Source organism: Paenibacillus roseus (assembly GCF_016424485.1).
Classification (GTDB): domain Bacteria; phylum Bacillota; class Bacilli; order Paenibacillales; family Paenibacillaceae; genus Paenibacillus_D; species Paenibacillus_D roseus.
On sequence record NZ_JAELUP010000020.1, the window covers coordinates 1 to 57,671 of the forward strand.

Below are 57,671 nucleotides of genomic sequence, written 5' to 3' on the forward strand. Positions count from 1 at the left end.
CATAAATTACCTTGTTTGTATACTTACTAATTATTATGCTAATATATAGATTGGAATTATTTTCTTGTCGAATTATGATGAATTAATTCTATTTAAATTTTGGGAGGATGCAGCATTGAAAAAGCTTTTTGCAGTTTTAATAGTTCTATCAGTACTTTTGTTAGATATCAATACTTTATTTGCTATTAAAGGTAATTATTACAATGGAAGCGCCGAAAATGAATTTGAAGAAGTTAGCCTACCGACTATTCAAGATACGCCGCCAAAACTAAAAAAAGATGTGGTTACAGACCTTTTATCCCAGATCAGTATTTCAAACAGTATGCAAAGTAATAAGCCTCAAGGTAAGTTTATTATTCGATTTAAGCAAGAATTTAATGTTGACGAGTTTCTACCTTTATATGAAGGTGGAGATTTAATTGAGGGGTCTAGTGAAGACAGTGATTTTAAGGCTCTAGATGAAGAAACAGCCTTTAATCTGGCCGATAGAGATTCATTATACACTGAAAAAGAATTAAATGCCGTTAGCCTCGAATATGATATGGATTTCAAGCAATCCTACTATCATGTCCAAAAACTTAGTCTGCTTAATGGGATTTCTATATCGTTAAATGTTGATGAAGTTAATCATCTCCTCCGTAACCCTACGGTGGAATCAATAGAAGAAGATAAACCTATAGAAATTGCTAAGACTTCTCTGACTGACGTTTCCTCTCAAGAGTTAAAAGAAAGCTCTCAAACCATCCCCTGGGGAATACATTCCACTGGATCATATCTGGTTCATTCATTGGAGCAGGCTGCCGGAAATGCAGTTAAAGTGGCTGTGTTTGATACGGGTATTGCAAGCCATCCAGATTTGCATATAGCAGGTGGGGTATCTTTTGTAAGCTCCGAAGCCGATTATGAAGATCAAAATGGACATGGAACCCATATTGCGGGGACAATCGCTGCACTTGATAATGCAATAGGTGTCGTCGGAGTGGCACCTCAGTCGAACTTATACTCAGTTCAAGTGATCGATGCGGCAGGGGACGGCTATACGAGCTCTGTTCTTCAAGGTATTGACTGGGCGATTGAGAACAACATTGACATTATTAATATGAGTTTTATTGCTTCACAATATAGCGATGCCCTACATACGGCTATTCAACAAGCTCAAGCGGCTGGCATCCTTATAATTGCCGCTGCTGGTAATGTCGGTGCAGGAGAGAACACCGTACAGTACCCGGCCAAATATCCGGATGTTGTTGCAGTAGGGGCGTTGGATTCTTCACATCATCGATTGGATTTTTCAAGTACTGGACAAGAGTTAGACCTTATGGCTCCTGGGTTTGGCATTATTAGTACCTCGCTGAATGGAGAGTACGGTGTGTCGGCAGGAACCTCAACTGCTGCTGCTCATGTTACAGGAGCAGCAGCTTTGCTCCGGGCAAAGTATCCTTTATGGACGAACAATGAAATTGTACAGAAGTTAAAAGATACGGCAACCCCGCTTGGTGACGCTCACGAATATGGAGCTGGTTTAATAAATGTAGCAAAAGCAATGGACCTCATCCCAGGCCCAATTGCACCGCTTTCAGATGAGAACTTATCAGGTTTAAGTCCTATATGGCCTCCGACTAACGCGGACATTACACTTGCTTCTTATGACAAAGTAAACAACGGGGCAACCATCACTTCGGGATCATCGGTCACGGTGTCTTTGAAATTGGAAGGTGATCAGAATGGCCAGAACCCGCATAGTCAAATTATTGTAGAAGTATATCCTGCTGCTAATCCGAGCAATATTATCGCAACAAAGACGATTTCTAATCCGAAATTACATGTAGCTATACCCTATACATGGCAAACATCTTCAAACACTCCAACGGGGACATACCATATTAAGTATCGTTATCCCTCCTTGGGAACTGGAAACTTTGATGACATCTTCGTCATTTATGTATCGCAGCCAGGTTCTGGTCCAGATACATATGAGCCGAACGACACCTTCTTGACGGCTTACAGTGTCAATCCTGGCAATAGCTATATTTCTTACATTTCTTCAGCTAGTGATATTGACTACTATAAGTTTTCGGCAAATGCAACAGGAGAGGTAACTGTTAACTTAACTATACCGTCGACTGTTGACTATGATCTGTATCTTTACAATGCTTCTGGCGCACAGATTGCACAGTCCGAGTCTGGTACAGGAATAGCAGAACGAATAACAGTTCAAGTGCTCAAGGACAATATGTATTACATTAAAGTCATTGGTCATAGTGGACAGTATAGTACGTTGCCCTACACATTAACGATTAGTAATATCCAAGTTCCACTGTTTCCTGCCCCGACAGGGTTGGAGGTCGTTTCTTACGCAACTAGTATCAAATTGTCTTGGGATCCATCTCCAGGGGCTACTTCCTATCGATTGCAAATCAATGGGGCTGTGGTTGCTACTTCAACCAATACGTCATATACATTTACTGGCCTGAGTCCGCTTTCTAATTATAAATTGGGTGTGGCTGCAGTTTATGCTGGAGGAACAAGTAGTTATTCTGAAATCCAAACATCAACAACGATCCCAGAGTTGATCGTGTACCAGCCGGAAGACATGGACTTGGTAGCGGGCCTAAACCAGTTGTATACATTCAAGCCTGCAACTACCGGGATCTATCGTATCTACACAGGCAGACACGGAGGCACGGGAGCTGTTGTCGATACCGAGCTTTTTATATACTCGAACCTTCAATTGACCAAATTGGTTGATTACAATGATGACACCATTGACAGCGTGTTCTCTCAGGTGGAAGTTAGTCTGATCGGTGGGCAGACATACTATGTGAAAGTAGCCGGTTATGGCTCCGCTCGGCTTCGTGCTCGTATTACTGCGGAAGTTGTAAGCTCTTCGATTCCATATATCCAGTTGGATCGTGCAGTGAATATCAACCAGTTGGCCAATAATAGCAGTGTTTATGTTTTCGTCCCCCCAGCGAATGGTCAGTATCGAATTGCTACGAGTCCTTATAATGGGAATCTGAACTTAAAACCAAATGATACCGAATTGTTTGTCTACCCTAATGCTGATATGGAGACGACAATTACCAACGGATACAATGATGATAAAAAGGATTCCGTTTATTCTGAAGTTGTCGTTAACCTAAGTGTGGGAATACCTTATTATGTTCGGGTGAAAACCTCTGACGGAAGCAAAATCTATGCACGACTTCTTGTCTCTTCTGCGGGTCCAACCGGGTTTACAGCTTTGCAGAGTGGGGTTTCAGTGGATTTATTGAAACCAAGGGGTGAAGAAGCTTATTATCAGTTTACTCCTTCGGCTTCCGGCAAGTATCGTTTCTTTACAAGCAATTATCAAAGGACTCTTCAATTAAACGATACAGAAATTGAGCTGTATTCCGATATTGGACTGCGGAACTTGATCGATTTCAATGACGATGTTAAAGGGTACAAACCATATGGGGAGTTGTTCTCCAAACTTGAAGTCAATCTCAATGCTGGGACAACTTATTACTTAGTTATTCGTGGTTCTATTTCGTCTGACTTGAAGGCACGATTCACCGTTGAAGATATGCGTCAATCTGATATCGCTACTGCGAGAAGCATCGAATTGAATCAACTCATCGACACAGACCTTAGCGGAAGTCCCACAAAAATTACATCTTTATACGACGTTGATTATTATCGCATTCAGCTCAATCAACCGAGACAGGTCAGCCTTTATTTGTCAGAGGGTGAAGGGGCAATTGAGGATGCATCTGGTAATATTCGTGGCTATTTTAGCATGCAAGGGGATATGTCTTTTGATTTGCAAGCCGGAGTGTATTATCTGAGAGTTCAGAAATATGCATTGCTTGATAATACTCGTGCTCCTGCCTGGAGCTTCCAAAGCTTTAACTATGAACTGTCTGCTGATTTAAATGAAATTGAATATGTGCCGGGAAGCTATGATGAGGAAAATTCATTCTTCAGAAGCTTAGCTGCTGGGCTACCTCAAGCTTTTGATGCAACGCCAATGACAGGTGGAAACGCTCGAATCACCTATAACAACAAGAAAAGCCATTCCAAACTGCAAGTAGAAGTGTTTACGTCAAGTGGCATATCGATTTACAAACAGGTTATATCAGGCAACTATACAGCAGGCCGAGGCACACAGATTAATTGGTACGGATCTGTCGACCCTTCTGTAATTAACAAACAGTTGTTTGCTCAATATGCCTATTTTCCCGTCTTTAATGATGTTAAATATTGGGCCAAAAGCGGATCATATGATATCGTGGTGTCTCGTTTAGATGGTACCAAGAAAAAGGATAGTCAATCGACACGTGTAAAAGTGTTTAATGATCCGTTAAACGTTCTTAATATTGTTCCGTTACCACCATCAGTAAACGATAAGGGAAAAGAGATTAAAGAAAATGATATTTATTCGTGTGAGAAATGCATTAACTATTTTGAGCGTTATATTTATTCTCCATCGAACAGTGCACCTCCATTAACTGCATACACAGCCTGGTTCCAAAGCATGTATGGTTATACGAAATTGGCTAAGTTCTGGAAAGGTGCAGAGCGGCTAGTATTATGTAACGAATCGGGGGTATTGGCTAACTTCCAATGCACGTTGGATACGATCGGGATGATTCCTATCCTCGGTGAATCAGCGGATGCGGTAAATGGTGTCATTTATTTGATTAATGGGGAGTACGCGAATGCTTTGCTTTCTGTCGGTGCAATAATCCCTATTGCTGGGAATGGATTTACTGGGGCAAAGAAATTTACTAAGATTTATAAGTTTAATCCATGCGGTTGTTTACCGGCAGGAACAATTATCAAGACGAAGAATGGCGACAAGCCGATAGAGGAAATAAAAGTTGGAGATCTGGTACTAGCAAAGGATACAGATACAGGTATACAGTCTTACAAGCCTGTTGAAGAGTTGTTCAATAATGAAACTGATGAAGTATATACAATAAATGTATCTAATACTTCAATTCAAACTACCTCTAACCATCCGTTTTGGGTAAAAGGAAAAGGATGGGTTCCTGCTGATGAACTGATTCAAGGAGATGAGTTGGAAACAGAGGATGGTACGCTTCATAGAATTAATTCCATCTCTTTACAATACGAACCAACAAATGTTTATAATTTTACTGTTAGGGAGTTTCACTCGTACTACATTTCAAATCTCGGAATTCTGACGCATAATCTGACAGATGCTTGTCAAATCAGTAAATATTCTAATCTTTCTACTACTAGACAAACCGATATAAAGAGTTCCAGGAAGTCTGTTATACTGGAGGCTGAAATAAAGAAAGCTACTAAAATGGATAAACCTAGTGGGTGGCAGGCACATCATATTGCTCCTGCTTCCGATGGTAGATTTAAATCTGCGAGAGATATTCAAAAAATATTGGATGACCTGAAGATCGATATAAATTCATCTTCAAACGGTGTATATCTTCCGACAGATAAAGGTAAATCTATGACTGTTATTGACGGGCAAACTGTAGCAACGCATAATGGAGGACATGCGGAGAGCTATTATCAATTTGTTTTAGATCGAATTGAACCTGTAAAGAACAATAAAGACCTTGTTGTTAAAGAACTTAACTATGTCCGTAAGGAACTATTAGAGGGCAGACTTAAAATTGGGAATTTATCAAATTGAAGAGGGGTTAAAGAGTTGAAAATTTATGAACTTAAAAGCCACCCGAAATCTATGAACATTACGTCAGACGAAAAAGAAGATCAAGATCATCCGATTTCATCAGATTTTAATGGTGAATCTAAACGAAGTTTCTGGTCGCCAATAAAAGTAGAGACTATATATAAAAAATCTTATAATGATTTTCCTAATTATCGCATTGGAAAGCCAGTAGTGTCTGCTTCTGTCAAGAAAATTATTGAACCCTATATTAAGGATGAAGTAGAATTCCTACCGCTGCTGCATGACCATCTTGAATTGTATATGGTGAATGTGACAAAGGTGTTGGATTGTGTCGATTGGAAACGATCGGATATTAGAACCTATGACGATGGTGAATTTGCTGGATTTAACAAACTCGTATTTGATTTTTCCAAGATTCCTGAGGGTACTTATATGTTTAAGTTTAGGGAACGTACGACAACACGAGTTTATATTACGCAGGCTCTTAAAGAACTTATCGAACGTAACAAGTTCAAAGGATTGGATTTCTCGGTTGTTCATGATTCGGAATATACGGAAGAAAAGGAGCAAGAAAAGCAACGAAGTTTTGAAGCTGCGTTGTCGGCGATTGAGAACAGCAAAGGGATCGAGTATACCTATGACGATGCAAGAGATAAGGTAGAGTCCGGGAAAGCATTTGTCAGTGGGAAATGGAAAATGCAGCTAGACGATAAAGGGCGATTCTGGATTGGCGAACTGATGCTGGACTTGACCTATCAATGGCTAATGCCAGTCTATATCCCGCCGATCCTACTCGGGCAACTTTGGCATGAAGCGGAAAAGTCCAAAGTTTAAGCCAGACAATTCAACGAATTTCGTACTGTGATCTAATCATTATTTGGGGGAAAAATGATGAAGAAAAGGTGTTTACCTATTTTATTATGCGCTGTGTTAGTTTATTCCTTATTTGTATCTATAATTGGGAATTCTAATGTTGTTGCAGAAGGGACTCCTCCTGTTACATCGCATGTTTTGAACGGTAGACAAGCGCCTAACGGGATATATTACGGGCCAGTAGAGGTCCAATTATCGGCTTATGGCAGTAGTTCAGGGGTGTTAAGGACGCAATATAGCTTAGATGCTGGAGCTACCTGGACCGTATATAGCCAACCGGTGATGTTTTCCGAAAAAAAGCTTTATCAGTTCCTATACCGATCAATTGATAACAATAATAATATTGAATCGCCTAAATTGGTTGAGTTTACAATCAAGCAAGATATATTCAAACCGGAAACCACTGTTAGGATTATAGGTGCTGAGGGACAAAACTCTTATTATACTGGCCCTGTCTCGGTTGTCCTTGAAGCCGAAGATCTACATTCCGGAGTTGACTATTCTGAATACAGTCTTGATGGGGCACAAACATGGGTTCGTTACACTAAACCATTCCAATTGATGGATGAAAAAAACTGGATTATACATTATCGATCGAAGGATTTAGGAGGGAATCAGGAAAAAACAAAAAAGGCCAAGATTAATATAGATATTACACCGCCTACGGCTCCGGACATTCTATCTAGTCCTACGGAGTGGAGCAACTCTCAATTCATCGTATCCTTGATTGACGGGGTAGATAAAGAGAGTGGGACAATGAAATCACAATATAGAATAGGCTCTACAGGAGCGTGGCTGGATTACTCCGACCCGTTCTCTGTTGGAGGTAATGGGTGGGTTCAGGTATACGCGAGGACAAATGATTACGCAGGCAAAACGAGTGAAGTGAGCGAGAGAACCCTGAAGTTCGATAAGATTGCTCCAACTGCTCCCTCCATTGGGCTAAGCACGGAAAGTTGGACGAATGAGGATGTATACGTGAGCTTAATAGCAGGGACAGATGAGGATAGCAAAGTAAGAGTTGTTGAATATAAAACTGGAACAGACATTGAATGGCTTGAATACGTGGATTCATTTATGATTAGGAATGAAGGAATAACTCCTATTTATGCCCGTACAGCGGACTGGGCAGGCAATACTGGTCCTAACGCAGAAAGCGTGGCTAAAATTGACTTTACACCACCAGGAGCGCCCTTGTTTAGTCCGGAAAGTGAAAATTGGACAAATAAGGATGTCCACCTACAGATCATTCATGGCCCAGATGCATTAAGTGGTGCGGATTACAGCCAATATACACTGGACGATTCTGAGGAATGGACATCCTATGAGATTCCATTACTTTTTACTGACGAGGGGGTAACGGTGGTTCATGCGTTTACGTATGATAAAGCCGGAAATACAAGCGAAATAAGATCTCATAAAGTTCGAATTGATAAAACGCCACCAACAGTGCCAATTTTGAAGGCTACTGTTACAGATTGGACAAATCAAAATGTTCAAGTAACTCTTGATAGTGGAACTGATGCGTTAAGTGGGGTCGCACGTAACGAATATAAGATTGGAGTTAACGGTACTTGGGTGGAATACTCAGCTCCTTTTACAATGAGCAGTGAAGGGGACTTCCGTATTTTTGCGCGTACAGTCGATGCAGCTGAAAATATGAGTGAAGTCACAGAAATCGTAGTAAGGATCGATAAAACCCCTCCTAGTATTCCGACAAATTTATTCAAAGTCAGCCAACTTGGCGGTACAGTATTATTACGCTGGACTTCAAGCACGGATAATCTTTCTGGGGTAGCTTTGTACGAGATTTATAACGGTAGTAATTTGATGGCGACCTCCGTTGAAAATAAAATTCAACTCACAAATTTACAAACGAACTTAAAATATTCGATTACGGTTAAAGCTGTGGATCGGGCAGGCAATCGCTCGGCTTCCAGCAATCCTATAGTGTTCAATACGAATGAACCAATGATTACCGGAGGCCGTGACCATAATTTTGCCTGGAACCAACAAGGTGTTGTGCGCGGCTGGGGAAATAACAACCGGGGACAGTTAGGTGACGGAACGATAAGTATGCGCTATACGCCTGTACAAATTTCCGCACTGCAAGGTTTTACGATGATCAAGACGGGCGTTCGTGATAATATTGGCTTACGTCCAGATGGAACCGTGTGGATATGGGGAGAAAATGGTGCTGGACAAATTATAGCGCCAACCCAAATTAATGGATTGGATAACGTAGTTTCAATCTCAATGGGTATCCAACATTATATGGCACTTAAAGATGATGGAACTGTATGGGCATGGGGAATTAACAATGCAGGAATGCTTGGTGACGGGACAACAACATCCCGTTCTACACCGGTTAAGGTCGTTGGACTAAACTCTATAGTGGCTATCGCTAATGGTTATTATCACAGCATGGCTCTACGTGAAGATGGAACTGTATGGGTATGGGGAAGTAATTCACGGGGGCAGTTAGGAATTAATGCTGCCTGGAATCAAGATCAGCTTGTACCAGTGCAAATTTCAAATTTAAGTAATGTAGCGGAGATTTCTACATCATATATGCATAGTGCTGTTCTTAAAAGAGATGGAACAGTATGGACTTGGGGGTTCAACGATAACGGGCAACTCGGAAATGGAGTGGATTTCGAAGATAGCTTTGTTCCGGTACAAGTTCAAAATTTGACAGGTGTTATAAAAATCTCGTCATCTTATGCACATAACCTTGCTCTGACTGACGATGGGAAAGTTTGGGCGTGGGGAGATAATTATTACGGACAGTTAGGTGATGGTACGAAAAACAAAAGGAAAGTGCCTGTTCAAGTAGCTCATATGGAAGGGATATCTGAAATATTTGCCGGAGAGTACTATAGTATGGCTGTAAAAAGAAACGGTTCTGTCTGGGCGTGGGGAATTAATAGCTACGGGCAACTGGGCGATGGCACTACTGTGAATAAGATTACACGTAATTTGGTTAACGGCATCCCTTATCCAACGGATAATATAGCCCCAAGCGCTCCAGGTTCGCTAATAGTGGCGGGGAAAACTTCAAATACAGTAGTTTTATCATGGAATGAGGCTACGGATAATCACGCTGTAAAGGAATATTTAATTTACCAAGGTTCCACACTGAGTGGAACTGTCGGGGTGGACGGGAATACAATTGACATGGCTACAACGTATACGCCTACTAGCCTGACACCAGGTTCTACTTATACATTCTCCGTTAAAGCAAGAGACTATGCAGGTAATTTATCTGCAAGTAGCAATACAGTTAGTGCGACGACGGAAATATCTTTCCCGCTGGCTTTATCAGCTGCTTCAAACCATACTCTTGTACTGAAAAGCGACGGATCCATTTGGGGATGGGGATCAAATAGCAATGGCCAACTGGGAAATCTTGCTGGAAATAGTTCAACTATTCCAAAGCAAACTGTGAACCTGACTTCGGTGATTTCCATCTCAGCTGGAGACACTCATAACTTAGCTTTAATGAGCGATGGAACAGTATGGTCATGGGGGGGGAATTCTTCAGGGCAGTTAGGTAATACGACTGCTTCAATGCGATTTGATCCTCAAAAAATAGAAGGTCTTAATTCAATCATAGCAGTTTCGGCGGGACATACCCATTCGCTTGCTCTAAAAAGTGATGGAACAGTATGGTCATGGGGAAGCAATGCTTTTGGAGAATTGGGCCAAGGTACAACGGGAAACCCAAGCTACACACCAAAACAGATCCTTTCACTCAGTGGTGTTAAGTCCATTAGTGCGGGCTTCTTCTTTAACTTGGTTACGAAAACGGATGGGACGATTTGGGCCTGGGGATCAAACTCAAAGGGCCAGCTTGGCAATGGCACAACGACGAATGCGAGCATACCTTTTCAGCTAACAAATTTATCAAATGTAATTGACATATCTGCAGGCGGTTATCACTCATTAGCTTTGCAGCAGGGTGGTACAGTATGGGCTTGGGGTTACAATAATTCGGGTCAACTGGGGGATGGTACAAAGACTGATAAGAAAACCCCTGTATTGGTCAACTCATTAAGTGGCATCAAGCAAGTGTCGGCTGGGCTATATTTTAGCATGGCTATGTCGGACAATACGGTATACACTTGGGGCGATAATAGCGTCGGGCAGCTTGGAAATGGAAGTGTGGCTAATTCCTTCAGCACGCCCGTTGCTGTATCCTCGCTAAACAATATCAAGACGATTGATGCAGGTTACCAAACAGGAGCTGCTTTAGCAAATAACACGGTTATGTCATGGGGGGGGAACGGTTCAGGGCAGTTGGGGAATGGAACCAAGAATAATTCCAGAGTACCTGTTGCAGCTACTGATCTAGTACCCACAGCTTCTGCATCTGCATCGAGTAAGTCACTGGCTGAGAAGGGCAAAGAAAACAACACTTGGGATGAAGAGATTTATTTAAATTTTAATAACATAGATATTATTACCTATGATAGTATTGCTCCGTTGGTGCCCCAAAATGTGGTAGCCATAAAAAATGGTAATCTTGTCACACTTCGGTGGTCTCCTTCTAAGGACAATGTAGCGGTCAAGGAGTATTGGGTATATATTGATAATGACAAGGTATTGCAGACGAAAGCATATGATTCTGTTGCCATCACTGTGCCTGCTGATCGCTTAGTTTCAATTACAGTTAAAGCAGTAGATGCTGCAGGCAATGTATCAAATGGGAGTGTTCCTATCAGTCCGTAATTGGGTGTATATAATGAAAACATCGCAAGTTCCAGAAGAAAGTCTTACCCTGGAGCTTGCGATATTTGTTTTAGGGTTGTTTGAAGGCTCTTTCGATCGTTGTTGTACCCTTTAAAAAAGGCGACCGCTGCCCAACTCCCAAATCTCAAACTAAAATATTTTCACACGCTGTTCTACCCGACTCTCGTTCCCCGTTCTGATTATCACGAGGAAACTTTGAACGGATGCCTTCTCCTAATATATTTTTCGCATGGAAAATTTTTAATAATCAAGTATAATAATCATATATTTACTTTCACATTGCCTCTAACACTCTTTCTGCAAAATCGTTGTACCAGTGCACAGGCGCAGATAAACTATATTGATAAGGAGGCTGGACTGGGGATGGATCGCATAACAGAGCTATCCGGGAAAATAGAGGAATTGGTAGAGTCGTATTTTCATGAACCTGAACTGCGCAGGCTGGCAAAGGAATTCATTGCATATAAAGCAACAGAATCAGGGGTGTTTGGCAAGCTTGCTTCCCTGCATTGTGAAATGTTCGGCGGGTCGGCAAGACAGGCTGAATACGCCGCAGCAGCAGCGGAAACTATGATTCTGGCGCTTGATATCTATGATGATCTCCAGGATCTCGATAATGATGCAGTCCCTTGGTCACAGGTTCCAGCAGCACTATCTCTGAATGTGGCTATTGCGCTCCAAGCGTTGTCTATTGAAGCTGTGTGCCGCGGAGCAGAGGGCGACGATGGACGGGCTATGCTGGCAATGAGGCTGCTCAATCATGGAATTTTGAAGGCGGTTAATGGTCAGCATACCGATCTGCGCAATGAATGGGCGACCGAAGAAGAGTGCTTGCAGATGATTGCAGATAAATCCGGCGCGCTTGTAGCGGCTGTATGTCTTGCGGGCACAGCACTAGCAACAGGGAAGTATAATGAGAGTGTTGCCGCTTATGGACAGGCGCTAGGGGTAGCTGCGCAACTCCGCAATGACATTGCGGGGGTTGAGAGATGGGACAAGCGGAATGACCTGCTTTATCGCAAGCGGACCTTGCCTCTATTCTATGTATTGGAGGAGCCGGGAGAGAAGGCTGATATGCTGCGAGCTTATTATGACGGGGCATTGAGCCGGGATGATGTTCTGCTGCATAAGCAGGAGCTGATGGAATTTGTACAGGAATGTGGTTGTATCGAATATGCGCAGGTACATGCCAGAATCAAGGAATATGAGATTGAAAAGGTGTTGGCCCAGATGGAACTGGAAGAGCACTGGAAGGAGCAAATCCGGCAGTATATGTAACGCCGCGGCGCGCAAAAACCGCACTTCAATCACGCAACAAACGCGCAACGATAACTGCGTGATTCCACAACATCATATTCGATGCAAGGAGCAAAAGCCCATGTTATAGTAAAAGTGTAAAGAAAATTACGAGAGGCGGTAGTTAAAATGATTAAAAAAATGGTAGCTCAATTGAAACAAAGTCCGGAGCTTTTGAACCTGGTTCTGCAAAATCGCGTATCCCTGGTTGGTATAAGTGCTGTTGAGCAGCGCGCCCTCGTTGACGTACTGAAATCCGAAACGCTCTCTGAGAAAAAAGTCAGCAATAATTACTGGTTGTCTTACTGATAGCAATTGAAAGGATGAAAGGCATTTGAAGTCTGCATCAAAAAGAACATGGGTACTTTTAACAGCGGCGCTGCTGTTTGCCTTCTACTTTATATGGGTCCATTTCAATGTCCCATATATTGCGATTAGTACTACATATAGCGGAGATCAATTCGTGGTTAGTAATATTGAGCAGGAGGCCTGGTCAGCCAAAAGCGGAATTCGTGTTGGCGATGTGATCAAGGAGCTGAATGGAGGCCCTCCTGCTGATAACAACTGGCTAGTATGGTCCGGCAATATTCAAACGGCACAAAACATTGTAGTTGAACGTGATAGTAAGCTGCTATTTTTTGACTTCAGCGATTTGTCCAAGCAGCCGCTATCGTTTAACTTGACGATTGTGCCGATTATGCTGTTTACACTCTTCTATTTGTTCTCTACTTTTATTGCTTATAAGAAGCCCGACGATAAGCCGGCGATCTACCTTATTTTGTTTTTTATGGCAGTAGCCCTAGGTTTTTTGGCTGCCGGCACAGGAGTGCGCGGCGATATCTTTTCTTATTTATTTATGAAAATTTGTATTTTGGGAGTTCCGGTTATTTTTCTGCAATTTCTTGTAGAGTATTTCCGTACCCGTAATATTCAGGTTCTGCCCTTTAAGACAGGGTATCTGCTTTACATACTCATTGCTACATGGCTTGTATTTGAATGGATAAGCCGCAGTGAGGCCTCAATCGGGTTTTTGATCGGCAGCAATTTTGGTGTCGTCATTTTGTTTTCTATTGAAATGCTCTGCGTCTGGTTCGTGCTGGTCAGAATGTTTATCAAGTACCGGCATACCCCGCACGGCTCGCTGCTGAAATATATGATCTTTGGAAATGTGGGGGCATTCGCTCCGTTTATTCTTCTATATATTATTCCGTTGGCATTGTTAGGAAAACAACTGGTAGAGGCAGGTGTAGCGGCCTCGTTTTTTCTCGTTTTACCGTTAATTTATATGTATCTAGTAGCATCAAGACAACTGCTGGATATTGAGTTCATTATTGGCCGTTTGCGCTATTATTGTCTCATTGCAATTATTCCGACCCTGTTATTAGTCCCGCTTGTCGGCACGCTGATGCAGCGGGAGCCGTTCCACTCGATACAGTGGCTGCAATCCTTCCTGGTTGTGTACATTGGCGTCATTCTGTTTCTCTATCTGAAGGAGCTATTGGATCAGAAGGTTCGCAACCGGCTCATTAAAGGAGCGCATCGCTACGAGCAAAGCCTTGAAGGCTTTTCCGCTAAGGTGGCCAATGTAATGAAGGTTCATGAACTGGAGCAAAACCTTGCTGAGGAAGCACTGGCCGTTCTGCCGATCAGTTCTGTCAGTTTTTTGGAGCGGGATACCAAGTCCAATATCATTACGTTGAAAAAAAGCTATGGGCCCATCTCGCTTCAGACTATTATGCCGCAAATTAGATATGGAACCAAACACTTAAATGTAGGCGAGTATTTGAGGACAGTGGGGGGCTGCTGCTATGTTGTCGGTAAAAGCCACTCTATGCAGCATCTGATGTGGATTAGCGACAAGGATAACCGTATGGATTTCAATCATGATGAACGAATATGGCTCCGCACGCTGATTACTTATGTCGGTTTCGTCTACGATAACCTGCAGTTGATTGAAGGTCTGGTACAGGATCTGGACACCAGGGGAAATGAAAAAGCACCGCCATGGGTGCTCCGTCTGCTCTTCCGGTTATCCGAGCAAGAGCGCCGCAAGCTGGCCAGTGATTTGCATGACTCAGCCTTGCAGGATCAACTGCTATGGTACCGTAGGCTGGAATCGCTAACGAACGACAATCAAGAGCTGTCTGAAGGGACGAAAGCGGAACTGATGGATATACAGGAAGGCCTGCTTGATGTGATCCATCAAATTCGCGAGACATGCAACGAACTGCGTCCGCCATTTTTGAAGGAGATGGGTGTGATCGGAGCTGTCGGTGATTTATGCGCCCGCGCTCAGCTTCATGCGAATTATACGATTAATTTTGTGCACAGTGAATTTCAGAATATGCTTGATGACGAGTATGTTCTTACGATATACAGGATTACACAGGAACTGCTCCGCAACAGCATGAAGCATTCCAAGGCAACTAAAGTAGATGTAGAGCTGTTCCATGACGGTGAGCAAATCCGCTACCGCTACGGGGATAACGGGATAGGGATGGAGCAGGAAAGACTCCAATCCTCTTTTCAGCATATGGGGTTGTCCGGTATTCGCGAACGGGTATGGGGGCTGGAAGGGGATGTTGAATTTCAAACGGCTTTGGGAGAAGGACTGGAGGTTTCTATATGGCTTCCTTTGTCGCAGCATGGTACAGTTGTTAATCAGGCCATCTAACAGCCGGGCGGATAAAGCCTCATTGTCAGGCATATAAAGGGGGGGGCAATATGATTCGTGTACTGCTGGTAGACGACCATCCTTCTGTCGGAGAAGGAACGAAGCATATGATTGAGCATGACTCGGATATGAAGGTCACGATTGTATTCTCAGGGGCGGAAGCGCTCCAGTTAATCGAACGGGAAGAGTTCGATGTTATGTTATTCGATCTCAATATGCCGGTCATTAGCGGGTTGGAGCTGACTCGTCGTGTGACGGGAGCACACCCGGATACGGTTGTTCTCATTTATACGGGGTATGATATTGCAGCGCATTTCAATATGCTCATTGAAGCCGGAGCTTCCGGATTTATCAGTAAAGCATCGTCGAGAGAGCAACTGATTACGACAATTCGTTGCTCCTTGCGGGGAGAGGCGGTCATTCCGGTGTCGCTGTTAAGGCAACTGCGCCGTAGTGAAGTGCGGTTCCAGCAGTCAGACGGTCAGGTGATTGAGGAAGTCTCCATCAATGAGAAGGAGCAGCAAATATTGCGGGAGGTCGCTAAAGGCAGCAGCAACAGAGAAATTGCAACCAAGCTGTATATGAGCCAGCGTACCGTGGAGTATAATCTGACACGCATATTTGAAAAGCTGAAGGTTCGTTCGCGCTCGGAGGCAATTAGTGAGTCGAACCGACTCGGCCTAATTAATGATCATGAAATCGTATAGGTAGCCCAGTCCGTATGTCGTGATTTGTACAGATTTGCAGCAATACCCGAACCCATTCCTGAGGGAGGCGTTCGGGTATTTTTAATTTGGGCAAGTCTCCCGCAAGCATAGGTCTGGATAGAAAACTATAGGAATCTGATGCAAGTCCGAGGGTATTAAAGCAGGGGAGTCTATATGCCGTCCAAGCCGCAAGGGTATTGCGCCCTCCATATTGCGGTTTACGAATGGAGTATTGCGCTGTTCTCCAGGGAGGATTTCGGTGAAAATCTTTCTAGACTGTTCTATGATTTAAATAAAGGATTGGACATTTGCTTAAAAGCTTGAAATACCAAAGATCTCAGAGTAAAGGAGCGGTCGCCAAAAACTTTTTTCTGTTCAGGTGATAGCGGTTGTTGTGGTTGCGTATATCAAAAGGTAGGGCAGTTGTTCCGCCAATATAAAGCTTTTAAGTTTTTATTTGAAAACTGGTGAATCTGTCGTAGCCGGACAGGGGCGTAAAAGTTAAGCGAGAAAAGGAGAGAGCGTATGTGGCAATCCATTAGAGTTTACTATTACAGCGATAACAAGGAAGAACTGCTCAAGCATGCTTTTGGACCTGTCATGAAGGAACTGCGGGAGCAATTCGGCATTGAGCGGCAGTATATACGCCGTCATTGGAAGTTGGGACCGCATATTGCGCTAATTGTGGACCCAGAGAGTTGCGGAGAGCTGCGATATTATGAGGAAGTGCTTCCATATATCAAAAAACGTTTGATGGAATATTTGCAGCAATCTCCATCAAGGACGGTGCTGAATTCGGAATCCTACATAGCGTTAAGCAGAAGGCTTGGAGGATGGGAATTTGAGCCGGGACCTTATGAGCCGCTGCAGGCTGATAATACCATTGTAGCGGGTCCTGCGGATCATCTCAGCGAGGATTTGGGTAGTCCAGGATTGCAGGATATGCTGCGCGGCTTTTATTCGGCCACGGCTCCGTTGTTGCTGGAGACGCTGGAGAGGACCGAAAAAAGCGAGGAAGAACGCTATGGTCTGATTGTACAACTGATGGCGATTATAGGAAGCTTGTACCCGGAAGATGGACTTCTGCGCGGACATTTGTCTTTCCGTTCGCAATTGGAGGGGTATATCAATCAGTTCCCTGAACCGGATGCGGTTCGAAGACATATGGCGAACTGGACAGATCAGATTGGCAGACAAATTCGCTATCAGGTAGAGGCCATTACCGATTGTGTGGAGGGCGGAATCTACGCAGGGGCTGATCCGCTGCTGCGCCAATGGTCGCTGGCAGCTAAAGCGCTTTATGACCAAGCCCATAAAGAGGCGCTCGAAGGAAAGCTGGTTGTGCCAAAGGAGCAATTTAAGTCCCTTGAAGACCACTATGAAGATGAAATGCGTGTCCGTTGGGGGAAACAGGCTGAGCAGCTCTTCGATTCACCGGCCTACGCCGCGTACCGTATTCCGGTTAATGCTTTCTATTATTTAATGCCGCTAATGGGCATCACGCCGCATATGAAGCATATTTTGTGCGAGCTCATCTCTTCGGCAGTCGAGCGGCTTTACGGAACGACCTGGCAGGAACTGACCGGCAGATATACAGGTTTAAGGCATAGACGGCTAGAACTGGCCCTGGAAGCGAAGGCTGAACCCTATGCAAATTAGCCAGTTCCCTAACGGTAAACACATTTGTGATTGTTGACAATACCAAAGTCGATGAACAGTTGAAGTTGGCATCATGGAAGGTACCGCAATAGTATGCGGACAACTGCAATGATTCTGCGGTGTTATGCAGGTCGAATTTCGGTGTTGCGAGCTTGCTTTTCAGCTAAGATTAGACTAAAGCATAATCCAGTCTCGTGGCCCTGAACGCTGAAAAATAAAATGGATGCTTGGATGGTAAGCAATCGGAAGAGGAGGCATCAATTTATGAAAAATGAACAAGTGATTGAGGTGAATGACGTAACCAAATCTTACGGTAAAGTACAGGCTGTACAAGGAATCTCTCTGTCAGTGGAGAAAGGGGAGGTATATGGTGTAATCGGCCCGAAAGGGGCAGGGAAATCAACATTGCTGGAAATGCTGATGGGTGTTCGAAAAGCCGACAGCGGGAGCATCAGCGTTCTCGGTCTGGATGTTGATCAGGAAGAAGAGACATTGAAGCATAAAATCGGCATTCAATTGCAGGCCACTTCGCTATTTGACCGGGTCAAAGTGAAGGAAGCGCTTAAGCAGTTCCATTCCTACTATAATAAGACGCGTAGTCTGGATGAAATTATCGGGCTGTGCTCGCTGCAGCCTTATCTGAACAAGTACGTTCGGAAGCTCTCGGGAGGTTTGCAGCAGCGGACAGCACTGGCGATCGCGCTTGTGAATGACCCGGAGGTCATCTTTCTCGATGAACCAACAGCCGGGCTTGAACCGCAGGCTAGGGCAGAGCTTTGGGACATTGTGCAGTTAATGAAGGAAGAGGGCAAGACGATTTTGATATCCACTCACGATATGGAAGAAGTACAGACGCATTGTGACCGTGTGGCTGTCGTGGTGGAAGGAAAGCTGTTTGCAAGCGGAACCCCTGATGAATTAATCGCGCAGTTGCCGGGCGGGGACGGAACGATGGAGGATGTCTATTTGCAAATGGCTGTGTTCCAGAATGGGGTGTCGGCATAATGCAAGCTATGCTTACGCATACGAAGATGGAAATGAGAATGTTTTTTCGCGAAATTATCGGATTATTCTTTGTTTTTGTTATGCCTGCCCTCTGCTTCTACTTCTTCGGCAGTATGTTCGGTACCCGTCAATATGGGGACATGACTTATTTTGATCGGTATATCCCTGGTATGATCGGTGTCATTCTGTTTACAGCCGGATTTTTCATTATTGGCTTGCAGGTCGTCATTGACCGGGAAAAAGGAGTATATAAACGGTTGAAAGGTACGCCGTTAAAACCGGCTTACGTTTTCCAGGCGATTTTAACAAAAGGATTTTTCGCTGTTTTTGCGGGAGCGCTGGAGATTATTCTTATTGCCAAGTATGCGTTTGGCGCTCCGGTATCCGGGCACCTGCTGCAATTTTTGTTATCGCTTGTGTTTTCTTCAGTTACATTTTTTGCGATAGGATTTGTAGTTGCAAGTATCGCCAGACGGTTCCAGAGCGCGATGGCGATCGGATTCGCAGCCATGTATCCGATGATGTTTCTTTCAGGAGCGACGATCCCATTGGATAATCTGCCAAGCGGCTTGCAGGCGGTATCGAATTTCATTCCATTAAAATATGCGGTGGAACTGATGCAGAACGGATGGATGGGGCAACTCTTTACCGCCTCCAGCTTGTGGGATGCTGTTGTTTTAGGTAGTATTCTAGTTGTCGGCGTTATATTCAGCATTCGCTTTTTCCGTTGGGATACCGAGTAACGGGGTCACAGCATCTAAGCTTGTTCAATAAAGACAGCTCCGCCGATTGCATCGGATGAGGGGCTGTTTTTTTTGCAAAATAATTCTGGCTTAAAACCAAAATTAGTGGTTGACCTCTAGGTGGAGGGAACGCTGCGGGGCAGAGGATTCTCCCGATCGCTGTTACATAATTCTTTAAGAATCTGTTGACAATAGATGTGAGAACGATTATCATTAACATAATGTAAAAAAGGCCGTGTGTTGAATGAAGGATATAAATTGAATGGAGTGTGTGATGCGGATGATTCGTTTGACGACAACTAATCTGGATATTGCTTATGAGAAAAGAATGATCGTTGAAGATTTAAACATTGCCATACCTCAAGGCAAAATTACAGCGCTAGTTGGCGCGAACGGTTCCGGTAAATCCACCATTCTCAAAACGCTTGCCAGAATAATGTCTCCAAAGAACGGAAGTGTATTGCTGGACGGGAAGTCCATTCATAAGCAATCCACGAAGGAAGTGGCGAAGCAATTGGCAATTTTGCCGCAAAATCCGACTGCGCCTGACGGTCTGACTGTTTCGGAGCTGGTATCTTACGGACGATTCCCTTACCAGAAGGGCTTTGGCTCCATGAGCGCCGAGGATCGTAAAATTGTAAGCTGGGCGCTGGATGCTACCGGCATGAGCATGTTCGCTGATCGTCCTGTGGATCAACTATCCGGAGGTCAGCGTCAGCGTGCCTGGATTGCAATGACCTTGACTCAGGAGACAGATATCATTTTCCTGGATGAGCCCACGACATTCCTGGACATGGCGCATCAATTGGAAGTACTGCAGCTGCTGGAGAAGCTCAACCGGGAAGAGCAACGGACCATCGTCATGGTCGTGCATGATTTGAATCACGCGTCCCGTTACGCTCAGCACATGATTGCGATTAAGAGCGGCAAGGTAGCAGGGGTAGGGGCACCGGCTGAGGTGATGACGCCAGAGATTTTCCGGGAAGTGTTCAACATTGAAGCGGATATTGTGCTGGATCCGCGCTCGGGAGTACCGCTTTGCCTGCCGTTTGCGCTTATTCATCCGCATCAAGAACCTCAAGAGCATCAGGAGAAACCAGAGCGCAACGAGCAGGATATACGCAAGCTGGCGCCAGTGGGAGCGTAGCCATTGCAGTTGTGGAGTGTAATGCGAAAACAAGCATGAAAACAGAGAAGAAAAAATAAAAAACAAGTTGCAATTGATTTTGATACGTGGTATATTATTTCTTGTCGCCGCCGATGAACAGCGGTAGTGAGAGAGTAATTAATGTGCGGAAGTGGCTCAGCGGTAGAGCATCGCCTTGCCAAGGCGAGGGTCGCGGGTTCGATTCCCGTCTTCCGCTCCATTAGTGCCCTTAGCTCAGCTGGATAGAGCGTTTGACTACGAATCAAAAGGTCGGGAGTTCGAATCTCTCAGGGCACGCCATTTACAGCAATGAAGATTGCCTTATCATATAACGGGACGTAGCTCAGCTTGGTAGAGCACCTGGTTTGGGACCAGGGGGTCGCATGTTCAAATCGTGTCGTCCCGACCATCAATATGCGGGTGTAGTTCAATGGTAGAACTTTAGCCTTCCAAGCTAATAGCGTGGGTTCGATTCCCATCACCCGCTCCATAACAAAACTTCTGAAATCCTTGTAACCAAGGATTTTTTTTGTTTATCTAATTTTCGATTATCAACGGGGTGTGTTTTCTCCGTCTGACGGACTCATGGGGCATACACTTTAAAATTCAGTGAAAATAAACTAATTTCATCTCGAATATCACTTTTAAAATAATGGAATACAGAAAAGGTTGATCGTTTCTTTACTTTTAAAGTATAGTATAAGTAAAGTTTTCTTTTTTACTGTGTATTTATAAAGTGAAATTTCACTAAAAGATCGGAGGGTTTTTAATGCCTATTCATTTTGATTCAACAGAACGTACTTTTCACTTGCAGAGCAAAAGCGCAAGTTATGTCATTCAATTAGTTAACAGCGGCATTCCAGCACATGTATACTGGGGGCCTAAGCTTCGCCAGCAGCAGCTTGGACGGATTCTGCAATTTAAGGAAAGATGTTCATTCTCCCCAAGTTCATCCCCGGATGATAAACGGGTTTCATTGGATACGCTTCCACAAGAGTATCCTGCATATGGCGCAGGCGATCTGCGTCATCCTGCCTATCAAATTCAACGTCCGGACGGTTCGACGATATCGGAGGCGCTTTACGTCTCGCACCGCATTATTGATGGCAAGTCGCCACTCGATGGACTTCCGGCAACCTATGTAGAGGATAGCGGCGAAGCTCAAACACTGGAGCTGGAACTGCTGGACCAATTGGCCGGACTGAAGATCACATTGTCTTACTCGGTGTTCAAAGATGTGGACGCGATTGCGCGTTCTGTTCATTTTGAAAATGTAGGCTCAGAAGATATCAAGCTGCTTCGCGCACTCAGCGTGGCAGTGGACCTGGATCATCAGGATTTTGATCTGATCCATCTGTCCGGCAGCTGGGCAAGAGAGCGTTATCTGGAGCGTCGCCCGCTCGCTTCCGGCGTTCAAGGGGTAGAAAGTCGCAGAGGCGCCAGCAGCCATCAGCATAACCCTTTTATCGCTCTGCTCTCCAAGGATGCAACCGAGCATCAAGGTGAAGTTTACGGATTCAGCCTGGTGTATAGCGGCGGCTTCTCCGCGCAAGCAGAGGTCGAGCCTTACGGAACAACCCGCGTCACCATGGGGCTTCAGCCGTTTGATTTCAGCTGGCTGCTTGAACCGGGCGAGTCCTTCCAGACACCGGAAGCTGTTTTGGTCTTCTCAGCCGAAGGGATTGGCGGGATGTCCCGCAATTATCACAAGCTGTACCGCACCCGCCTTTGCCGTGGTGAATTCCGCGATAAGCCGCGTCCGGTACTGGTAAACAACTGGGAGGCGACGTATTTCGATTTTACCGCAGACAAGATCGAACAAATTGCGAAAGCAGGATCAGAGCTTGGCATCGAATTGTTCGTGCTTGATGACGGCTGGTTCGGCAAGCGAGACAGCGACAACAGCTCTCTGGGCGACTGGGTGGTTGATAAGCGGAAGCTGCCAAACGGCCTGAATGATCTTGCCGAGCGTGTTCGCAATATGGATATGGAGTTTGGTCTGTGGTTCGAGCCAGAGATGATTTCTCCAGACAGTGATTTGTATCGCAACCACCCGGACTGGTGTCTGCATGTAGAGGGCCGTAGAAGAACAGAAGGGCGTCAACAGCTGATTCTGGATTTCTCCAGAGAGGATGTATGCGATGCTATTGCAGATCAGCTTGCAGCTATTCTGAGCAGCGCTCCGATTACGTATGTGAAATGGGACATGAACCGCAACATGACGGAAATCGGTTCCGCAGGACGTACGCCTGAACGCCAACGCGAGACTGCCCACCGTTATATTCTCGGCTTGTATCGTGTGCTGGAGCGTTTGACGACTCAATTCCCGCATATTCTGTTTGAAAGCTGCTCCGGGGGCGGCGGCCGTTTTGATCCGGGTATGCTGTATTACATGCCGCAGACTTGGACAAGTGACAATACAGATGCGGTTAGCCGTCTGAAAATTCAATATGGTACAAGCTTGGTATACCCGATCAGCACTATGGGCGCACATGTGTCGGCAGTGCCGAACCATCAGGTTCACCGTACTACATCACTGGAAATGCGCGGCAATGTGGCGATGTCCGGCAACTTTGGTTATGAGCTTGATCTGACCCGTTTCACCGATGAGGAAAAGACAATCGTGAAGAAGCAGGTTGCACAGTACAAGCAATTGCGATCGCTTATTCAGTTCGGAAATCAGTACCGTCTATTGAGCCCGTTCGAAGGCAATGATACGGCTTGGGTCATCGTTTCTGAAGAGCAAACCGAGGCGGTGGCCTTCTACTTCCGTGTGCTTGCTGAACCGAATGCACCGCTGAAGCGTCTTCGTCTGCAAGGATTGAACCCGCAGGCGGATTACGAAATCGACGGCGAAGTATATGGCGGGGATTACCTGATGTATGCCGGACTGCCGGTCAATGAGCTTCAGGGGGATTTCCAAAGTCAAATGTGGCATTTGAAGCCTAAAGCATAATCCAATTGTTCAAAATTAGCATTTAATTGTCCTTTCATTCGTATATCTAAGCGTAAGCGGAATTTGTCCTAGTTTTCAGACGGGGCAGCGCCCGCTTGCGTTTCTTTGCGTCGGTGCATAACAATTTTCTGAAAAAAGTTGCAGCAATGTCTCCCCATTTGTCTTATAATGATTGCTATATGGCTGGAGGCCTGTTGGAAATGGCAAGGGGAAGGGGGCTGAACATGTGGCAAGTGCATGGTATATATCAGAATGGGATTTGACGCTCCGGATTTTAATATCCGTCGCATTGGGCGGCCTCATCGGATTGGAGCGCGAATGGAGCAATCATGCAGCCGGATTGCGCACGCACATTCTCGTATGTATTGGAGCAACTATTATTATGTTGTTGTCAGCGTACGGATTTACAGCATTTGTGGACGAGGCCAATGTCCGAATGGACCCGGCTCGTCTGGCGGCACAGGTCGTTAGCGGTATCGGATTTTTGGGCGCTGGGGCGATACTCCGCACAGGGTCCACAATATCTGGTCTGACGACAGCGGCTTCGATTTGGGTCGTGGCAGGTATCGGCTTGTGTGTAGGCGCGGGATTTTTGTTCACTGCGGTACTGGCGACCGCGATTGTCCTCGTTAGTTTGTTCGTGCTGAATAAGATTGAGTCGCACATGCTGCGTCATCGCCGACATCATGAGGTGATGATCAAAATTGTGGACACGCCTGGAGTGACGGGGGCTATTTTCGCGGAGCTGGAGCAGGAGAAGATTCAGGTTGTACACGTGAAATTCAGCTCTGAGAAAGAGCTGAAGTCCGGCGGGCCGGCGGTGGTTATGACAGAAATGAAGCTGAATGTCAAAACGAAAAACCAAAAAGGGCTCAGCAGGGCAATGGAGCAAATTATCGCTATGAATCAAGTATTGTGCACGAAAACCGGATTTTTGAAAGTGACGGGAGATTCCCGAGACATGCGTACAGAAAAGGAAAATGCTTTGAATCAGTAGGGAATATGCGTGAAACGAAGCTCTTGTCCGTCGAAGGAAATTTCGCCGTTGAATTGACCAAGGTTAAGCTTCATGCACAAACAGGACTTTCTCCTGATGAATGTTGCAATTGGTGAATGTTGCAATTACAGGGGAAGTCCTGTTTTTTTTTCTGCCAGGCGAAAACTGTTTAGGAATATTTTTTACATTAGGTAAAGGTTGACAAAAAGGGGTGATCGGAAATAAGATTCAAGTACTGCTACTGTAAAAAGGAGCGTATGCGTAAATAGGATGTTTTGTATTTATGGATACAATCTATGGAGTTGATGATTATTCATTCGATAGACAAATTTAACGTGTTGGAGCAGCAAGGGTGGACAGAGAAGGATGTTCTGTTCCAGATGACATGCGACCGTACGACGGACGGGCAATTCCTCGATACGTACCTTGCTTTGACCCGGCATGAGCTGCTTATTGCTACAAGTCTCAAGGAACCGGACCAGGAGAAGACCTATAAAGGATACGCGCTTCCGGTCAGGAACGCAACCAGGCCAGTGCTACAGGAGGAAGGCCAATGGTCGGTTCGAACGTTGAAAATTGAAGAAATTGAATCCGTTTTCATTGTCAATCTTGTTGCCTCGGGCATGTTGGTCATGAAGGCGCCGGAGGAGAATATTATTGCGGCGTTTACCAATGGATTGATGAGCCAGGCGACCAAGCTGACCGCGATCTTTGGGAAGCTGAAGGGGCAGGAAGAAATCGACAGCGAGCTGTTGGAGGATGTAGGGGCCAACGCCTCCTGTCCCAAGTGCGGACGCATTTACCCGGAAGAAGGTCGTGAAATTTGCCCGAAATGCATGAAGAAGAGCGCGCTGTTCGTCAGGCTGCTGTCATTTGCAAAGCCTTATAAAGCGGCAGTGCTGCTAGTTATTGTACTGATGCTGCTGAATTCCGCGACCGGACTTGTCATCCCGTATTTGACGGGGGCAGCCTTGTTTGATCAAGCGTTGAAAGGCGAGGGATATTTTGCCGGACAGATTGGTCTGGTTATTTTGCTGGTTATTGTGTTTCGTACGCTGTCGCTCTTATTCGGAGTGTGGTTCGGAATTATCAATGCGAAAATGGCCGCTAACATTGTATTTGATCTGAAATCATCCATCTTCTCGGCGATGCAGCGTTTGTCGCTTAACTTTTTCCAGCGAAAACAGACTGGCCAGCTCATGACCAGAGTCAATAACGATTCAGCGGAGCTGCAAATGTTTTTCATTGACGGGCTCTCTTACTTTATCGTGAATGCGATGAATATTATCGGGATTACGGTCATTCTACTGCTGCTGGATTGGAAGCTCACGCTGCTGTGCTTTCTCCCGCTGCCGATTGTTATCCTGCTGGTGCGCAAAGTGTTTCCCAAGCTGTGGCGGCTATCGTGGCGCAGACATCGCAGAGTGTCGGCTATGAACTCGATCATTAGTGATTCCATCAAGGGAGTTCGGGTCGTCAAGGCATTTGGCATGGAACATAAGGAGAACGAACGGTTCCAGCGGGCGAATATCAATTTCTCCGGCTCGGAGCAGCATTACGATCGGCTTAGCGGAACGATCTTTCCAGTGCTCAACGTGCTTACCCAAATGGGGGGCATGCTGATCTGGGCGTTCGGGGGCTGGATGGTAATGGGAGGCCAAATCTCCTTCGGGCTCGTACTGACTTTTGTCAACTATATGTATATGTTGTATGGACCTGTTCAGTTTATGAATAATATTGTCGGCTGGTGGTCACATTGCATGACGGCATCGCAGCGGATTTTTGAAATTCAGGATGCCACTCCCGATGTAAAGGAGAAGGAAGATGCGATTCGCATTCCGGTCCTGAAGGGCGAGATTGAGGTCAAGCATGTTGTATTTGGTTATGAGCCGAATAAAGCGATATTGAAGGATGTGACCCTGCATGTAAAAGCAGGACAAATGCTTGGTGTCGTCGGACATTCCGGGGCAGGCAAGTCGACGCTGGTCAACCTGATTTCTCGGCTTTACGATGTGAATGAAGGCGCAATAACCATTGACGGAGTGAATGTAAAGGATTTGGCTGCCGAATCTCTTCGCTCCAATATCGGGATCGTATCGCAGGACGTGTACGTATTCTCGGGAAGCATCGCTGAGAATATTGCGTACGCCAATCCGGATTGCAGTGTCATGGATATTATCCACGCGGCGAAAATTGCTAACGCCCATGACTTTATTGAGAAGCTGCCGGACGGCTACGATACGCTGGTCGGAACGGGCGGATACAATCTGTCGGGAGGAGAAAAGCAGCGTTTGTCCATCGCGCGGGCGATTTTGCATAACCCCCAAATTCTTATTCTCGATGAAGCGACGGCTTCGCTGGATACGGAGACCGAACTGCAAATTCAGGAGGCGCTGGATAAGCTCATTAAGGGGCGCACAACAATTGCGATTGCCCATCGGCTCTCAACACTTCGCAATGCTGATTATCTGGTTGTCATGGATCAGGGCAAGGTCGTGGAGGAAGGAACGCACGAGTCGCTCATGAGCACGGAGGGCGCTTATTACAAGTTGGTGAAGAAGCATGACGAGGCTTTAAAAATGAGCGAGGTGATTCCGGCATGATCTCAACGACTTCAGAAAAGGAAACAGTTGCGAGCCAAGCGGCTGAGGCAGTTCAGGAGGGCACAGCAGGTTCTTTGTCCGATGCAGCAGATATCTATTATTTGACGAAGGACAATGCGGAATTTAGCAAAACTGCAGGCAGCATGCTGTCTGTAACAGTCGGGGACCAGACGCATCCTGTTGTCTATGTGCATTGCTCCTTTCCGCATACGAACAAGCGAATGTATTTGTCCGTTCGGACGGTTGAAAACAAGGAAATCGGGATGATCCGCAGTCTGGAGGATTTCTCCGAAGAGATTGCGCAACTGCTGGAGGAGCAACTGCAAATTCGGTATTTTACCCCGGAAATCAAGCGAGTGATCGCGGTCAAGGAAGAGTTCGGCTACTCCTACTGGGAGACGGAGACAACTGCCGGGCTATGTCGATTCACTGTCAGGAATGGCGGCGGGAATGCCAAGCTGGTAACGCCGAACCGGCTGCTTGTAACTGATGTGGACGGCAACCGGTTCGTTATTCCGGATATGAATAGGCTGACAGATAAAGAGTATCGGATGGTGGAAATCTGCATGTAGGGGATGAAAAAGCAGATGAATTTGAATTTTTTGCTTGCGGAGCAGGATAGGCTGGCTGCTGTGCAGGCTGTTGGAACAGAGATTGAATATTGCGTGCCAGCAAATTTGTCTCTGCTTGGATACCGGACAGCCGGCTACCTGGTGGTTGGAAAAGATAAGTGGGCTTACATCGAGAACGGAAAAGCGAAGGAGATTGGCGTTATTGCCGACTCTTGGGAATATAAGGTCATACCGCTCATCGGGAATGTTGTGCTGGAGACGGAGGATGGGCAGGGCAAGCGGGTCTTGGTCCGTTCGACGATGGAGCATGCGGCCCGCTTCGGCTACGTTGCGCAGGCGCTGAATGATAAAGCAGCCAATCGCAAAATCCGGATTTTTAACAATGAGGAGGAAGCTTCCTGTGCCAAATGCGGGGGGCGGCTTGTAGCGGGGGCGCGCGTATGCCCAAGATGCATGAGCAAGGCTGAAGCGTTCAAAAAGCTGCTCGTCGTCTCCAAAGCGCACTGGAAGCTGCTAACGGCAGGGCTGATCGCAATGGTCGCAGCTTCCGTTATTGCGCTGGCGGGGCCGTATTTTCAGGAGATTTTAATTAACGGAGCGCTTGAGCCCCCGGCTGGACAAAGCCCCAGCATGACGCTTTTTTATATTGCGATTGCGGCGTTGGTTGGCGGACTTGTCATCGGGGAGCTCTTAGCGATTGTAAGGGCGCGCGTGATGGCGAATGTCAGTTCCAATATTGCCGCCGATCTGCGCAAGATGGTGTATGAGAAAGCACAAAGCCTGTCGCTGGGATTCATGACCTCGCAGCGGGCAGGAGACATTATGAACCGGGTTACGGGCGATACGGACCGAATCCGGCAATTGATCCAGGAATTATGCACGACAGCGATCTATCAGCTGATTTTGCTGGTGGCAGCCAGTGTTCTGCTGTTCTCCGCCGATTGGCGGTTGGCTTTTGTCGTGCTGCTTCCCGCTCCGATTGTTGCATACATGAACATGTATATCTGGAAGCACGTACTGTGGAAGCTGTTCCACAAACAATGGAGAATTTACGACAGGGCCAATTCATTCTTGCATGATGTGTTGAGCGGTATTCGGGTAGTTAAGGCGTTCGGCAAAGAAGGGCGGGAGATCAAACGATTTCGCACCTACAACAGTGAATTCGCAGCCGCTACGATTAAAAGCGAGACGCTGTTCAATGTGCTGGCTCCGATTACAAACTACCTGATCCAGCTCGGTCAATATTTTGTGCTGCTCATTGGCTGCAATATGATTCTGGACAACCAGATGAATGTGGGTGAGCTGATCAAGTTCAGCATGTACGCGTCGATGGTTTTTGGTCCGATCGCCTGGATGATGTTTATGCCCAGATGGGTGGCCAATGCGCTCATATCGATTGACCGTGTATTCTCGGTTATTGAGGAGCAGCCCGAGGTGCTTGAAGCACAGCAGGCGGTTCAGCACAGGATTCGTGGCGAAATTGAGTTCCGCGGCGTCTACTTTGGCTATAAGTCCTATGAGCCGGTATTGAAGGGTGTGTCCTTTACGATACGTGAAGGGGAAATGATCGGACTTGTCGGTCATTCCGGGTCGGGGAAATCAACGCTTATTAATTTGGCATCCCGTTTCTATGATGTAAATGAAGGCGAGATTCTCATAGACGGAGTGAATATCAGGGAGATTCAGCAGGAGGATATGCGCTCCCAGATCGGGGTTGTGCTGCAGGAGACGTTCCTGTTCACGGGTACAATACTCGATAATATCCGGTATTCCAAACCGGACGCGACGAATGAGGAGGTAATCCGGGCGGCCCGAATCGCGAATGCGCATTCGTTTATTATGAACCTGCCGGATGGGTATGACACGTTGTTGGAGGAGAACGGCAACAATATATCCGGCGGGGAGCGCCAGCGACTGGCAATAGCCAGAGCGATTCTGAATGATCCGCCGCTGCTCATTCTCGACGAAGCGACCTCAGCGCTTGATATTGAAACCGAAGGCGTCATTCAGGAGGCGCTCCAGCGAGTAATGAAGGGGCGGACGACGATTGCGATCGCACATAGGCTGTCGACCCTGCGCAATGCCGATCGGCTGGTTGTGCTGGAGAAAGGCAAGGTCGCCGAAGTTGGCTCACATGCCGAACTAGTGGAGAAGAGAGGCATTTACTATAAGCTGATTACGGCCCAGCGGCAAATGTCCAAGAAGGAGCAAAAGGAAGAGCTAGCTATATAGGACCTCGCTTCCCGCTCTTAATTGCTTCTGCCGGGTGAACATTCATGAATGTGGTTAAATATGTACGATGTAAAACTTGCATATTGGCTCCGGTAAGAAGCTGCTTCGCGCGGAAAGCGCGCGGCGGCTTCTTTTGACGCGCAAGGTCTATCCAAATTCTTATTCATTTAGTTCTAAAGGAAATACTTCAACATGATTTCATTTTATAGTATGATAGAAAGAGTGAAAACGCGTCGGTGCAAGTGATGCATACAGGAGGAACGTTATGTCGGAACAAAACACAGTAACGGCAAACCGGTCGCAGCCAAGCAATCTGCTGCGACGGGATGTTCGCTTTTTAGGAAACATTCTGGGCGAGGTGCTTGTCCATCAGGGCGGCAAGGAGCTTCTTGAGATCGTGGAAAAGATCCGGGAAATGAGCAAGACGCTGCGCGCTGAATTTCTCCCGGAGCTTTACGACGAGTTCAAAAAAGTAACTGAGGGTTTGAGTCCAGAGATTCGCCATCAGGTTATACGTGCATTCGCCATTTATTTTCAGTTGGTGAATATTGCGGAGCAGAACCATCGTGTCCGCCGCAAGCGCGACTATGAGCGCTCGGCTGGTGAAGCGGTTCAGCCGGGTTCTATCGAGAGCGCGATCAAGGAACTGAAGGAACAGAATGTATCCATCGAGGATGTCGAGGATATGTTGTCCGGCATTTCCCTTGAGCTTATTATGACCGCGCATCCTACAGAAGCAACGCGCCGCGCTGTTATGGACATTCATAAGCGGATGGCAGCGGAAGTCATGGAACTGGATAATCCGACTCTGACCTACCGTGAACGGGAAAAGCTGCGGGAGAAGCTGTTGAATGAAGTGCTGACGCTCTGGCAAACAGACGAGCTGCGCGACCGCAAGCCTACGGTTCTGGATGAAGTCCGCAACGGCATGTACTATTTTGAGGAGACACTGTTCGAGGTGCTTCCTAACGTGTATGAGGAGCTGGAGCGCAATCTGGAGAAATATTATCCGGGCCGCGACTGGCATGTCCCTACCTATCTTCGCTTCGGGTCGTGGATTGGCGGCGACCGTGACGGCAATCCTTCTGTAACTGCTAATGTGACCTGGGAAACGCTGGCGATGCAGCGCCAATTGGTATTAAGCAAATACGAGTCCATTCTCAAGGAACTAGTGAATGTGCTCAGCTTCAGCACGAATATTGTCCATATTCCGGATGAGCTGCTGGAGTCTATTCGTAAGGACGAAGACGCAATCGGCACCGTTCAATGCGTCGAATTCCGTCGCAATGAGAAAGAGCCTTACCGGACGAAAGTGTCCTACATGATCGAAAAACTGATCAATACGCGCGATGAGTCCCTGAAAGGCACGAACAAGCGCTATAATTCGCCGGAGGAACTGAAGCAGGATTTGTACATTATTGACCGCAGCCTGCGTCATCATTTTGCCGATTACGTAGCGGATACTCATGTTCGCAAGCTGATTCGTCAAGTGGAGCTGTTCGGCTTCCATCTGTCGGCGCTGGATATTCGCCAGCACAGCAAAGAGCATGAGAACGCGATGACTGAGATTCTGGCTAAGATGCATATTGTAGAGAATTACTCGGATTTGTCCGAGGATGAAAAAATAGAGCTGCTGCACAATTTGCTGAAGGACCCTCGTCCGCTGACATCCGGGCATCTGACTTACTCGGAGAGTACACGTGAATGTCTGGATGTGTACCAAACGGTGTACCGGGCGCAGCAGGAGTTCGGTGACAACTGTATCTCAAGTTACCTGATTAGTATGACCCAGGGAGCAAGCGATCTGCTGGAGGTCATGGTATTCGCGAAGGAAGTGGGCTTGTTCCGCCAGGAAGCGGATGGAAGCATCGTATGTACGCTGCAATCTGTTCCGTTGTTTGAGACGATTGACGATTTGCACGCGGCGCCTGCCATCATGTCCAGCCTGTTCGAGCTGCCTATATACCGCAGTGCGGTGAAAGCAAGAGGCGATCTGCAGGAAATTATGCTGGGCTACTCTGACAGCAACAAGGACGGCGGAGTGGTTACGGCGAACTGGGAGCTGCGCGTAGCGCTGAAGGAAATTACAGCTGCTGCCACCGCTTATGATGTCATGCTGAAATTCTTCCACGGACGCGGCGGCGCTCTTGGACGCGGCGGAATGCCGTTGAACCGGAGTATTTTGGCTCAACCTCCGCATACAGTAGGCGGCGGTATCAAGATTACGGAGCAGGGTGAGGTTCTTTCCTCCCGTTACTCGATGCAGGGTATTGCTTACCGCAGTCTGGAGCAAGCGACTTGGGCGCTCATTACGTCTGCGCGTTTGGCGAAATTCCCGCCAAACAAGCTGGAAGACAGCACGAAGGAGCAATGGGAAGAAATCGCGAAGACAATCTCCGAGACGGCACAGAACAAGTATCAGGATCTTATCTTCCGTGACCCGGGCTTCCTCACTTTCTTCCGCGAGTCGACGCCGCTGGCTGAGGTTGGCGAGTTGAATATCGGTTCCCGTCCTTCGAAGCGCAAGAACAGCGACCGCTTTGAAGATTTGCGCGCGATTCCGTGGGTATTTGCATGGACGCAGAGCCGTTATCTGCTCCCGGCATGGTATGCTGCGGGCACGGCACTGAATGAATACGTGAACGGCAGCGAGCAAAATCTGGCGACATTAAAGCAGATGTATGAGCATTTCCCATTCTTCCGTTCTCTGATTGATAACCTGCAAATGGCGCTGGCCAAAGCGGATTTGATTATTGCCAGGGAATATGCTTCAATGATTAAGGATGAGGAAATCCGTACGCGGATTTTCGGCCTGATCGAACAGGAATACAAACTGACTTCGGAGATGATTCTGAAAATTTCCGGCCAGCACGAAATTCTGGACAATGTGCCGGTGATTCAAGAGTCGATCCGTCTTCGCAATCCGTATGTGGACCCGCTTAGCTATCTTCAGGTACAGCTGGTGCAGGAACTACGCGAGCTTCGTTCCAAGGATGAGGATGATACCGAACTGCTGCGCGAGGTGCTTCTCACCATTAATGGGATTGCGGCTGGTCTTCGGAATACAGGCTAAAGAGCTGCTATAGGTCGGAATGAGCGCATGCGTATAAGGCTGATAGCTACCACGCTGCAATCGGGGATTACAGCAGTATGATGCAATGAACAGGCTGGGCACGAGTGGCGATTGCCATTTTGCGCCCAGCCTTGTCTTGAAATACAAGCCTTTATAAGTTTCTCTTTTATTCATAGTTTCTGTACTCTTGCGCGAAACAAAAGCTTTGGCCTGCCAAAGGACGCAAAGTCGTTTGTGTTCGTAAAAAATTCCAATAACTGAAACACGCTCCGGCCAAACTGGCTCGTTTGGAGGAATATTCGTGATATCTATTGAGGCGCACCTAGCGCGTTTATCTCTGAAAGGCGACCAGCAGGCTTTCGCTGAAATTGTCAGCCTTTATCAAGAGAAGCTTTACCATATGGCTTACCGAATGCTCGGGAATCGGCAAGAAGCGGAAGATGTCGTACAGGACACTTTTTTGCGGATACATAAAAATCTGGACCGGTATGACGAGAAGCTTAAATTTTCCACCTGGATCTACCGTATTGCGACCAATCTCTGTATTGATCGGCTTCGCAAGCGTAAGCCAAGCTATTCACTTGATGCGCAGCCGACCGACCATGAAGGTCTCGATGGATATTCCATGATTCCAAGTGACAACCGCACACCGGAAAGCGAGGTATTGCTATCGGAGACACAGCAAATTATTCATCAGGCGATGGCAACATTGCCTGTCAAATATAAGACGGTAATGGTCCTGCGCTATCTTCAAGAAATGTCGCTGCAGGAGATCGGCGATGTGCTTGGAATGCCTGTCACAACGGTCAAAACCCGGGTTCATAGAGGCCGGGAGTTTTTGAGGAAAAAACTAGAGCGAGTGCTTTAATATATAATTTTAAGCGAGTTATTTTTCAAAAAAAATGAAACCTTCTTTCTCGCCGTCACGTATCGTATAGCATGCATGTGAGCTTGGAATATAAGAGTGCGGGAGCAGATCGCCTCCTTCAAACTTAGATGTCCACGGTGTAACGAAGCTGCTCGGTCAAGGACGGCGGATAAAGAAATACGCCTGCTTAGAGCAATTTTACAGAAAGGATTGGCTGCCATGGAATGCAACGTCGCCATCGTCATGATTCACGATTATTTAGACGACGAACTGCCAAGGGAAGATAAGATTAAGCTGAAAGAGCATATGAAAATCTGCCCAAGCTGCGAAAAGCGGTTTGAACAGTTACAGCGGACGGAAGCATTCACGCACACTGCCATGATTAGCGGACTCTCAGAGAGCCGCGGTGACGGCAAAGGGCGTTCGGTACAGGCTGTAGCTGCTTTGACAAGTCGTATTATGCAGCAGATGCCGCCGGCTCGGAAAAGAAAGCCGGGTTTTGTGGATTGGGTGCGCAGGCATCCCGGACTTACGGCAGCAGCTGTTTTTTTGCTCGTCATGCTGACAAGCTTTTTTGTAATGTGGGATCAAGGTACAGAATTAATTGTCAAGGGAGCTGGGGAAGACCTGCAGCGAATCATTATTGATGGCGATACAGTCATCGTCCCGCCGGGTGTCCAGATTCACGGTGACTTGACAATTGAGAATGGAACAGCAGATATTCAAGGCGAAGTGATGGGCAATCTCACCGTTATTGACGGGTCTCTGAAAATGGCATCTACAGCCAAAATCATTGGAGAAAACCGAGAAATTAATCAAGCGTTGGATTGGCTCTGGTACAAAGTGTCGAAGACAGTCAGCGGCTTGGCCTACTAATGACAATAGCCTCCCTGGTGACGGGGAGGTTTTTTTCTGATAAAAGAACCAGCGCTTGAAAGATAGGAGGGAAAACGAAGGGGCAGAGGAATTCTGGAGAAACGAACGTGCTCACCTTTAAAGCCCGATTCCCTCTGCAAAATGTCATACATGAAAGGAATCGGGCTTTAACAGCGATCGGAAGAATCCTCTGTCCCGCAGTGTTCCCCTTGCCAGAAAACAATCGTTGATTTTTTTTAAGCTTATTTAAAAAAGGAAATTAATAAAAGCTAATGTTGAAATAGAGGGTTTACGGACCTCTATCTAGAAGATAATAAGGTTAGGACGATAGTGAAAAAATATGGTGCGGCTCTGCAGGGTCGATAGGAGTTGGCTTTATGAGCTATTTTACTGAGCTGACCTGGATAGACTGGATCAAGGATATGATTGATATAGGTCTCGTCAGTTTTATTATATATAAATTATTTTTGCTTGTACGCGGCACCCGCGCTGTTCAGTTGCTGAAAGGTATTTTCGTACTCGCGGCAGCTTGGGCCATTAGCACGTGGTTTAATCTGTATACATTGAAATGGCTTATGAGCCAGATGTTCACCTTTGGTATTATTACCGTAGTCCTCATTTTGTTTCAGCCGGAGGTACGGCGTGCGCTGGAGCAATTAGGACGGGGGAAACTGTTCGGGCGCTCGAATGGCGCTGATCCTCAGATTAATGAGCAGATTAATCAATTAATTCAATCCTTGAATTACTTATCAGAGCGCAAGATTGGCGCTTTGATTGTATTTGAACGCCAGACGGGACTCAATGAATACATAGAGTCCGGCATACGCATGGAATCCAACATCAGCTCGGAGCTGCTGATTAATCTGTTCATTCCGAATACGCCGCTGCACGATGGAGCGGTCATCATCCGGGGGAGCCAGATTATGGCCGCGGCCTGTTATTTGCCGTTATCTGAGAATCCTTTTATTAGCAAGGAGCTGGGTACGCGCCATAGGGCTGCGATCGGAATCAGTGAGGTTTGTGACGCGATTTCCGTTGTTGTGTCGGAGGAGACGGGGCAGATTTCGCTGGCAGTAGGCGGAATGGTCGTCAGGGGTATCAAGCAGGAATCGCTCATCTCCAAATTGTTTGAGGAATTGTCTCCGAAATCAAATCCGAACAAAGCACAGTCGAAAGCGGCCTTCTGGAAGAGAAAGGGGGGGCAGAATGGATAAATGGCTCAATAACCCCAACATACTTAAGGTCGTTTCGGTCGCGCTTGCGATTTTGCTTTGGGCAACCGTTCATTTCGAGCCTCAAACCCCCGGCGCAGTTACGAATACAATGGATACGAAGGAGTATGGCGCCATTAAGGTGCAAGTAGAAGGACTGGATGCATCCAAGCATGATTTGCGATTACTTGAGCCAAGCGTTGTGCGTATTATGGCAAAAGGATCATTTTCGGATCTGCTGTCTGCCTCTGAGGATGACTATAAGGTTTATGTAGATGTAAGTGGAATCAAGGATGGTCATCATATTTTGCCGCTCAAGGTGAGTGGACCCAAACGCGTCGAAATCATTGAGCTTTCGCCTGCACGAGTATCCGTACAGCTTGAGCCGCTGGAGACTCGGACATTTGAAGTTCAGGTGACAACGAAAGGAACGCCGGCCAATGATTACAAGGCTGGCCCTCCGATTGTCAGACCGGGCAATAGGGTACAGGTCACGTTGCCTACAGATTATATGGAGCAGGTCGGTGCTGTGAGAGCGTCGGTATCCATTGACAAAGAGGAAAACAACGTCACGGAGAAGCGAGCAAAACTTGTCGTTTATGACAAATCGGGTATGGAAATTCCGAAAGCGATTGTCCAGCCGTCAACCGTTGAGGTTGAGGTACCGATCAATAAGCCTGCGAAGCAGCTGCCGCTGCGGATTAGCTATACCGGTTCATTGTCAAACGGATTGAGTTTGGTGTCGGTGCAGCCGCAGGTGGATAAGGTGACAATCTATGGACCACAGGCAGAGCTTAATAAATACGATCATTTCGATAATATTGTCGTAAACCTGTCTTCGATTAAGGAAAGCGGCACGTTAACGTTGGAATTGAAGCCAATGAGCGGGATCGCGTCGGTCAGCCCGGATAAGATCACGTTGAATATTGAAGTGACGCCCTATGAGAAAAGGACATTGCCGCAAATACCAATCGAAGTCACAGGACTGTCCGATGGGCTGGAGAGCCGATTCATTACCCCGGAGGAAGGCCGGACAGACATACATGTGAGGGGCGCACCGAGTAATCTGGCCGAAATTGGGGCCAATGACTTCAAGCTTGTAGCCGATCTAAGCGGCCTTGCTCCAGGGAGGCATACGGTCTCGATTGAAGTCAGTCTACCGGCATTCGTAGAGCTAACCGATTCGAAGCTGACAGCAGTTGTTGAGATCATCGAGAGCAAGCAGACGGGTGGCCCGATCATAGAGGAGCAGGAGGAACCTACAGGCAGCAATCCTGAAGAGAGTCCCCGCGACAACGGCAGCAATACCGGGTCGGGGACACATCCGGGCAATCAGGGAAATCAGGAAGGAAGCGAGCCTGATACGGGTTCAAATTCAAATAGCTCCGATAATGGCAAGAAGCATTCAGGTGGATAAATCATTGTCATCAGCTTATAAATAGATAAAAAAGAATGATGGCGCTTTGGCAAGTTGCTTGCCTGCAATTATATATTACTGAAGATTAAAGGGGATAATCGCATATGGGGAAGTATTTTGGAACTGATGGGGTTAGAGGAGTCGCCAACCGTGAGCTTACGCCGGAGTTGGCTTATAAAATCGGACGCTGCGGCGGATATGTGCTTGCAGGTCAAGTCGAGAAGCCTAAGGTCGTTATTGGACTGGATACGCGGATATCCGGCCCAATGCTGGAGGCGGCGTTGATCGCGGGACTTCTGTCCATCGGAGCCAGTGTAATCCGTCTTGGAGTCGTATCAACACCTGCCGTAGCTTATTTGACGCGTACGTTGGGTGCAGATGCGGGGGTCATGATTTCGGCATCACATAACCCTGTTGAGGATAATGGTATCAAGTTTTTCGCTGGAGACGGCTTCAAGCTGTCCGATGATACGGAGCTTGAAATTGAGCGTCTGATGGATGCTGACCAGGATGAGCTGCCGCGCCCCGAGGGAAGCGGAATCGGAACGGTTACGGTATTGGAGGACGCGAAGGCGCGTTACATCAGCTTCTTGAAGACGACGGTCAAAAATAGCTTCTCCGGCTTGAAAGTTGCACTGGATTGCGCGCATGGGGCAGCTTATGAACTGGCGCCTGCCGTATTCCGCGAGCTTGGAGCAGAGGTTGTTACAGTTGGAGCAGAGCCAAACGGCTTGAACATCAACGATGGCGTCGGGTCCACGCATCCGGAATTTTTGCGCGAGCAGGTGCTGTTGCATAAGGCTGATCTTGGTCTGTCTTTTGATGGCGATGCGGACCGCCTGATTGCAATTGATGAAGCGGGCGAAGAGGTCGACGGCGACTTTATTTTAACGATTTGCGGCGATGCCATGAAGCGCGCCGGTACATTGAAGGATGATACAATTGTTACAACCGTAATGGCCAATATCGGCTTCTTCAAAGGGACGGAGAAGATTGGTCTGAAATCAGCACAGACCGCAGTTGGGGACCGTTATGTCATGGAAGAGATGCGCCGCGGCGGTTACAATCTGGGCGGAGAACAGTCCGGGCATGTTATTTTCCTTGATTATAATACAACGGGTGACGGCATTCTGACGGCGCTGCAACTGGTAGACACGCTAGTCGCGTCTGGCAGCAAGCTTGGTCAGGCGAAGCAGTTGATGAGAAAATTTCCACAGGTGCTGGTGAATGTCCGTGTAGCAGACAAGAGCCTTTATGCCGGAAATGAAGCTATTGGCGCTGCTGTGGCAGCAGTCGAACAGGAGCTTGGCGATAATGGCCGTGTGCTTGTACGCCCGTCTGGTACGGAATCCTTGATCCGGGTTATGGCTGAGGGGCCAGATAAAGATCTTGTTCAGCGCTATGTTGATCAGATTGTTGAAGTTGTAAAGGCGGAGCTCGGATAAACCGTCTCTTATAACGACGAACTGTCCTTTTCATGTCCAGCCAGAGGCCTAATCATTACATTGCGTGAGGATTGATCAGGGGTTTGGCTGGGCTCTAACCGGACCGGAAGAATTCTCTGATCCTCAACGTTTTTCCCAACTGAGAATAAAGGGCAGATATCGGTTTTGAACCTTTAATAGGCCTTTAATGGGAATAAATTTTAGTATGTAGTTGCAACTCTGTATGAAAATGAATATGATAAGTAGTATGATTCCAGAAGGAAAGGCAGGGTCGAGGTCAGATAGCAATACAAGCGCCAGAGCTTGCGCGGAAATCGCCACGGAAAGGATTTCAGGCAAGCTGACGAGGTGAGGGTGTTCGGATTTATTCGGCGGGGACCCTTCGGTTATTCATCCAGACCGTAAGTCGAAACGCAAAACGACCGGGTAACTGGTCGGACAAAGGTTCGGCAGGATGCTAAAAAGTTGAACGAATGCATGTAAGGCGGAACTTATTGAATTTTTCATATATGGATTAAACATTGGTGTTTCATTGTGAAGCGGCGTCCATTCTCTTCGGGAGAGGTCTATTTTCTCATGGAGTTTTATCCTCTGAGGGGGGACTATGTGCAAGGATGGATTCGCAGCCCAAATTCATATTATCAGTAAAGGCTTACGCATGGACTGATCTTCCAGCGGGGAAGACAGATGCGGGCTTATGCGTTCACGGTGCCGATCTCATCGGCTAATGGGGACGTAACAACAAAATACTGCCTCTGGCCGCATGAGCTCAGGCATCCGTAGACGTTTTTACAAAAATAAACGTTACGGAGGTCTATATAAATATGTGTGGAATTGTTGGATATATTGGAATGAGAGATTCGCAGGGTATTTTGGTGGAGGGTCTTAAGAAGCTGGAGTACCGTGGCTATGATTCGGCAGGGATTGCAGTATTTACCGATAAAGGTCTGGAGATTAGCAAATCCAAGGGCCGTCTGGCTATTCTTGAGGAGAAGTTGCAAGGGCAGCCGTTGCAAGGTTCGGTTGGGATCGGGCATACACGCTGGGCGACTCATGGCAAGCCATCGGATGTGAACTCCCATCCGCATACGGATAATTCAACGAAATTCTCTGTTGTGCATAACGGAATTATTGAAAACTACCTGGAGCTGCGTGAAGAACTGAGTCTGGAGGGACGGCATTTTGTATCGGAGACGGATACAGAGGTTATCTCCCACCTGATCGCTTCTGAATACGATGGAGATATTGTAAAAGCCGTTCAACGCGCGGTAAAAAGAATGCGCGGCGCATTCGCGCTTGGTGTGTTGACTGAATATGAACCAGATCGTCTTATTGCTGTTCGTTACGCAAGCCCGCTTGTCATCGGACTTGGCGAAGGCGAGAACTTTATCGGCTCGGACATTCCGGCGATTCTGGAACATACGCGCAATGTATATATTCTGGACGACGGCGAAATGGCGATTTTGACACGTGATGGCGTTGAATTGCTGTCGATTCAGGGCGAAAATATTTCCAAGGAAATATTCCATGTCGATTGGGATTTGATTACGGCGGAAAAAGCCGGATTTGACCATTTTATGCTCAAGGAAATTTACGAGCAGCCGAAGGCTTATCGTGAAACGATGTTGGGCCGTATCTCCGAGGATGGCAAGTCCGTGCAACTGAAGGAAATCGGCATGACTGTGGAGCAGCTCAAAGCGATTCGCAAAATTCACATTGTGGCATGCGGAACAGCCTACCATGCGGGTCTGGTTGGCAAGACGGTAATTGAGCAATTGGCTCGCATTCCGGTTGAGACGGATGTCGCTTCCGAGTACCGTTACCGCAACCCGATTATTACCGAAGACACGCTCGTAATTGTAGTCAGTCAATCCGGCGAGACAGCGGATACGCTCGCTGCATTGCGTGAAGCGAAGCGCTGCGGAGCAAGAGTATGGGCGATTACGAATGTCGTGGGCAGCTCGGTTGCCCGTGAAGCGGATGATGTGGTCACGACTTGGGCCGGTCCCGAGATTGCAGTAGCTTCTACAAAGGCCTATTCTTCTCAGCTTATTGCTTTCTATATGGTGGGATTGTATCTGGCACAATCGCTGGAAACACGCGATCAGGCGTTTATCAGCAGCATTGCGCAAGAAATGCTGACCTTGCCGGAGAAGGTAGAGACCTTGCTGGAGCAGGCGCAGACTGTGAAGCAAATTGCCGAGTCGATTGCCAAGCACAGCAACTTGTTCTTCATCGGACGCGGACTCGATTTTGCGGTGGCACAGGAAGGTTCATTGAAATTGAAGGAAATTTCATACATTCACTCCGAAGCCTATGCTGCCGGTGAACTTAAGCATGGTACGCTTGCTCTGATTGAAGAGGGCACGCCTGTTATTGCGCTCGTAACGCAAGAAGAGCTGTATGAGAAGACGCTTAGCAATATTAAGGAAGTAAAGGCGCGCGGCGCACATGTGCTGGGGGTAACGAATAACAGCAATGAGGGCGAGGTAGCGAAGTCGGTTGACGAGCTGTTCGCGATTCCGAACACGCTGCCGCTGCTCACACCGGCCCTGTCCGTGATCCCGCTGCAGTTGCTCTCCTACTACGCTTCCCTGGCCCTCGGCCATGACGTGGATAAGCCGCGGAATTTGGCGAAGAGTGTGACGGTGGAGTAATAGGAGTTGTTTAAAAACCAAGAAACTTGGGGTAGATACCAATACCGTCATCAAGTTCGCAAGACATGAAGCGGCAAAGGAGATCAGTTGTCATAAAACTAGTTGTCCCAGTATAAAAAAGTCGTGAACCAGTAAAAGATGTCGTGAACCGAAATGCAAGATGAATGATTTTCAGCATCTAGAAGGGAGCCCGAGGGATAAATTCGTGGCTCCCTTTAAAAATGCCAAAAAACAATATACATACTACATGATTGGTGGTGAAAAAGTTGAATGACATTGGCCATAAAATAAAATGTATCCGTAAAGAAAACAATTTAAAATTATAAATGAGCAAATCCGCTTCCAGTAAACTGTAAAGTCAAAAAGAATAGAGACAAAGCGATCTCCTTGTGGTAAAAAATAGTCACCACAACGCATTTTTACACGAAGGAGAACTTGCTATGTCTCATACCGCCATCGTACCCGATTATACCACGCTTCGCAACTATTTGTTGCATCACCGGCTGCCGCTTTATTATTCCAAGCCGGTTTTGGCACATATCGAGACGTATATGGCTGCCGCGACCGCGAAAGGATTTCGCGGCAAAGTCGTGGACCTGGCGGAATACAGCGATTGCCACCGGACGACGCTCGGCCATTTCCTGGCCGAGGGCAAGTGGGACGAAGGCGTGCTGCAAACCAAAGTGAAGACCGAATCCCTTCGCCAAGTGGTGCAAGCTTCGAAACGGACAGCGGAGCCGCTGTTCGTCATCCACGATGATACGATTGCTCAGAAGACCAAGCCTTCGTCACAGGCTGAGACTCCCATGGCACTCACCGGTTTTCATCATTCGCATCTGCTTGGCAAGGTCGTGTGGGGCCACCAGGTTCACTCATCCATTCCATTGATCTCTACGACAAAACGAAGACCAGGCCCGATGGTACAGTCTATACGAAAATCGACCGTGTTTGCGACATGGCAGCGACGTTGCCGCTTCCGCCCTATAGGGGGTACGTGTTGGTCGATTCCTGGTTTACCTGCGCTCGTGTCATCGATAGCTACGCGGCGGCGGGTTATCACCTAATCGGGGCCTTGAAGGCCAATCGAATTCTCTACCCACAAGGCATCCGCACCTCCATTCAGAATTTTGCTGCCCACATTCGGAAGGAAGACGTTCGCCTTGTGACCGTGATGGACGTATCGCTACGAAGGCGCGTTGAACGAAATCGACAATGCCGTTGTCCTGCTGTGCTGGCCGGAGCAGGCGTTCGGGGAGCCAAAAGCACTGCGCGCGTTCCTGTGTACCGATGTTTCCTTAGGGACGGAAACCATTTAGGCTTACTATGCTAAACGATGGCCGATTGAGGTCTTTTTCTGCCAGTCCAAGCACAGCCTGGGATTTGAGACGTATCAGGTTCGTTCGGCCACAGCCTTTATTCGCCTTTGGGCGCTGCTTGCGTTTACCCATTTGTACTGCACGACCGGCTTGGAACAACCTCGTTCGTTCGGTGACGGCTTGCGTCTTGTCCGAAAGCAAGTCCAACAGGACCGATTTCGAGCCATTTATGAATGTGGACGAACCGGTGTCCCCTTTCTTGCCGTTTGTGAGCAGTTCAAACTGGCCTAAGGGGCATCTGTCATTTTTTGTATCCGTTTTTGCTCATTTATAAATGTTAACTTAAATTGGCTGTTAACCGGTGTCGCTGCAGAAGATGGGACGACTTATGAAGATGAATTCGAGAAAAGGTTGATTGAAGTTTTTAGAAATCTTGATGATTATGATAAGAAGGAAATAATTGAGTTTATAAAATTGAAAAACCCTGTCCCCTTAACTCTGGCTTTTTCTCACAAATACCGCATGAGAGTGTAACAACTCCATGCGGTTTCTTTTTGCCCCGGCAGTTCAAGGAAGAATAATAAAAACCGCCCGAGGTGGATGGTTAGAAATCTTCGACGAGATCGATGATGTCGCAGATTAACATCGGTTATTATCAATATTGATTATGAATGACGTGCCAAGTAGGCGGCGAATTGCTAAATGCTTCACGTCGGCTCGCTAAGACACCAATTTGTCTTACCCCTCCCAACTCCGTTTTTCTCTCATTCGTTCGCCAAAAGCATGCTAAGGACCCTCCAATATCACTTAAAAATAAAACGGCATTATCCGAAAGTCGACTTCAAAAAATCGTCAAAATCCCGCAGGCGTGATACTGTGCGAATTTGACTGGTCCTTTCATAATTCTTTTATTGGCCGTCTTTATAATGAAATGTAGTAGTCGTCCAGTTGCGGAAACCGCAGAAACCTATCCGCTTCAACCTTTATAGGTAGAGGAGAAAAATCATGAAAAATACAGTTATATGCCTATTAATTGCATTATTTGCGTTCGGGACTTCATTCTCGCAGATTCGACCTGTATATGCAGCCGAGAACGACTTTACTTTTACAGTCGGTTCCAACGGTGCAACGGTTGCGAACTACGGGGGCACGGATCTGAATGTGGTTATTCCCGCTACGTACGAAGGGACGACTGTAACCGAGATTGGGAGATCAGCATTTGATACGTACGGTACGGGCAAACCTAAAATTACGAGCGTCGTGATTCCGAACAGTGTGAAGGTAATACAAACGTATGGATTCCGTTATACTAGCCTCACTTCAATAGACCTTCCTGACAGCTTGTTAACGATCGGCTCCAGCGCATTCGAAAACAATTCGCTTACAACCGTCGTTTTTCCGGACAGTGTGACGACTATCGGCAACTATTCATTTTATATGAATAGTTTGACATCGATTAAATTATCGGAAAATCTGAAGACGATTAATGGTGGGGCTTTCGACACCAATCACATTACGAAACTGGTCATCCCGGCCGGTGTAACGAATGTCGCCAGTAGCTCATTCTATAATAACAGCTTGACAAGCGTAACGGTGTTAGGCAATGCAACAACTTTTGGGACAAGCGTATTTGCGGGTAATCCGGGCAATCTGAAAATATTTGGAATTGCGAATTCTCCCGCAGCCGCTTATGCGGCGAGCAACGGACATGCGTTTGTGGACGGAACGGGGTTGTTTCAAACGGTCGCTAGCGCCAAGTCGTTGTTGAAAAGTCACCTGCCGGGCACAGATGTAGGACAAGTGCCGGCGAATGCCTACAACGACTTGTCTGCAGCCTATGACGCAGCCAAGCTTTTTATCGACGAAATCGGGAATGCCACCGTCGCCTCCGACCTGGCTGACGCCACAACCCCACTGACCTCTTCAATCGCGGCATTCAATGCGCAAATTGTCCAGGCTGGCAATACCGCGGCGCTGGTCGCGGCGATCGCGGCGGCGCAGCAAGCGTTGACGGATCATCCGCAAGGCGTCAACGTAGGGCATACGTCGGCGGAAACTCGCACTTCACTTGGAACTGCCATCGGAACTGCGCAGCAGATTCTCGATAACGCAAGCCATTACACACAGGATCAATTGGATACTGCCGTTAACCAGTTAGAATCAGCGGTAGAAGTCTTTACTGCCGCTGTTGTTCAGCCGGGCAATCCGACGGCGCTGGTCGCGGCGATCACGGCGGCGCAGCAAGCGTTGACGGATCATCCGCAAGGCGTCAATGTAGGGCAGACGTCGGCGGAAACTCGCAGCGCACTGGGAACTGCCATCGGAACTGCGCAGCAGATTCTCGATAATGCGAGCCATTACACACAGGATCAATTGGATACTACCGTTAACCAGTTAGAATCAGCGGTAGAAGTCTTTACTGCGGCTGTTGTTCAGCCGGGCAATCCGACGGCGCTGGTCGCGGCGATCGCGGCGGCGCAGCAAGCGTTAACGGATCATCCGGAAGGCGTCAACGTGGGGCAGACGTCGGCAGACGACCGCGCTGCCCTGCAGACCGCGATAGATGCGGCGCAGGCTATTGCCGACGATGCGGAAAACCAATCTCAGATTCTATTAGATGAGGCCGCTGCCAGTTTGAGCAATGCTCTGGCAGAATTCAAAGCCGCTTGGGTAGAGTTGGTGCTAACCGCCTCGGCTAATGATTTGTACGGCACGAGCGACAAGCTTCGCTTTACCGTATTTTACGGATACGAAGTAACCGTGACCGGGACACCGGCCGTTCCGATTATGGTCGGAGACGATTCCGTCACTCAGACGGTATATGCCTCGTATACGGGAGCTCGCGGCACGGCATTGACGGAACTCACTTTCGAATACGAAGTTCCGGCCGGCCTCGCGGATGTGGACGGTATTGAAGTTGCCGTCGCGTTGGAGCTCCCGAACGGCGCAAACATCGTTCGCTCCTCCGGTGGATCCCCCGCTTCGCTGACGTACAAAGTACCGGACACCAGCGGAATACGTATTGTGGCGATACCGCCCGATGTTACCCTGACGGTTGCACCGAACGGTTTGGCACGTAAAACGATCAGCGTGACGGCAAGCGTGTACGGAGTAGCTGTGGGTAATGCACTGACGAAGCTACGTTGGTTGCCTGGAAGCCTTAGCGAGGCTGATTTTGCCGGCGGAACGGAAGGAACCGATATTTTGGCCGCGCGTCAATTCACCATAGCTGCCAACGGCGACTATACCGTATATGCCCGAGACGAAGCAGGCAATGAAGCAGTGAAAGCTATTACCCTCACCGGCATCTCAACACCGTCTTCGTCGAATGTCGGTGATCGACCGATCACATTGGAGACGACCGTGAAGATGAATCAGGGTGCTGGGATTACTGTTCTTGTCGGTCCAACCGACATCAAACAGGTCACGCGTTCGGACGGCACGGTGATCGAACAGGTCATCCTCTCCGAACGTACGAGGAAGCGAGTGCTGGAACTCCTGAAAGATGTGAAAGAACCGTTTGTCAGCATTGAAATCGACAATGCGGAGCAAGCGGTACAGGCACGTTTTCCGGCTGACTGGATCGCGGATATGGCCAAAGATTATCCGAATGCGATTATCGAGGTGAGGCTGAACAACTCCAGCTATCAATTGCGGATAAGCGCCATCGATCTGACCAGTTTGGCGAAGCGTCTCGACGCGGAAGTATCGGATTTGACCGTGAGCATCCTTCAGGAGCAGGCCGGAGAGGATGTTCGACAGGAGATCGACCGGATTGGCGTTTCCCAAGGTTTTGCTGTATTCGCCGACGTCATCGACTACAAGGTGGCGGCGGAAGCAAACGGACAAACGTTGGAGGTACGCGACTTCGGCGGATCGTACATGATCCGGACCATTAAATTGGACGGAGAGAAAACGAACCGTAACCTGGTTGCCGTTCAGTATATCCCGGCAAACGGAACCATCGTTTTTGTTCCGGCACAACTGGACATCGGTCCAGACGGCACAACGGAAGCAATTCTGAACGTGCCACATAACAGCTTGTATACAGTCGTAGATGTGCAGGCCCGAAAGTTCGTCGACTTAAACGGATACTGGGCGAAGGCGGATGTGGAGCATCTGGCGTCCAAGCTGCTGGTGAACGGTGTGGCGGCCGACCGTTTCGGACCAGTGGGAACCATTACTCGAGCGGAATTCACAGCCTTACTCATTCGCGGGCTGGGGCTGTCCGTGAAGGAGAGCGAGGGCGGTGCCCGTTTTGCGGATGTCCCTGCGTCCGCATGGTATGCGTCTGCGGTTGATGCGGCAGTGGCGAGCGGGTTGGTGAGCGGCATCGGTGGCGGCCGTTTTGCGCCTAACGACCCGATTACCCGCGAGCAAATGGCCGTAGTGATCGGCCGTGCCTTAACCTTCACCGGACATGGAAGTGGTGGCGATGGGCAAGAGGGCGGCCGCCTGGCCGCTTTCACGGATCGAGACTCCATTTCTTCATGGGCGAAAGCGGCGGTAGTCCAAGCATCGGAAGTCGGCATTATAAAAGGGATTGAAGACGGACGCTTCGCGCCGACAGAGTATGCAACGAGGGCGCAGGCAGCGGTTATGCTGAAGAGGTTCCTGCAATACGTGCATTTTATCGATTAGTAGTTCCAAAAAGAAGAATTCATAGATGCAACCCATTAAAAATCTAGTCCGTTTGACGATGCAAGAACAAGCTAGTTTACGCAGCTTTATTTCTAAGGGAAAAGCCTCTGCCCGGGCGATTAGAAGAGCACAAATCTTATTGGGAGCGGATGAAAACAGGCCAGGCTGATCCGTTCAAGTCAATACCGTGTATAACGTTCGAAAAATTTACTGAGCAAGGCTGGGAAGGCGCCATCGGTAGGAAAAAACGAGTTGCGCCGCCAGTGCCGCCCAATGTGAGCGGTGGGGTGGAAGCAAAAATTTTGAAGTGATTAGGGCAAGTACAGTATTAATTTAAACAGGGTGGTAATCAAGCAGCTTCAGCCAAGGAATTCTTTGGGCTGGGGCTTTTATTTTTAATGAAACGACGTCGCGCTTCAAGAATACAAGAAAACGATTTAAAGAAGTTAATGAGGTAAACAATCGTTAAACAAACCGTGATACACAGAAGTATTTCGTTAAGAGCTCGATGATAGGTAGTGTAAAGGATAACCCGCTCAGCGGTTTATCCAATAAACAAGAGGGAGTATAGGTTATGCAAGAATTTTTTTAGCGGCAGCCATCTTGTTCAACCTGTTTGTTTTTCACAACACTTGCCATTGTACGCAGCAGGAACTACTTATTTATGTAAGCACAAGTGGCAATAATAACAACAGCGGTACAGGTTCAAGCTGGCTGTGGCAGACGATTGGCAAAGTGAACAGTATCCATGTTGTTCGGGCAGGAATACAGGAAATTCGAGAGGCAAAGGCGTAGACTTCAATTCCTGCCACTATTGCAGGGTTACGAACCTGGAGGCTAGCGGCTGTTTGTTTAATTGCTAATTTTAAGCCATGTACAAGCCCCATGATAATGGATAGAATTAATCTGGGGGCTTTTTGACATGCGAAGAAGGGGGGAGCGGGTTCATGTCCTACTTCAAAAAACTTCCCATTACGACGCAATTGTTATTGCTGCTCTCGCTGATCGTCCTTGTCATGGTCTCGATCATGGCGGCCAATTATTTTCGCGCCGTTGAGGTGATCAAGGAGAATAACAGCAATTACATGCAGGGGATCATTTCCCAGCAGAATCAGTCCCTATCTTCGAATAGCAACGATATCAAGAAAATTATCGATACGGTCGCTTACAATGAACAAACTGTTCAGAACTATTTGAACGTCACTGATCCCGTGGAGCGATTAGAGGCGTATAATCAACTAAAAAGCTACTTGTCGGACATGCGGGGGATGAAGGAAGGTATCCTGGATATCGCGCTTGTGGGCAAGAATGGAAGCTACTTTAACATGAAGGCGGATACAGATCAATTGGCGGGAATCGCGCAGGATATCCCGGAGAAGGTTCTGTACTACTTTGATGGACTTCAAGAGCTTACGATCGCGAACGCAACTAAATGGGTGCTCATTGCCGGGGCGAAGATCTACTCTACGACGGATTTCACCAAGGGCGAGAACGAACTGGGAACCGTCCTCGTCGCGTTCGATGTCGGCGCGCTTTTCGGCAACGGCGACTCCATCGATTTGTCCAATCGGGCGACGATTTACATGACCGATCGCAACGGACGCGTCTTCTATACAAACGATAAATCCCTCTCAATAGGAGGCAGACTGTCGAAAGCGGAATTATTGGATGGGAATGAACAATATTTGATCAAAAGGGAACCGATCCCGGATTTTGGCGGCGAAATCGTCATCGCGATGCCGAATCATGTTCTGCTGCAGGGACTCAACGACATTCGCAAACAGCAGCTATTCATGGTCGCGATTGCGATCGGGTTCTTGATCATTCCGCTGCTGTTCGTCATCAACAATATTTTGCAGCCGTTGAAGAAGCTGATGATGCTGATGAGCGAAGTGCGTATGGGCCAAAAAAATCACCTCCGCAAAAGAATCGAAGTGGACGGATATGCGGAAATGATCATTATGGCCACGCGATTCAACGATATGATGGCGGAAATCGAAGGGTTGACGGAACGCTTGCTGGACAGCAAAAAGCTGCTCTACGAGACCGAACTGGTTAAGCGACAAGCGGAGCTCTCCTACCTGCAAAGCCAAATCAATCCCCACTTTCTTTACAACACGTTGGAGTCGATTAAAGGGCTAGCCGCAGACGAGGGCTCTTCTAAAATATTCGAACTTACTAAAGCGCTTGCGTTGTTTTTCCGTTTCAGCATTAAGGGGTCGGAGACAGTATCGCTTGATCGCGAGTTAACAATCATTAAGAACTACGTATATATTCAACAAATCCGATTCGGAGAACGTTTGCAAGTGGAATACGACTTTAGCGCAGCCTCTTTAGACTGCGCAATTCCCAAAATGATTCTACAGCCGATCGTGGAAAATGCCATCAATCATGGCATCGAGCCTCTCGAGCGCAACGGCTTGTTGGTGATTAAAAGCTATACGGAAGGGGATAATTTATATTTATCCGTGCAAGACAACGGGAGCGGAATGCACGCCGAACGGCTGGAGGACATTAACAAATCACTTGAAATGCAGAGGTCGGAGCGGGATGACCGGTCGTCCGAATCCAGCATTGGATTGATGAATGTACACGACAGGCTCCGCATCAAATACGGGGAAGCGTACGGAATCTGGATTACGAGCAATATCGGCTGCGGAACGCGTGTCTTGCTCAAATTGCCGATCGGGGGTGAGCGCAATGTATAACGTTATTATTGTGGACGATGAGGAACTGGTCATTAAAAGTCTGAAAGCCAGCGTTGATTGGGAAAGCTGTGGCTTTCAAGTCGTCGGTTATGCACAAAGCGGGGAAGAAGCCATTCGAGAGGTGCGCCGTCATATGCCGGACGTGATTTTTTCCGATATTCGGATGCCTGGCATGAATGGCTTGGAATTGATCAAGCGTCTGAAAGATGACGGCATATCCGCCAAATTTATCGTGGTCAGCGGACTCGCGGAATTTGCTCTGGCGCAGAAAGCGATCCAGAATGGTGTATTCGGTTATTGCCTGAAGCCGTTTGATGAAATGGAAATTACAGGTTATCTTCATCGGATTAAAAAGGAATTGGATGCCGCCCGCTCGTTGCCGGAAGAGGATATGCTCGACTTGATCGACAGCGATACGCCAGATGCGAACGACAGATTTATGCGCCAATTATACTTCGCGGGCATTGTCCGACCGGGGGCGGATAAACTGCGGCTCATGCTTTCGGTGAAACGGGAGAAGCAGTCAAGCCCCAATATGTCTTGTCTCGCCTTGCGCATTGGTTACCGAAAATTCCTGTACGTGATGGCAGACAGAGTCGCCGACGAATTACAGCCCTTGTTATGCTCCGGTGATTCCGGTATTTCAAAGGGAATCGGATTCAGCAGACCGTTTGCTGATCTGAACGGAATGAATCATGCCATTGTTGAGGCAGAGCTTGGCGCTTATCACTATTTTACGGCAGTAGACCCGCACTTATTTAGGGAGCTGCCTGATTCAGGCGATCGGAAGGCGGCAATCCCGAGCCTGTCGTCCGAATGCAATCGGATGGCTTATCTGACGCGGCTGGATGAGATGCTTCCCTCATTTGCGAACGGACAGTACGATATTCGGCATGCGATGTTGCTATACAACGATTGCATTTCGCATCTATGCCGATGGGGCTGGGATACGGCTGATTTATACTTGTATTCTTTTGATCAGTTGGCGGATCTTTTCGAGGACGTTAGAGAAATGGTCGCTTATCTCAAACGATTGTTCGTGGAGGAGCAAGCCGAGCACCGCTTCAACGCGCAGCCCGGACGCAATCAGACGTTGACCGCGGTTTTAAACTACCTCGATGGACATTTCGGCGAGGATATTACGATTCAAGGTATAAGTAAAATGTTCAGTTTAAACGCGAATTACATCTCTCAATTGTTCAGAAAAGAACTGGACAAAACGTTTACGGAGTATTTGAACGGTCTGCGAATGGAGCGGGCTACCGCGCTGTTGAGAACGACCTCGATCCCGATTAATGAAATTGCCGAACAGGTCGGATACAAAGATTACTTTTATTTCAGCAAATTGTTCAAAAAAACGAGGGGCGTCCCTCCAAAATCTTATCGTAATGAACATCGTCCGAGTCACTTCTCAATCGGCTCCTGAGCAACGGGGGCCGATTTTTTTGTATTTTCACATCGATCTCTTGTTTCCCAGTTAGATCTCGACCATAGGCAGGGTCATTTCTGGCGAAAAATCGCACGGGAAGACAAAAACAAACTAATTGAACGCCATGCCCTTTTGAAAACGCTTACTTTATAATGGGATTACGAAGAAGAGCATGGAGGTGAGAGGTTTGCAGAACGCATTGCGATACAAAAACGGCAAGCGATCATGGGGAGCAGGGGTACGCAGGCATAAGTATTTTTATTTGATGGTTTTGCCAATGGTTCTCTTCTACCTGATATTTGCCTACGTCCCGATGTACGGCGTGGTTCTTGCTTTTAAGGAATTCAATTATTCGCTGGGGATTTTGCACAGCCCGTGGAACCAGTTTCAGAATTTCCATGAAGTGTTTGGTAGCCCGGATTTCAAGACTGCCTTCAATAACACGCTATTGATCAGCTTCGGGCGTCTGCTTATCGAATTTCCGATGCCGATCCTGCTGGCGATCTTGCTAAACGAAATGAGAAGCTCTGGATTGAAGCGGATCTATCAGACGGTCTTCACGTTCCCGCATTTTATTAGCTGGGTTGTTCTGAGCGGCATCATCACGAGCCTGCTTAGCGATCAAGGCGTTCTCAATCAACTGCTGGAAGCATTCGGCATGGGCAAGAATACAATTCTGTTCAACAACGGCAGCTTTCTGGGGCTATTGTTCGCGTCGAATATTTGGAAGGAGGCGGGGTGGTCGGCAATTATTTATTTGGCGGCCATCGCAGGGATCAATCCAGAGCTTTATGAAGCGGCGTCTATCGACGGTGCCAACCGTTTTCAGCAAATAAAGGCGATTACATGGCCGGTGCTTCGCAATACGGCAGCTATTCTGCTGATTCTAGCCGTCGGTGGAGTTATGAACGGCGGATTTGATCAAATTTTTAATTTATATAACCCTGCGGTTTATCAACGCAGCGATATCATCGACACTTTCGTTTACCGGAGTGCTTTTACGGACGCTACGGGCTTCGGATTCTCGACGACCGTTGGTCTTCTGAAATCGGTTATCAATTTCGCGTTGCTGTTCGGCGCCAACTTTATCGTGAAGCATGGCTTGAAGGAGGAGGGGTTATATTGAAGCGAATATCGATTTCGAATATCGTCATCTCGCTGGTGTTGGGGCTATTGGCGGTTGTAGCGGTATTCCCATTTTATCAGACGCTCGTGCTCTCGTTCTCTACGATATTAGACAAGAAGTCGGCGGGGGTTCTGATCTTTCCGAAATCGTTCGATATTTCCGCCTATCGCTACATTTTTCTGCAAGGGAAAGTGACGAACGGCCTCCTTATATCGATTGTCGTTACCGTTCTCGGCACCATGGTGAACATGGCGGTCACGACAGCGGGTGCGTATGCCTTGTCCAAGAAGACGATGCCAGGGCGGAATGTTATCTTTACGTTGGTCATCTTCACGATGTTTTTTTCAGGCGGACTGATTCCTTACTATTTGACGATACAGGGACTTCACTTGCAAAACAACCTGCTCGTAATGATTTTGCCGACCGCGGTAAATGCGTTCTATTTGATTCTAATGAAGAACTTCTTCAGCACGATCAGTCCCGCGCTTGAAGAGTCGGCCAAAATCGATGGGGCGAACGACTTGAGCATCCTGGTTCGCATTGTCGTGCCGGTGTCCTTGCCCATTATGGCGACGATCACTTTGTTCTATGCGGTCGATCGCTGGAACGAATGGTGGCTGCCCATGCTGTTCATCAACAATACAAGCTTGCAGCCGCTACAGCTTGTGCTGCGCGACGCCATCACGAATTTAAGCCAAACGATGAACAGCACGACCGGCTCCCAACTGGCGGCAGGCGTTCAGAATGTGTACGCGGATTCCGTTAAGTCGGCCATGATAGTCGTATCCGCAGTACCTATTTTGTTGGTTTATCCTTTCGTGCAAAAGTATTTCAATGCCGGAATTATGATCGGTTCCGTCAAGGGATAATAATAAGGGCTTTGGCCGTTATTATAAATTGTGCTATAAATGACAGGGAGGGTTACAGGATGAACTTGAAACGAACAGCAATGACGGGGGTCGCGCTTTTGCTAATCGCCGGTATCGTGCTTGGGGGTTGCGGCAAAGACAGGGATACGAATTCAGCCGCAGGCTCGTCCAATTCGTCTGCCAGCAGCTCCACAACGGACAGCAATTTGGAGTTGAGTGTCGCAGCTTGGGATATTCAAACTGGCTTCGACAATCCGAACGCGAAGAACGATACGATCTATAACGACTTAACGGCGAAATTTAATGTAAAGATCAAGCCGGTTCAGGTGACATGGAACGATTGGCAGGATAAAGCCAAAGTGTGGGCGGCTTCTAGCCAACTGCCGGATATTTTCGTCAATTCGCTAGCTACGGACAACCCGGGACTGTATACGACATGGGCGAAGCAAGGCGTCATTAAAGCAATACCCGACGATTTGAGCGCCTATCCAAATTTGCAGAAAATCTTCTCTTTACCGTCTGTCCAACCGCTTAAAGTCAACGGCAAGTTCTACATGATTCCCAGAATGAGCTACGACGACTCCAGTGACTGGGTGCTGGATCGCCCCATTCGCTATCGGAAGGATTGGGCGGCACAAGCCGGATTTACCTCGGAGCCGGAAAGCTTCGACGATTTCGTGAAGATGACCCAAGCGGTGATGAAGCAGCACCCGGGCATTATCGGATTGTCGACCAACAACCAGAGCTACTTGCTGACGCTATTTTTGGGAAGCTTCCCCGAGCTGACGAATATCAAAACGTGGGTCAAAGAGAACGACAAGTGGATTCCTGCCTTTGCATCCGAGAAGGCCTATACCGGCATTGAGCAGCTTCGTTCGCTTTATACCGATGGGATTCTGGACAAGGACATCGCGATCCAGAAGGATGCCGACGGCGTCTCGAAATTTTTGGCCGGGCAGAGCTTTGCGGTATTCGGATTAGGGACGATGACGGATGACAAATTGGCATCCTTCACGAAAGCAAATCCAGGCGTGAGCGCATCGAATGCGATTGGCTACATGAATATTTGGCCTGCGGCAGATGGCAAGCGTTATACGTTCGTGGAAACGCCATACTGGTCGGAAACCTACTTCCCAAGCTCGCTCAGCGACGAAAAATTCGAACGCGCGTTGAAGCTGATGGATTATTTGGCCTCCGAAGAATTTGCAGGTCTAATGGCGAACGGCATCGAAAACGTCGATTACAAGATCGATAACGGCAAATCGGTATCGCTGCTGAAGGACAACGAATCGCTGGGTGAAAAGTATCCGATTACCAAAAATCTAGCCTTCCTGGGCACTTGGAACAACGGATTCCTCTACACGGGCAAGCAAGTTGTGAGCCGCAACAGCGAGATGGCCGCCTTGCAGCAAGATCAAATCGATACGTACAATAAATTCAAAAGTGAAGATACGCCTACGCCGATTGATTTCAATGTGTTCCTTCTTTCCACGCCTGCAAAGGATAAACTGGGCTCGCTGAAAATTTCCGATGATATCGTTAAGGTCATTCTCGAAAAAGGGGACCCGATAACCGTTTGGAAAAACATTCTCAAGGGCTACGACTCGAAAGGCGTGCAAGACGCAATCAAGGAAGTCAACGCAGAGGCGGCTAAACAGGGCATCCAATAATCGAGTTGGATGAACTGCAAGCCGACAGCACGAAGAAGCTTCTACGCCATCTTAACGGTGGAGGCGAAGCTTCTTCCATTGTACGAACCGCGACCTGTAGGTCGATAGGATTGAGATTGGAGGAATGGCTTATTTCGATGTTCATACAATTTCGTTCACCTGCCCGATTCTGGACAGAAGCGCTTCCGATCGGAAACGGAAATTTAGGCGGCATGATTTTTGGCGGCGTGGAGAAGGAACGGATCGCTTTGAATGAGGACACGCTTTGGTCGGGCAATCCAAAGAACTGGAACAACCAGGTAGCAAACGAGGTTTTGTCTCGAATGAGGGAAAGCATCGAAGGCGAAAGGTATGCAGAAGCCGATCTGCTTGGAAAAGAAATGATGGGACCCTACACGCAATCTTATCTTCCCTTCGGCGACCTGCGATTGAAAATGGATCATGGAAACGTCTATAGCGATTATGAACGAAGGCTCGACCTCACGACGGGGGTTATTTCGGTCGTTTATCGCATCGGTGAAATTCAATACACGCGAGAAATATTCGCATCCTTCCCGGATAAATGCATCGTCGTCAGATTATCGTCCAGCAAGCCGGGGGCGCTAAGTTTCCTTGCTTCTTTGGAAGGTTCGCTGAGGTATGAATCTTTCGTTCAGTTCGACCAATTCATCGTTTCGGGTACCGCGCCTGAACAGATATCCCCGCCGTATTACGATGTGGATGATCCGGTTCGGTATGGAGACCCGGAGCACTCAAGCGCGTTACAATTTCATGGCCGGTTGGCGGTATCCCATGAGAATGGCGCGATCATTGCGGATACGAACGGGGTTCGCGTTCATGGTGCGACAACCGCGACATTGTATTTCAGCGCGGCGACCTCGTTCGATGCCGTCTTGAGAGCGAGCAACAAACAGAATCCGCCGGATAAATATACAGCCAGGGTGATCGAGGCGGTACTGAGTAAGCGTTATGAAGAAATTCGCAAGGATCATCTTGCGGATCATGCCGAATTATTTAATCGGGTTTCTTTGCAGCTCGGAGATCGCAAAACGCCGCTGGATATCCCTACGCCTGATCGCATTGCCAAATACGGCAGCGATGACCTCGGGCTGGTGGAGCTGCTGTTTCAATTCGGCAGATACTTGATGATTGCCAGCTCGCGTCCGGGGACACAGCCAGCGAACCTTCAAGGCATATGGAACGAGGAAACGCGAGCGCCATGGAGCAGCAACTACACCTTGAACATTAATACGGAAATGAACTATTGGCCTGCAGAATCCTGCAATTTGCCGGAGCTTCATGAACCGTTGATTGAATTTATAAGGCGCTTGGCTGCCAATGGCAAGAAGACCGCGCAAATCAACTATGGGGCAAGAGGCTGGGTTGCTCACCACAACTCGGACATATGGGGCCAAACGTCACCGGTCGGCGACTATGGACACGGAGATCCGGTATGGGCGCTCTGGCCGATGGGCGGCGTGTGGCTCACACAGCACCTGTGGGAGCATTATGCGTTTAGCGGCGACGAAACGTTTTTGCGGGATACGGCTTATCCTGTCATGAAGGAAGCGGCTCTCTTCTGTCTGGATTGGTTATACGAGAATAAGGAGGGCTGGTTGATTACCGCGCCTTCCACCTCTCCCGAGCATAAATTTCGCATAGCGGATGAGACATATGCGATAAGCGCCGCCACGACCATGGATATAAGCCTGATCGGGGAATTGTTCATGAATTGCCGACTGGCGGCAATTCAGTTACGGACGGATGAAGCATTCGTCCAAACGCTATCGGAGGCTTCCGAGAAATTAATGCCGCTGCAAATCGGCAGTCAAGGTCAGCTTCAGGAATGGTTCAAAGATTTCAGGGACGAAGATGAGCATCATCGCCATGTGTCTCATCTTGTGGGCGTTTACCCGGGGCGACTCATTTCGGAGCAAGCAAGCCCCTCCCTTTTTAATGCCGCCAAGACCTCGCTTGAATTGAGGGGCGATGGGGGGACAGGATGGAGCCTCGGCTGGAAAATCGGACTGTGGGCACGCTTCAAGGACGGCAATCGCGCGGAAAAATTGATTTCGAACCTGTTAACCTTGATCGACGGGGATGAGCCTCAGAATACTCAGCGGGGCGGCGTATACGCGAATCTGTTTGATGCGCATCCTCCTTTCCAAATCGACGGCAATTTCGCCGCTACATCAGGAGTAGCCGAGATGCTTCTTCAATCTCATCAAGGCTTTCTGGAATTATTGCCGGCTTTGCCGGATCGATGGTTTTGCGGAAAGGTGACAGGACTGCGTGCGCGCGGGGGATATGAGGTGGAGCTGGAATGGAAATCAGGACAACTAACGGGGGCAGCGATCTTGTCGAATCGGAATCAGACTTGTAAAATAAAGCTAAGTCAGCAAATCAACATCCTTGCGGAGGGTGAACCGATTCCCCTTCAAGTAGAAGAAGGGCTGGTCCGTTTCCAAGTTGAGAAGGGAAAGACTT

30 protein-coding genes, 4 tRNA genes and 1 pseudogene (1 of these 35 running past the window's edge) are annotated in these 57,671 nt (G+C 47.7%); all 35 read left to right on the forward strand.

The window, feature by feature from the left end:
- Positions 1-115: 115 nt before the first annotated feature.
- Positions 116-5,662, forward strand: coding sequence for a S8 family serine peptidase (locus JFN88_RS07295; RefSeq protein WP_199018674.1), 5,547 nt, complete (start codon positions 116-118; stop codon positions 5,660-5,662).
- Between the two features lie 15 nt (positions 5,663-5,677).
- On the forward strand, positions 5,678-6,496 hold the full coding sequence (locus JFN88_RS07300; protein WP_199018675.1) for an imm11 family protein: 819 nt from the start codon (positions 5,678-5,680) through the stop codon (positions 6,494-6,496).
- Between the two features lie 54 nt (positions 6,497-6,550).
- Positions 6,551-11,266 carry an RCC1 domain-containing protein gene (locus tag JFN88_RS07305; protein ID WP_199018676.1) on the forward strand — a complete coding sequence of 1,572 codons (4,716 nt, stop codon included), beginning with the start codon at positions 6,551-6,553 and terminating at the stop codon, positions 11,264-11,266.
- Between the two features lie 384 nt (positions 11,267-11,650).
- Complete coding sequence (locus JFN88_RS07310) at positions 11,651-12,565, forward strand: polyprenyl synthetase family protein (protein WP_199018677.1); 915 nt, start codon at positions 11,651-11,653, stop codon at positions 12,563-12,565.
- Positions 12,566-12,712: 147 nt separating this feature from the next.
- On the forward strand, positions 12,713-12,892 hold the full coding sequence (gene comX / locus JFN88_RS07315) for a competence pheromone ComX (RefSeq protein ID WP_199018678.1): 180 nt from the start codon (positions 12,713-12,715) through the stop codon (positions 12,890-12,892).
- A 154-nt stretch (positions 12,893-13,046) separates the two neighbouring features.
- Positions 13,047-15,257: an ATP-binding protein gene (locus tag JFN88_RS24965; protein WP_199018679.1), complete on the forward strand. Its 2,211-nt coding sequence runs from the start codon at positions 13,047-13,049 to the stop codon at positions 15,255-15,257.
- A 50-nt stretch (positions 15,258-15,307) separates the two neighbouring features.
- A complete protein-coding gene (locus tag JFN88_RS07325; protein ID WP_199018680.1) occupies positions 15,308-15,964 on the forward strand; it encodes a response regulator transcription factor in 657 nt (218 codons plus the stop codon).
- A gap of 525 nt (positions 15,965-16,489) precedes the next feature.
- Complete coding sequence (locus JFN88_RS07330) at positions 16,490-17,623, forward strand: lantibiotic dehydratase C-terminal domain-containing protein (RefSeq protein WP_199018681.1); 1,134 nt, start codon at positions 16,490-16,492, stop codon at positions 17,621-17,623.
- Positions 17,624-17,887: 264 nt separating this feature from the next.
- Positions 17,888-18,628 (forward strand): ABC transporter ATP-binding protein, encoded by a 741-nt coding sequence (locus JFN88_RS07335; RefSeq protein WP_199018682.1) that lies wholly within the window; start codon positions 17,888-17,890, stop codon positions 18,626-18,628.
- Complete coding sequence (locus JFN88_RS07340; RefSeq protein ID WP_199018683.1) at positions 18,628-19,371, forward strand: ABC transporter permease; 744 nt, start codon at positions 18,628-18,630, stop codon at positions 19,369-19,371. Before JFN88_RS07335 ends, JFN88_RS07340 begins: the two co-directional genes overlap by 1 nt.
- A 280-nt stretch (positions 19,372-19,651) precedes the next feature.
- Positions 19,652-20,518, forward strand: coding sequence for an ABC transporter ATP-binding protein (locus JFN88_RS07345; protein ID WP_199018740.1), 867 nt, complete (start codon positions 19,652-19,654; stop codon positions 20,516-20,518).
- Positions 20,519-20,663: 145 nt separating this feature from the next.
- Positions 20,664-20,738 (forward strand) — tRNA-Gly (locus tag JFN88_RS07350).
- 3 nt (positions 20,739-20,741) lie between these two features.
- Positions 20,742-20,818 (forward strand) — tRNA-Arg (locus tag JFN88_RS07355).
- A gap of 32 nt (positions 20,819-20,850) precedes the next feature.
- Positions 20,851-20,927: transfer RNA gene (locus tag JFN88_RS07360), tRNA-Pro, on the forward strand.
- Between the two features lie 7 nt (positions 20,928-20,934).
- A tRNA-Gly gene (locus JFN88_RS07365) sits at positions 20,935-21,008 on the forward strand.
- A gap of 279 nt (positions 21,009-21,287) precedes the next feature.
- A complete protein-coding gene (locus JFN88_RS07370) occupies positions 21,288-23,474 on the forward strand; it encodes an alpha-galactosidase (RefSeq protein WP_199018684.1) in 2,187 nt (728 codons plus the stop codon).
- Positions 23,475-23,700: 226 nt separating this feature from the next.
- Positions 23,701-24,471: an MgtC/SapB family protein gene (locus tag JFN88_RS07375; protein WP_199018685.1), complete on the forward strand. Its 771-nt coding sequence runs from the start codon at positions 23,701-23,703 to the stop codon at positions 24,469-24,471.
- Positions 24,472-24,767: 296 nt separating this feature from the next.
- Positions 24,768-27,074 (forward strand): ABC transporter ATP-binding protein, encoded by a 2,307-nt coding sequence (locus JFN88_RS07380; protein ID WP_233167536.1) that lies wholly within the window; start codon positions 24,768-24,770, stop codon positions 27,072-27,074.
- Positions 27,071-27,646: a DUF1854 domain-containing protein gene (locus JFN88_RS07385; RefSeq protein ID WP_199018686.1), complete on the forward strand. Its 576-nt coding sequence runs from the start codon at positions 27,071-27,073 to the stop codon at positions 27,644-27,646. The genes JFN88_RS07380 and JFN88_RS07385 overlap by 4 nt, the downstream gene beginning before the upstream one ends.
- A gap of 15 nt (positions 27,647-27,661) precedes the next feature.
- A complete protein-coding gene (locus JFN88_RS07390; protein ID WP_199018687.1) occupies positions 27,662-29,878 on the forward strand; it encodes an ABC transporter ATP-binding protein in 2,217 nt (738 codons plus the stop codon).
- Positions 29,879-30,143: 265 nt separating this feature from the next.
- The gene (ppc, locus tag JFN88_RS07395) at positions 30,144-32,951 is read left to right on the forward strand and encodes a phosphoenolpyruvate carboxylase (RefSeq protein ID WP_199018688.1); all 2,808 of its coding nucleotides are present in this window, start codon (positions 30,144-30,146) and stop codon (positions 32,949-32,951) included.
- Between the two features lie 301 nt (positions 32,952-33,252).
- A complete protein-coding gene (gene sigW, locus JFN88_RS07400; protein WP_199018689.1) occupies positions 33,253-33,819 on the forward strand; it encodes an RNA polymerase sigma factor SigW in 567 nt (188 codons plus the stop codon).
- Positions 33,820-34,038: 219 nt separating this feature from the next.
- Positions 34,039-34,695 carry a zf-HC2 domain-containing protein gene (locus JFN88_RS07405; protein ID WP_199018690.1) on the forward strand — a complete coding sequence of 219 codons (657 nt, stop codon included), beginning with the start codon at positions 34,039-34,041 and terminating at the stop codon, positions 34,693-34,695.
- Positions 34,696-35,072: 377 nt separating this feature from the next.
- The gene (cdaA, locus tag JFN88_RS07410; protein WP_199018691.1) at positions 35,073-35,909 is read left to right on the forward strand and encodes a diadenylate cyclase CdaA; all 837 of its coding nucleotides are present in this window, start codon (positions 35,073-35,075) and stop codon (positions 35,907-35,909) included.
- Positions 35,902-37,323: a CdaR family protein gene (locus tag JFN88_RS07415; RefSeq protein WP_199018692.1), complete on the forward strand. Its 1,422-nt coding sequence runs from the start codon at positions 35,902-35,904 to the stop codon at positions 37,321-37,323. Before cdaA ends, JFN88_RS07415 begins: the two co-directional genes overlap by 8 nt.
- Before the next feature lie 104 nt (positions 37,324-37,427).
- Entirely contained in the window at positions 37,428-38,768 is a 1,341-nt protein-coding gene (gene glmM, locus JFN88_RS07420; RefSeq protein WP_199018693.1) for a phosphoglucosamine mutase, read from the forward strand.
- Positions 38,769-39,592: 824 nt separating this feature from the next.
- Positions 39,593-41,425 (forward strand): glutamine--fructose-6-phosphate transaminase (isomerizing), encoded by a 1,833-nt coding sequence (gene glmS, locus JFN88_RS07425; protein WP_199018694.1) that lies wholly within the window; start codon positions 39,593-39,595, stop codon positions 41,423-41,425.
- 440 nt (positions 41,426-41,865) lie between these two features.
- Positions 41,866-43,032, forward strand: a pseudogene (locus tag JFN88_RS07430) (IS701 family transposase).
- Positions 43,033-43,746: 714 nt separating this feature from the next.
- On the forward strand, positions 43,747-47,382 hold the full coding sequence (locus tag JFN88_RS07435; RefSeq protein ID WP_199018695.1) for a leucine-rich repeat protein: 3,636 nt from the start codon (positions 43,747-43,749) through the stop codon (positions 47,380-47,382).
- Positions 47,383-48,329: 947 nt separating this feature from the next.
- Entirely contained in the window at positions 48,330-50,090 is a 1,761-nt protein-coding gene (locus JFN88_RS07440) for a sensor histidine kinase (protein WP_199018696.1), read from the forward strand.
- On the forward strand, positions 50,083-51,516 hold the full coding sequence (locus JFN88_RS07445) for a response regulator (RefSeq protein ID WP_199018697.1): 1,434 nt from the start codon (positions 50,083-50,085) through the stop codon (positions 51,514-51,516). The genes JFN88_RS07440 and JFN88_RS07445 overlap by 8 nt, the downstream gene beginning before the upstream one ends.
- Before the next feature lie 190 nt (positions 51,517-51,706).
- The gene (locus JFN88_RS07450; RefSeq protein ID WP_233167538.1) at positions 51,707-52,645 is read left to right on the forward strand and encodes an ABC transporter permease; all 939 of its coding nucleotides are present in this window, start codon (positions 51,707-51,709) and stop codon (positions 52,643-52,645) included.
- Positions 52,642-53,514 carry a carbohydrate ABC transporter permease gene (locus JFN88_RS07455; protein ID WP_199018699.1) on the forward strand — a complete coding sequence of 291 codons (873 nt, stop codon included), beginning with the start codon at positions 52,642-52,644 and terminating at the stop codon, positions 53,512-53,514. Before JFN88_RS07450 ends, JFN88_RS07455 begins: the two co-directional genes overlap by 4 nt.
- A gap of 59 nt (positions 53,515-53,573) precedes the next feature.
- Positions 53,574-55,184, forward strand: a complete 1,611-nt coding sequence (locus JFN88_RS07460) for an extracellular solute-binding protein (RefSeq protein ID WP_199018700.1) — start codon at positions 53,574-53,576, stop codon at positions 55,182-55,184.
- A gap of 137 nt (positions 55,185-55,321) precedes the next feature.
- A protein-coding gene (locus tag JFN88_RS07465; protein ID WP_199018701.1) for a glycoside hydrolase family 95 protein crosses the window boundary here: on the forward strand, positions 55,322-57,671 show its 5' portion. It continues 20 nt past the right edge of the window; the window shows 2,350 of its 2,370 coding nt (coding positions 1-2,350); the start codon lies at positions 55,322-55,324; the stop codon falls past the right edge of the window.

What these genes read in the sequence shown, in the direction of transcription:
- JFN88_RS07305 (WP_199018676.1), top strand. Translation starts at nt 6,551, where the DNA reads ATGATGAAGAAAAGGTGTTTACCTATTTTATTATGCGCTGTGTTAGTT.
- JFN88_RS07310 (WP_199018677.1), top strand. Translation starts at nt 11,651, where the DNA reads ATGGATCGCATAACAGAGCTATCCGGGAAAATAGAGGAATTGGTAGAG.
- comX (WP_199018678.1), top strand. Translation starts at nt 12,713, where the DNA reads ATGATTAAAAAAATGGTAGCTCAATTGAAACAAAGTCCGGAGCTTTTG.
- JFN88_RS07325 (WP_199018680.1), top strand. Translation starts at nt 15,308, where the DNA reads ATGATTCGTGTACTGCTGGTAGACGACCATCCTTCTGTCGGAGAAGGA.
- JFN88_RS07330 (WP_199018681.1), top strand. Translation starts at nt 16,490, where the DNA reads ATGTGGCAATCCATTAGAGTTTACTATTACAGCGATAACAAGGAAGAA.
- JFN88_RS07335 (WP_199018682.1), top strand. Translation starts at nt 17,888, where the DNA reads ATGAAAAATGAACAAGTGATTGAGGTGAATGACGTAACCAAATCTTAC.
- JFN88_RS07340 (WP_199018683.1), top strand. Translation starts at nt 18,628, where the DNA reads ATGCAAGCTATGCTTACGCATACGAAGATGGAAATGAGAATGTTTTTT.
- JFN88_RS07345 (WP_199018740.1), top strand. Translation starts at nt 19,652, where the DNA reads ATGATTCGTTTGACGACAACTAATCTGGATATTGCTTATGAGAAAAGA.
- JFN88_RS07370 (WP_199018684.1), top strand. Translation starts at nt 21,288, where the DNA reads ATGCCTATTCATTTTGATTCAACAGAACGTACTTTTCACTTGCAGAGC.
- JFN88_RS07380 (WP_233167536.1), top strand. Translation starts at nt 24,768, where the DNA reads ATGGAGTTGATGATTATTCATTCGATAGACAAATTTAACGTGTTGGAG.
- JFN88_RS07385 (WP_199018686.1), top strand. Translation starts at nt 27,071, where the DNA reads ATGATCTCAACGACTTCAGAAAAGGAAACAGTTGCGAGCCAAGCGGCT.
- JFN88_RS07390 (WP_199018687.1), top strand. Translation starts at nt 27,662, where the DNA reads ATGAATTTGAATTTTTTGCTTGCGGAGCAGGATAGGCTGGCTGCTGTG.
- ppc (WP_199018688.1), top strand. Translation starts at nt 30,144, where the DNA reads ATGTCGGAACAAAACACAGTAACGGCAAACCGGTCGCAGCCAAGCAAT.
- JFN88_RS07405 (WP_199018690.1), top strand. Translation starts at nt 34,039, where the DNA reads ATGGAATGCAACGTCGCCATCGTCATGATTCACGATTATTTAGACGAC.
- cdaA (WP_199018691.1), top strand. Translation starts at nt 35,073, where the DNA reads ATGAGCTATTTTACTGAGCTGACCTGGATAGACTGGATCAAGGATATG.
- JFN88_RS07415 (WP_199018692.1), top strand. Translation starts at nt 35,902, where the DNA reads ATGGATAAATGGCTCAATAACCCCAACATACTTAAGGTCGTTTCGGTC.
- glmM (WP_199018693.1), top strand. Translation starts at nt 37,428, where the DNA reads ATGGGGAAGTATTTTGGAACTGATGGGGTTAGAGGAGTCGCCAACCGT.
- glmS (WP_199018694.1), top strand. Translation starts at nt 39,593, where the DNA reads ATGTGTGGAATTGTTGGATATATTGGAATGAGAGATTCGCAGGGTATT.
- JFN88_RS07435 (WP_199018695.1), top strand. Translation starts at nt 43,747, where the DNA reads ATGAAAAATACAGTTATATGCCTATTAATTGCATTATTTGCGTTCGGG.
- JFN88_RS07440 (WP_199018696.1), top strand. Translation starts at nt 48,330, where the DNA reads ATGTCCTACTTCAAAAAACTTCCCATTACGACGCAATTGTTATTGCTG.
- JFN88_RS07445 (WP_199018697.1), top strand. Translation starts at nt 50,083, where the DNA reads ATGTATAACGTTATTATTGTGGACGATGAGGAACTGGTCATTAAAAGT.
- JFN88_RS07460 (WP_199018700.1), top strand. Translation starts at nt 53,574, where the DNA reads ATGAACTTGAAACGAACAGCAATGACGGGGGTCGCGCTTTTGCTAATC.